Raw genomic sequence first — 54,007 nt, forward strand, 5'->3', positions numbered from 1 at the left:
GCAGGCGCTCGGCAGGCTCCGCCGCCGCGCCCGCCACGTGGGCCGCAGTCCGGCGCGCTCCCGGCTGCCCCGCGACCGCCGCAGCAAGGCGCGATTCCGGCTGCCCCGCGGCCCCCGCAATCCGGTCCGATCCCGGCCGCACCGCACCCGCCTCGGTCGGGAGCGATTCCGGCTGTTCCGCGACCGCCGCAGTCCGGTCCGATCCCGGCCGCACCGCGCCCACCGCGGTCCGGACCGATGCCTGCCGTTCCGCCGGAATCCGATCGGGTGCCGCCGCCGCGCTACGCCCCGTCGCAGCCGCAGCAGTTCCCGCCGCCGCGGCAGCGGCCGGCCGCCCCGGTCCGGCACGAACCCGCGCAACCGGATCGCCCACGGACGAGTGAGTGGCCCGCCGCCACCGCCACCGAGGAGCCGCCGAAGACGGAGGCTTCGAAACAGAGTGCGACCTCCCGGCTGCTGAGCGATTCGGGCTCGATCGCGTTCGCGACGCTGATCAGCAGGATCACCGGGTTCGGCAAGCAACTGTTGCTGCTGACCGTGCTCGGCCCCGCCATCGCCAGCGCGTTCACCGTGGCCAGCCAGATTCCGAACATGATCGCGGAACTGGTACTCGGCGCGGTGCTCACCGCGATCGTGGTGCCCACGCTGGTGCGCGCGGAGCAGGAGGATCCCGATCGGGGAGCGGCCTTCGTGCGGCGCCTGGTCACCGCGGCTTTCGTGGTCCTCGCCGTCGCCGCGCTGCTGGCGACCGCCGCGGCGCCGGTGCTGACCACCTACGTCTTCCTGCCCGACGACGGCCAGGTCAACACCGCGCTCACCACGGCGCTGGCTTTCCTGCTGCTGCCCGCGATCCTGTTCTACGGGATGTCGGCGCTGCTCACGGCGATCCTCAACACCCAGCAGATGTTCAAACCCGGCGCATGGGCTCCGGTGCTGAACAACCTGGTCGTCCTCACCGTGCTCGGGCTGTACGTCGTGATGCCCGGTGAGATCACGCTGGACCCGGTCCGGATGAGCGACCCGAAGCTGCTGGTGCTCGGCGTCGGCGTCACGCTGGGCGTGGTGGTGCAGGCGGTCAGCCTCGTTCCGGCGATCCGCAGGGCGGGCATCGACCTGCGGCCCCTGTGGGGCATCGACGATCGTCTCAAGCAGTTCGGCGGCATGGGCGCGGCGATCATCCTGTACGTGTTGATCAGCCAGGCGGGTTTCGTCTTCGCCACCAGGATCTCGGCGCACGCCGACGAGGCGGGCCCGGCGATCTACAACAACGCGTGGCTGCTGCTGCAACTGCCGTACGGCGTGCTCGGTGTCACGGTGCTCACCGCGATCATGCCCCGGCTGAGCCGCAACGCCGCCGCCGACGACACGCCCGCCGTGGTCGACGATCTCTCCGCAGCCACCAGGTTGACCATGATCGCGCTGGTGCCCGTGGTCACGTTCTTCACGCTGGCCGGTCCGCAGGTCGGGCAAGCGCTCTACGGCTACGGCAATTTCGGATCGGACGCCGAACGTCTCGGGCTCGCGGTCAGCTGGTCGGCGTTCGCCCTGATCCCGTACTCGCTGGTGCTGATCCACTTGCGCGTGTTCTACGCCAGGGAGCAGGCGTGGATTCCCACCTGGATCATCCTCGGCATCACCGCGGCCAAGATCGTGTTCTCCGCGCTGGCCCCCGTCGTCACCGACGCCGAGCACGTGGTGGTCGCGCTCGGCGTCGCCAACGGCCTCGGCTTCGCGGTCGGGGCCGTCGTGGGTGGGTTCCTGCTGCACCGCAGTCTCGGTGACCTGCGCATGGCGAACGTCGGCCGAACGGTGACCCGTGTCGTACTTGCGTCACTCGCGGGCGGCGCGGTGATGTGGATCGTGGATCGGGTACTCGGCCTGGATCGGCTGACCGCGTCCTTCGGCGGACCCGGTTCGCTGATCCGGGTGGCGATCACCGCGATCGTCATGTTCGCGGTGGCCTTCGGCCTGATGCGACTCGCCGGTATTCCGGAGATCGTCGCCATCACCGTGGCCGTCTCGCGGCGCCTCGGCTGGACACCGCCCGCGCCGGAACTCGACCTGGAGAGCCCGGTCGAGGATCCGTACGTCACGCAGGTGCTGCGCAGGCCCGACCCGTACTTGGCATACCCGCGGTTCGATCCGTACATGGACGCCCAGACCATGGTGCTTCCTGTGATCAGACCCGATGCCGTTGACCGCACCGGCGTGGGTGAGTTCCCGTACCCTGTTCGGCAGAGAAGCACAAGTGGCGAATTCGCCGGAACCTCGACAAACCAGGGCGAAGGAGGACCGAGGGTGAGCGACGACGCGGTGGGCGGCGTCCCAGCCGCCGATTCTTCTGCGACCACGCCCGGCGGACTGTCCACCGATGTACCGCCGACCGCGGGGGAGCCGTTGGATCCCGCGTACGCGAACAAGGAACCGGGCACGGCCGGGCCGGAGCAGGACGCGGCGAGACCGCAGGACAACCAGCTGCCGCCACGCGATCCGATGTACGACACCGGGATGATTCCCGTCGGCTCGCCGGAGATGCCGCCGATGGGTGGCGAGAACCTGGGCGCACGGCGAATCCCGCGCGGTCCCAAGCTGATTCCGGGCGCGTCGGTGGCGGGCGGCCGTTACCGCCTGCTGGCGAGTCACGGCGGCGCCCGCGGCCTGAAGTTCTGGCAGGCGCTGGACATCAAGCTCGATCGCGAGGTCGCGCTGACCTTCGTCGACGCCGACCAGAAGGCGACGGAGAACTCCGGGCAGGACGGCCCCCAGGCGATCCTGTCCAGGACGCTGCGCCTCGGCCGGATCAACTCGCCCGGCCTCGCCCGCGTGCTCGACGTCGTGCGCGGCAGCTCCGGCGGCATCGTGGTCGCGGAATGGACGCCGGGCCGTTCGCTGCGCGAGATGGCCGAGACGGTGCCTTCGCCGATCGGCGCGGCCCGCGCCATCCGCGCGCTCGCCTCGGCGGCCGAGCTGGCGCACCGCGGCGGCGGATCGCTGTCCATCGACCATCCCGACCGGGTGCGCATCAGCGCGTCGGGTGACGCGGTGCTCGCGTTCCCCGGCACCTTGTCCGACTCCGACGCCCAGTCCGACGTACGCGGGCTCGGTGCGATGCTCTACGCCCTGATCACCGCACGCTGGCCGATCCGCTCCGGCGGTGTCACCGGCACCGCCGCGACCGTCGGCGGCCTGCGGCTGGCCGATTTCGGCCCGGACGGCACACCGGTGGAACCGCGCCAGATCCGTCCCGAAGTGCCGTTCGAGATCTCCGCGGTCGCCGTGCGCTCGCTGGAGTCGAACAAGGGCGTGCGGACGGCGGCGACGGTCCAGCATGTGCTGGAGCAGGCGTCGGTGGTCGATCAGAAGACCGATTTCATCCCGGTGCTTCGGCTCGGCCAGCGCGCTCCCGCGAGCATGGACGACTCGCTGGCCGATCCTGAGCTGCTCGCGGCCGAACGCGAACGCTCCCAGCGCATGATGTGGATCATGGTCGGCCTCGGCATCCTCGCCGCGCTGGTGGTCGGCGTCGTGATCTGGTGGATGGTCAGTGTGTTCGCGCCGAGCGCTTCCGACGCGCCGTTGAACGAGCAGCGCAATATCGGCCTGACGACGAACAACCAGCCGGCGCCGACACCCGCCGCCGCCGGTCCCGGCCTCACCTCGACGGGTGTGCCGGTCCCGGTGACCGGCGTGTCGGTGTTCTCGCCGGAGGGCACCGCCGACGGCGTCGCCAACGTCCACGCGGTGCTGGACAACGATCCGGGCACCCAGTGGCGCACCGATCAGTACTTCCAGCAGTTCCCGGCGCTCAAGAAGGGGGTCGGCCTGCTGGCCACGCTGCCCGCCCCCGCGAAGCTCACGAACGTCTCGATCAACTCGCCCAGCGCGGGGACGTCGGTGGAGATCCGCACCTCGCCCACCGGCTCCCCGACGCTGGATCAGACCCAGCTGATCGGCTCCGCCCGGCTGGACGACGGCGTCACCGACATCCCGGTGCGCGCCGACCAAGCCGCCCGCTACGTGCTCGTCTGGATCACCGGACTGGGGAATTCCGGAGGACAGTTCCAGACCGCCATCGCCGACATCCGTTTCGACGCCGCACCGTAGCCATGCTTCGGCCCCCGCCTTCGGCGGTGCGAGCCCCCTTGTCACGCGGTCCCGAGCGCCGCGCAATCCTCCGTATCCGGCCCGATCACTTGGTTGCTGCCAAAACGTTACGGGCGATATGATCTTCGAGCGCTCTCAGCAGGGGAGCTTCCCAGGTTCTGGCTTTTCGATCCTGGATGCTGCGAAGTCTCGGTGATGGTCGAATGCCCGTTGCCGCCGTGAGAGCCGTCCAAGGGGTTGGCATTTGTCGTCCGAAGTGAACGAGGAGCTCGGCAGGGGGGCGTCGCAGCCGGTGATGTTTCGCGAGCGCTCTCTGGAACTCGGTGAACGCACCGACGTGGAGTTGTTGCGAGCGCATGTCGCCGGTGAGCGGCACGCGTTCGCGGAGTTGCTGCGCAGACACAACGATCACTTGTGGCAGACCGCGCTGCGCACCTCCTACACCCGCGAGGATGCGGCCGATTCACTCCAGGATGCGCTCTTGTCCGCGCATCGCACCGCGGGCTCCTTCCGAGCGGAAGCGGAAGTGCGCAGTTGGTTGCATGCGATCGTGGTGAACGCGTGCCTGGACCGGATCCGGCGCAACAAGACGAGGCGCGCGTTGTCGCTGTCGCCGGAGTCGATGCCGGAGCCCAAGGACATCCGCGACGAGATGGCCGAGGTGGAGATGTCGATGGTCATCGACCGGGCGTTGTTCTCGTTGCCGCCGGATCAGCGGACCGCGCTGGTGGCGGTGGATGTGGAGGGGTATAGCGTGGCCGAGGCGGCGGCATTGCTCGGCGTGCCGGAGGGGACGATCAAGAGCCGGTGCGCTCGCGCACGGCAGCGGTTGAAAGAGCGATTGGATTTTCTGCGTGATCCCGGGAACCGGGGGTAGTTGGGATGCGTCATTAACAGTGACGAACCACTGAACGAATCAGAGACAGACCCCATCGGCGGAGGGGTCCCCGCGATGTCCTATGCGAACAACGGAGGTGCGATGGCTACCGAGTCCGTGCCGGAGCCCCCGTTCACGCCTGAATTGCTGGCCGACCTGCATGCCGGCAACGTGACGCCGGAGCAGCGCGAGCAGTTGTGGCCGATCGTCTCCCGCGACCAGGAGGCGGTGCGGTATCTGCACGCGCTGGACGACGTGAGTGCCGAGTTGCGTGCCCTGGGCCGGGACGAGCGCATCGTCCACGCCATGCCGGAAGACGTGGCGGCCCGGCTCGCTCGGTTCGTCGACGAGTTGGAGCCGCCCGATGGCGCCACCGTCCATGAGCTTCCGCCGCAACAGGGGAGCGAAAACCCTCACCGGGCAGACGTTTCCGGATCCGATCCGGTGGACTCGGCCGAGCGTCGCCACGGCAGGTTGCGATGGTTCGCCGCGGCGGCCGCGGCGATCGTCGCGGTCGTGGGCGCGGGCGTCTGGGTTTCGGCAACGCGCGGCGGTGACGACCCGGCGTCCACCGCGCAGCCGACCACCGGCGCCGACGACTGGGGCGACGATCTCACCGCCACCGTGGCCCTTGGCGCGCTGGGCAGGCACAACGTCACCGGAGCCCTGGCCGGCTCGGACGCGCTCGAACGGTGCGTACGGGCGAACGGTCTCGACCGCACGATCCTCGGCTCGACCGACATCCGATTCCAGGGCGGCAACGCGGTACTCATCCTGCTCACCGGCCCGCAGCAGCCCAAGATCACCGCGCTGGTCGTCGGGACCGGCTGCGGCACCGGCGATCCCCAGCGGAAGGCGCTGCAGGACATCGGCTGACCTTGCGATCTGGGCCACGTGCGGGGTGTGACCCCGCCGACGTGGGAACAACAGCCATTACCCTGTTGTTGACCGACACGTCCGAATCGAATCTCCCCGGAAGGGCCCCATGAGCGAGCGTAGCGAGCAAAAAAGCGACACCGGCGCGCCAGTTCGCGATCTGATCATCATCGGCTCCGGCCCCGCCGGATACACGGCCGCCGTCTACGCGGGCCGCGCCGAGCTTCAGCCGCTGCAGTTCGAGGGGACCCAATTCGGCGGTGCGCTGATGACCACCACCGAGGTCGAGAACTTCCCCGGCTTCCGCGGCGGCATCATGGGCCCGGATCTCATGGAGGAGATGCGCGAGCAGGCCAAGCGGTTCGGCGCGGACATCCGCACCGAGGACGTGGAGGCCGTCGACCTGAGCGGCCCGATCAAGAAGGTCGTCGTCGGCGGGGAGACCTTCCAGGCCTACGCCGTCATCCTCGCCATGGGCTCGGCCGCGCGCTACCTGAACGTTCCCGGTGAGCAGCGGTTGCTCGGCCGCGGTGTCAGCGCCTGTGCCACCTGCGACGGCTTCTTCTTCAAGGGCCAGGACATCGTGGTGGTCGGCGGCGGCGACTCCGCGATGGAAGAGGCGACCTTCCTGACCAAGTTCGCCTCCAGCGTGACCATCGTGCATCGTCGCGAGGAGTTCCGCGCCTCCCGCATCATGCTGGAACGCGCGAAGGCGAACGAGAAGATCAAGTTCGTGCTCAACGCCGAAGTGGCCGAGGTGCACGGTGAGAACAGCGTCACCCACCTGACCCTGCGTGACACCCGGACCGGCGAGACCTCCGAGCTGCCCGCCACCGGCCTGTTCGTCGCGATCGGCCACGACCCGCGCAGCGAACTGGTCAAGGGCCAGGTCGCTTTGGACAGCGAGGGCTACGTGCTGGTGAAGGACCCGACGACTGCCACCGACATCCCCGGCGTCTTCGCCGCGGGCGACCTGGTCGACCACACCTACCGGCAGGCGATCACCGCCGCGGGCACGGGCTGCCGCGCGGCCATCGATGCCGAGCGCTGGCTCGCCGAGCAGGGCGACATCACGTCCAACACCCTCGCCCACGCGGGTGAGTCGGTGGCCGCCAACTGAGCTCGCGCCGGACGAGCCACACACTTCCGTCTCGCTGTATCGCAAGGAGAACACTCATGTCCGAGTCCGCCAACACGGTCACCGTCACCGACGCGTCCTTCGCCGACGACGTGCTGCTCAGTGAGAAGCCCGTCCTCGTCGATTTCTGGGCCGACTGGTGCGGGCCGTGCAAGATGGTCGCGCCCGTCCTAGAGGAGATCGCGGGCACGCACGCGGACAAGCTGACCGTCGCGAAGCTGGACGTGGACGCCAATCCGAGCACCGCCCGCGATTATCAGATCCTCTCCCTGCCCACTATGATGCTGTTCCGCGGCGGTAAGCCGGTCAAGCAGATCGTCGGAGCGAAGGGCAAGGCGGCCCTTCTGCGCGAACTCGAAGACGTCATCTGAGGACGCGCCGTAGGATGCCTGGACCCGGGGATTGTCGAAACCCGGTCCAGGTCTGAGACAATCGACCGACGCTCCGGTCGTGCGAAGGTGTAGCCCATCGCATGAGTGGGTACCCGCGGGTTGACGGAAGGAAAGGGCTCTCACGCATGCACCGACTTCGTCACGGCGATTCCGGTCCAGCCGTAGCAGAGGTTCGGAGCACCCTGGCAAGCCTCGGGTTCCTACACGCGCACATCGGTCCCGACAACGCGGACGCACGCGAGTATTGGAAGGACACCGAGGTCTCCTTCGACCATCACCTCGACTCCGCGGTTCGCGCGTTTCAGCAGCATCGCGGTCTGCTCGTCGACGGTGTGGTGGGCCCGGCGACCTACCGTGCGCTGAAGGAAGCGTCGTATCGGCTCGGCGCGCGCACGCTGATCTATCAGCTCTCCGCGCCGCTGTACGGCGACGACGTGGCCACGCTCCAGCGCAGGCTGCAGGACCTCGGCTTCTACGTGCACCGGGTCGACGGCTACTTCGGTCCGCACACCCATGACGCGCTGACCGCCTTCCAGCGGGAGATCGGCCTGTCGGCCGACGGCATCTGCGGTCCCGATACGCTGCGCTCGCTGGATCTGCTCGGCGCCAGGGTCACCGGAGGCAATCCCCACCGGATCGCCGAGGAAGAGGTCGTGCACCGGGCCGGGCCGCAGCTGACCGGCAAGCGGATCGTCATCGATCCCGGTCTCGGTGGCCCGGACAAGGGTTGCGCCGTGCCCACCGAGTACGGCGACGTCTACGAGTCGGAAATCCTGTGGGATCTCGCCAGCCGGCTGGAGGGTCGGATGGCGGCCACGGGCATGGAGACCTTCCTGTCGCGGCCGTGGGGCGCCAACCCCACCGACGCCGAGCGCGCGGAGACGTCCAACGCCTTCGACGCCGATCTGATGATCTCGCTGCGCTGCGCCGTCAACCCGAGCCCGCTGGCCAACGGCGTAGCCGGGTTCTACTTCGGTAACTCGCACGGCTCGGTGTCCATGATCGGACAGGTGCTGGCCGGATTCATCCAGCGCGAGGTCGTCGCCCGAACCTCCTTGCAGGACTGCAGGACCCACGCGCGGACCTGGGACCTGTTGCGGCTCACCAAAATGCCCACCGTGCAGGTCGACATCGGTTATCTGACCAACGAATACGATGCCTCGGTCCTCACCAATCCGCGCATGCGCGACGTGATCGCCGAAGCCATCCTGATCTCGGTGAAGCGGCTGTACCTCCTCGGACAGGACGACCAGCCCACCGGCACATACACTTTCGCGGAACTGCTGGCCGAAGAGCTGGCCGCAGCCGACCGGATGTAGCCATCGGTCTTTCGTAAACCGAAGCGCCCCCTGCCCTTTCGAGTCGGCAGGGGGCGTTTCGGTGTTCAGCTCACCGTGCCCCGATTCGGGTGGGGGCGGTCATCGACGCCGCCGCCAGCAGCTGATCCAGCGCCCGTTCGACGTCTTCCTTCCAGCCGTGGTCGGAGTCGAGCTCCAAGCGCAAGCGCGGGAACCGGTGGTGCGGGGCCACGACCTCGAAGCCGACATCCTCCAGGAAATCGGCGTCGATCATGCAGCTCTCGGGTGAGCATTCGGTGGTCGCACCGGCCGGGCCCGCGTTCTTGATCGGCGCGCCGATCCGCTCGAGCAGCGTCATCGAGCCGGACCGATCCGACAACGCCTGCGTCGTCGGGTCGGTGCGGATGCCGAACGCCTCCAGGGCGCGCACGCCGCGGCGCACCAGATCGGCCACCACCGCCTGAACCAGGCGGTGGGCCACATCGGCATCCCGATAGGGGAATTCGGCCCGCAGCGTGGTCAGCAGGACGGCGTCCGGGCTCACGGGGGAGGTGGGGAAGAGCGTCGCGCGCGGCACGGCACTCGGCGGCGCGTAGAAGGCGCAGCCGGCGACGTTGCCGTCTACGTTCGCCACCTGCCCGCACGAACCCCACTCCAGCATGACCGTGGACAGCCAAGCTTCCTTCTCGAACACCGGATCGCTGAAGTTGCGCGAGTCCTCGGCCACCGCGGGGTCCATCTCCCAGAAGACACAGCGCCGCGCATGCGCGGGAAGTTTCTCCAGTCCGCCGAGGGTTAGTGCTGTGACGCTGGTCGACACCGCTCTGCTCAGCCTCCAGCTGTCCGATTCATCCACGCTCACGTCGCATCAAAGTTTGCTCGCCAGCAAGAATAAGCGATCAACGGGAACCTGCCTCATTCCATGTCGCTGTGCTGTTGGTCGGAAGAACTTGTGTTGCTCCGCCGGGGGTGCGGTACGCTCCACGGCCGCGCGGAACCCTGCCGTCACAGTGACGTTTCGGCCGGGAACCGCACCCTATCGAAACCACAAGTTAAATTTCGTCACTTCTGTCACACTCAGGGTGCGTTCCGCTCCATCAGGGCGACGATCCGTTCGAGGTCATCGACCGACCCGAACTCGACTACGATCTTGCCTTTGCGCTTGCCCATGCTCACCAGCACCCGGGTGTCGAAGGAGCCGGACAGTCGATCGGCCACGGCTTGTAGGCCTGGCATCTCGATCGGCTTGCGCCGGGCGACGGGGGAGGGCGCGGCCGCGTCCTGCTCCCGGTTCGCCAACATGACCGCTTCCTCGGTAGCCCGGACCGAGAGTCCCTCGGCGACGATTCGGGCGGCGAGCACCTCTTGAGCGTCCGCACCCGCTTCGAGACCGAGCAGTGCCCGCGCGTGCCCGGCGGACAGTACGCCCGCCGCGACCCGGCGCTGCACCGGGATCGGCAACTTCAGTAGACGGATCATATTCGTCACGACCGGGCGAGAGCGGCCGATTCGAGCAGCCAATTCCTCGTGGGTGACGTCGAATTCCTCCAGCAGCTGCTGGTAGGCCGCCGCCTCTTCGAGCGGGTTCAGCTGCACCCGGTGGATGTTCTCCAGCAGAGCGTCGCGCAACATGGACTCGTCCGCGGTCTCCCGGACGATCGCGGGAATCGCGGCCAGGCCCGCCTCCTGACAGGCCCGCCAACGCCGCTCGCCCATGACCAGCTGGTAGCGGTCCACGCCCGGTTCGGTCCGGCGCACCACGATCGGCTGCATCAAACCGAACTCGCGGATCGAGTGCACCAGCTCGGCCAGCGCGTCTTCTTCGAAGACCGTGCGCGGCTGCTTCGGGTTCGGCTCGATCTGGTCCGGCGGGATCTCTCGATAGACGGCGCCGCCGGCTTCCAGGTCGCCGTTGTCGGCCGGGTCGGGTACCCGATGCAAGTAGGTGGAGGGGGGCTGCGGCCCGACGGGATCCAGACCGATGACACTCGCCGCAGCACTGCTGAGGCCCGGTGCTGCCGTCGGTGTCGTCGGGATCAGCGCGGCGAGACCGCGCCCGAGCCCACCCTTCTTCGCCTGACTCATCGGTCTACCGACCCCTTCCTCGTTCCGCCACCAAACCCGACTGTGCCGAGCGTCGACCCGGCCGTCCGAGTCACTCCGCCGACTTCGTCGCGGCGACGCGCGGGGCCACCGCGCGGGCCGCCATCTCGCGTCCGGCGTCCAGGTAGCTCATCGCGCCCCGGGAGCCTGGATCATAATCGAGCACCGTCATGCCGTAACCGGGTGCCTCCGACACTTTTACGCTGCGCGGAATCACCGACCGCAGCACGACATCGCCGAAGTGGCCCCGGACCTCCTCGGCGACCTGGTCGGCCAGTTTGGTGCGTCCGTCGTACATCGTGAGGATCACGGTCGAGACGTGCAATTCCGGGTTCAGGTGCGCCTGCACCAAACCGATATTGCGCAGCAGCTGACCGACACCTTCCAGCGCGTAGTACTCGCACTGGATCGGAATCAGCACCTCTTTCGCCGCGACGAGCGCGTTGACCGTCAGCAGGCCCAAGGAAGGCGGGCAGTCGATCATCACGTAGTCGATGTCGTATCCGGCGATATTCGCCTCTTGGATCGCGGCTTTCAGGCGGCCCTCCCTGGCCACCATCGACACGAGTTCGATCTCGGCGCCCGCCAAGTCGATGGTCGCGGGGATGCACAGGAGGCGCTCACTGTGCGGACTCGTCTGGATGGCATCCCGGACCGAGACCTCACCGATGAGCAGCTCGTAGCTGGACGGGACACCCGAATGGTGCTCGATTCCCAGGGCGGTGCTGGCGTTACCCTGCGGATCGAGGTCGATCACGAGCACCGTCATCCCCTGATGCGCCAGGGCCGCCGCAAGATTCACCGCGGTGGTCGTCTTCCCGACGCCGCCTTTCTGATTGGCGATCGTGATGATCCGTTGCTCATGAGGTTTCGGCACAGTCGCCTTTCCTGGATGGAGGATCTGACTCGCACGCTGGGCTTCGGCGGCTATCGGGGTCTCGCTCGGAGAGATGTGCCCGAACGGTGTATTTCCGAATGCCTCCGTGTCGAAATTGCTGGAGTCCAGCATCCCCGGCACACGCGACGCTGTTTCCCGTGAAACATTCGCCGGACCGCTCGACATAGACAGCTCCTAACCCGAGAAACTTCAGAACACGCGCGCGCGACGGGACGGGTCGGCGTCGTATCTGCAACAGCCTTTGTCGGTTCGAACACGATGCACAACCGGCTTCGCGGCGCCCGATCGACCGAGTGGAGCTGCTCGCCGCTGGACCACCAGATCCCTCGTGGCACCTACGCTCACGCCCGACGGACACTAGCTTGCCAGCACGGAGCGGTTTAAGAAAGCTGAATCGCGGCGAGGCGCAAAGCGACACGCAAAACCGCACGAATTCGCCGCGACACGCGTGCTGTTTCACATGAAACATTGCCTCGGGGCGCGCGAGGCGATCGCCGTGTGGCCAGCCGAACGTCGGCCGAGGCGTTGGAAGCGAGACGGTCGAACAGCCACTGCGAGCAGCCATCCACGAACAGTCGGGCCGAACTGTGCGCCTATGCCGTGAAGGGCGGCGGTCTTGCCCATGCGCGAGATCCGGTGGACTCGCACCGATTCACGTGAACCTTCCGGCAGCAACCTCCGGTGCGCTCAGGAACCTCCGCTACTCCCCGTGTGCAGAGTCGGCATACCTTCGATTCACGTGAAACATCCCCGGGCGCGGGCGACTTCAGGTGCGGTCAGAACTACTCCCGCGCGCAGATTCGTCCGGGCTCTGATTCACGTGCACATCCCCGGGTGCGACTTCAGGTGCGGTTGCAAACTCTCGCTGTTCCCGCGCGCAAAGTCGTCCGGGGCTGATTCACCTAAGCATCCCGGGCGGGCGATGACTTCAGGTGCGGTCAGAAACTCCCGCTGTTCTCGCGCGCCGAGACTGCCGGTCGACCGCAATGGAGTCAGCTGCCCTTCGATGATCGGAGCGCGAACCTCTGATTCACGTGAAACATTCGCCTATAAGACGATCGCAGATCACCTGTCGACAGTCGGCCACGACAGCCCATCTTGATTCACGTGAAACATCGCCCGGGTGCGTATTCGTGGGCAAGCTCCAAGACGGGGCAGTGGTCAAATCCGTCTCCCACGCCGAACCTCCGCTTGGCGCATTCGAACTAGCCGCAGGTACACGCGCACACCAAGCCCAACCTCCGCGAGACGCTCGTTGCGTCCGACCGGACCGTTCCGTCAGAGTGACGAAACGTATCCGTGTCCGAGGTCGAACGTGATCATGCCGCGAACGATGCTTCTATTTGGCCTTGCGTGCCGCGCGCTTACGCGCACGCTCCGTCGTCGCGGCACGAGCCGCCTTTCCGTCCCGTTGGACCGCTCGTTCGGTGCGCCGCCGGGTAGCGCGCTCGGCACGGGGGAGGCGCTCCGCGCTGATCACCATCGTGGGTGGCGCCACCAGTCCGACGCCGCATTCCAGCACGACCGCGTTTCCCGCTCCGGCCTTCGCCAGCGCATCGCCATCACGCTCGAGTTCCTCGGCTGCGCTCGCGCCCTTGAGAGCGAGCATGTGCCCGTGGTCGCGGAGGAGGGGAAGGGACCACTGAGCGAGTTTCCCGAGCGGGGCTACCGCGCGGGATGTGACGACGTCCGCACCACCGGCTTCCTTCATCACGCCGGACTGCTCCGCGCGGCCGCGTACCACGGTCACGTCCAACCCCACCGATTCGATGAACTCGCTCAGAAAGACGGTTCTGCGCAGCAGCGGTTCGACCAGGGTGATCCGGAGGTCCGGCCGCGCGATCGCGAGCGGGATACCGGGCAGTCCCGCACCGCTACCGATATCGACCACGGACGCACCCTCGGCGATCAACTCGCCGAGCACCGCGCAGTTGAGGATGTGGCGATCCCACAGGCGAGGCACCTCGCGCGGGCCGATCAACCCGCGCTCCACGCCCGCGGTCGCCAGCGCCGTGCAATATCGACGCGCGAGATCGAGTCGGTCGCCGAAGACGGTGGCCGCCGACGCGGGTGGCTCCAGCTCCGCGGGTTCCGCGGTGGTTCCACCGAGATCTCGTTCCACGTGAAACATCCTTCCGAACTCGGGTCGATCTACAGCGAGCGATCGGGCTCCGGACACGAACAAGGCCCCCGGTCCGAAGACCAGAGGCCCTATCCAACCACTACCCATCCGGGCGGCGAAACATGCCGCCCGCTCCGGGATGCCCGCGTCTCAGCCGGGGACGACCACCACGTGCCGGTTCGGTTCGACGCCTTCGCTCTCGCTGCTCACGCCCGCCACGGCCGCCACGGCGTCGTGCACGATCTTGCGCTCGAAAGGGGTCATCGGCGCCAGCGACTCCGGCTCGCCGGATTCCAGCACGCGCTGCGCCGCGGCCGCGCCGAGTTCGCTCAACTCGGAGCGTCGCTTGGCCCGCCAACCCGCCACGTCCAGCATCAGCCTGCTGCGCACACCGGTCGCCTGCTGGACGGCGAGACGAGTCAGCTCTTGCAGCGCGTCGAGCACCTCGCCGTTGCGTCCCACGAGCTTCGTCAGGTCACGACCGCCATCGATGCTCACCACGGCGCGATCGCCTTCCACATCGAGATCGATATCGCCGTCGAAGTCCAAGACGTCGAGCAACTGTTCGAGATAGTCGCCCGCGATCTCGCCTTCCTCGATGAGCGCTTCCTCGGCATCATTCACGACATCGTCGGTGTCCGCTCCGGCGTTCGCCGTCGTCGTCGCCACGGTGGCGTCCCCTCCGTCGGTCTCAACAGTCATTTGATTTCCTTCATCTGCTCATCGCGCGCGCCGGGCAATCGCCGCCGGGCGGTATTCGCGATCAAGGGGTAGCTCAGTGATCGAGGTGGGCGCTCGGCCCACCGATCATGCGATCAGCGCTTGCGCTTCTGGTTCGCCCGGCCCCGGTTACCCGGCCGCTTCTGTCCGGCCGGACGCCGCGGGCCCGCCGACTGCTTCGCCGGCTTCGCGGTGCCGTTCGTCGACGCGACAGCACCGTCCTCGTCCTGCGCGGTATCGGCCGCGCCGGCGGGTGTCTGCTTCTTCTTCACGTTGACCGGTTTGGCGCCGGGCTTGGGCGCGTTCTGCGCGCGCTGCTCCAGCTTGGCCTGCTTCTTGGCTTCTTCTTCCTTCGCCATGCGACCGAACACGAGGTGCTGCTGCCCGTAGGTCCAGATGTTGTTGGAGACCCAGTACAGCAGGATGGCGATCGGCAGGAAGGGGCCACCCACGAGCACACCGAGCGGGAACACCCACAGCGCGAGCTTGTTCATCATCGCGGCCTGAGGGTTGGCCGCGGCTTCCGGCGTCTGCCGTGCGACCGACGCGCGCGCGTTGAAGTGGGTCGCCACACCGGCGATGACCATCAGGGGGATCGCGACGAGCGCGATGCTCAACTTGGTCGGCACGCCACCGTAGTCGGCGAACGCCTGCAGCTGAGGGGTGGGAATGGTGATCCAGGCCGAGATCGGCGCACCGAAGATGCGGGCGGCCAGGAATGACTGGACATCGGTCGCGCTGAAGACGTAGTTCGCGGTGTTCGCGTTCTGCTCCGGCGTCATGCCCAGCTGGCCGATGCCGTGCCCGGTGCGGTTGAACGAGCGCAGCACATGGAAGAGCCCGAGGAACACCGGCACCTGAGCGAGGATCGGCAGGCAGCCCATCAGCGGGTTGAAGCCGTTTTCCTTCTGGAGCTTCTGCATCTCGACCGCCATCTTCTGGCGGTCGTTCTTGTACTTCTTCTGCAGCTCCTTGATCTGCGGCTGCAGTTCCTGCATCTGCTTGGTGGTGCGCACCTGCTTGACGAACGGCTTGTAGAGCACCAGGCGCAAGGTGAACACCAGGAACACCACGGCCAGCGCCCAGGTGAGTCCGTTGTCCGCGCCGAACGCGAACCCGAAGACCCGATGCCAGAACCAGAGGATCCAGGACACCGGGTAATAGATGAAGTCGAGCACGGCTCTATGCACTCCCGTCGTTCGTGTCGCCGATCACCGCGTGCGGCGATCCTTTACAAGCTTTCGGCTCCGACCGCGGTCCGGCGGGCAGGCTCGTTTCCTGCGACGTCGCATCGGTCGCTGCCCCGTCCGCCGGCTCGGCGCCATGCGTGCTCCGCTTCCGCTCCGGGACGGGGTCCCACCCACCAGGGTGCCAGGGCGCGCATTTGGCCAAGCGCACGACCGTCAATACGAGCCCCATCAGCAGGCCGCGAGTGCGCAATGCGGTCACCGCGTACTCGCTACAGGTGGGGGTGAATCGGCACACCGGCATGCGGGTGGGGGAGACATAGGTCCGATAAAGCTCGATCGAGAAGATCAGCACGTTCGCGGGCAGTCCGGCGATTCTCGCCCAGAGGCTCATGCCGGGCCGCCCGTCGACATACCCGCCTTGGCGCCGACGCCGAGCTTGCGCAGTGCGGTGCGCAACTGGCGCAGCAGGTCGTCCGACGACGCCGTCGCGGCGCCGGGAAGCGCACGGATGACGACATCGGTCTCGGCGGGCAATTCATCGACCACCTGGGCGCACATATGACGCAGGCGGCGGGCGACGCGATGTCGAATCACCGCGTTGCCCACCGCCTTGCTGACGATCAACCCGAAGCGCGGTCCGCCCACGCGGACCAGCACATCGTCCGGGATCTGATCGTGTCGTCCATACGCGCCCACGACTCCGTCATACCCGTGCGCGAGCACATGTACGACCAGATCACGCCTCCCGATTCGCTGGCCACGGCGCACCGTCCGGGAGAAGTCGGCACGATGATGCAACCGATACGGCTCAGGCAACACCCGAGCGTCCGAGTGCGAGGATCAGGCAGTGAGGGAAGCGCGGCCCTTACGGCGACGCGCCGAGACGATGGCGCGGCCCGCACGGGTGCGCATCCGGAGGCGGAAGCCGTGAACCCGCGCCCGACGACGGTTGTTCGGCTGGAACGTCCGCTTGCCCTTGGCCACGGTCAACACTCCTCGAGTAGGCGGGCACCAAGTGATGCCCGAAGTTTTCGGTGATACGTATATGCGCGAATGAATCGCAGGTCTGGTCATCATCGGCGCGCGTCGGTCCTGGCGCACAGTCGGTCGATCACGACCTAAACGCGGTCAGCACAAGACCGCCACCGCACCAAGGGGTGACTGTACGAGGGTACTGATCGGCTCGGAACGGGTCAAACTCGGCCCATCCCTTCGCTCGCCTCGGTGACCTGGCCGAATCGGGGCGCGGACTCGGGCGCTCCGGCGATGACCGTGAGTTCGTCCACACCCCTAGCCATCGCGCGCCCCGCGCCGCTAAGGTACTTAGCCAGGCGATTGCTGCAGAACCGCAGGTCGTGGCGTTGCCCTTCCCGCGCGTGCGCGCGTTCCACAGCTCCCCAGGGTTCTCCACATCTGTGGATAATTGTGTGGAAAGACCCCTGGAGTGGCATATTCGTAGGGCCGACGGTGCCACGCCGCTGTCCAGATGGGGGACCCGGGCAGCGTCCGAACCGGTTACGGACGTACGCAGGATCACGGGACCGACCCCGAGCATCACACTCCCCGCGTGCCCCGGCCGTCTGCTCCTATCGACCTACTCCGGGGAGGAAACTGCATGGACGACGAGCAGAACGTGCTGGCCACGGTGTGGCCCGAGGTGGTCACCGAGCTGACCACCGGGTCGCCCGACGGCGCCATTCCTCCGGTGACCCGAGCACAGCAGGCCTGGCTCAAGCTGGTCAAGCCGCTGACGGTCGCCCAGGGATTCGCGCTGCTCTCCGTGCCGTCCTCGCTGGCGCAGGAGGCCATCGAGCGCGATCTGCGCGAGCCCATCCTCCGCTCGCTCGGCCGTCGGCTCGGCCCTCAGGTGGAAGGACTCGGCGTCCGCATCGCCGCCCCGACCACCCCGACGGTCGACCGGCAGAGCAACACACCGCGGCACGCGCGGATGACGAGCAGGCCGGAGCGCCCCCGGGACGGCCGGGCTCCGGCCGCCTACCCGGGTTCGGAGTTTCCTGGACGCGATGCCTATCCGGGGCCGCGTTATGCACAGCCCACCGACTTCCCCGCGGCGTCCGGGTACAACGACGGCTCCGATTACCCGGGCGCCGAATACGGGCAGGACTTCGCCGCGCCGGAGGAGTACCGCCAGCCGGAGTACGCGCACGCCGACTATCCGCCGCGCGGCGAGTACGCCACGACAGCCGAGCTGCCTTTGAGGTCCGGTCCGGACGCGGCACCGCGTCGCGAACCCGGACTTCCGCCGCGGCGGGAGCCCGCCATCCCGCCGGGGCAGGAGTCACTGTTCACTCCCGAGCCGTCGCCGGCCGGTGTGCGCGGCCCGCTGCGCGCGCCGATGCGCGAGACCGCCGACGACGACACGGGCCTCGCGCACGACCCGGTGCGCGAGCCGGTGGGTGACCCACGCGGCGAGCAGGACGACGAGCCCGTGGTGAACGTCCGCAACTCGTGGCCCACCTACTTCGCCAAGTCGCAGGAATCGCCCGCTCCGTCGACGTCCTCGGCCAGTCTGAATGCGAAGTACACCTTCGAGACCTTCGTCATCGGCGCGTCCAACCGCTTCGCGCATGCCGCGGCGGTCGCCATCGCCGAAGCCCCCGCCCGCGCCTACAACCCGCTGTTCGTCTGGGGTGCTTCGGGATTGGGCAAGACCCATCTGCTGCACGCGGCGGGCCACTACGCACAGCGGCTCTTCCCCGGTATGCGGGTCAAGTACGTCTCGACCGAAGAGTTCACCAACGACTTCATCAATAGCCTGCGCGACGACCGCAAGGTCGCGTTCAAGCGCCGCTACCGCGAAACCGACATCCTGTTGGTCGACGACATCCAGTTCATCGAGGGCAAGGAAGGCATTCAAGAGGAGTTCTTCCACACCTTCAACACCCTGCACAACGCGAACAAGCAGATCGTCGTCTCCTCCGATCGCCCGCCCAAGCAGCTGGCCACGCTCGAAGAGCGGCTGCGGACGCGATTCGAATGGGGGCTGATCACCGACGTCCAGCCGCCGGAGCTGGAGACACGCATCGCCATCCTGCGCAAGAAGGCGCGGATGGACCGGCTCGACGTGCCGCACGACGTGCTCGAGCTGATCGCCAGCCGGGTGGAGCGCAACATCCGCGAACTGGAGGGCGCGCTCATCCGGGTGACCGCCTTCGCCTCGTTGAACGGCCAGCCGCTCGATCTTCCGCTGGCGGAAGTGGTGCTGCGCGATCTGATGCCGGACACCGCCGCCCTGGAGATCAACGCGGCCACGATCATGGCCGTCACGGCGGAGTACTTCAACACCACGCTCGAAGAACTCACCGGTCCCGGCAAAGCGCGGCCGCTGGCCCAGGCCAGGCAGATCGCCATGTACCTCTGCCGCGAGCTGACCGACCTGTCCCTGCCGAAGATCGGCCAGGCGTTCGGCCGCGACCACACCACGGTGATGTACGCGGAGAAGAAGGTACGCAAGGAGATGACCGAGCGCCGCCGCGTCTACGACCAGGTGCAAGAACTCACAGCCCGGATCAAGCAGCGCTCCCGCTGACCGTCATCCACACCTGAGCACCGCCCCTGACCTGGGGCGGTGCTTTTTTGTGGGTTGTGGATTCCTCGAGGAATCCTTGTGGACTCCTCGAGGAATCCACCGGTTTGTCCACCGATCTGTGCACAGGGCGGCGCGATCACCCCCGCACGTTCCCTCACAGGGCGAATTCAACAGTTTCCCCAGGCAGACTTGCACACAGCCGCTGACCAGGGGAGTGTCCGGTCCAGCCTTGTGGATTCCTCGAGGAGTCCGTGTGGAGTCCTCGAGGAATCCTCGAGCTGTCCACGACTTCGTGCACATGTGTGCACAACCGGGTGAATTCGGTGGAACAACTCGAGGAGCGCTCGAGGATGAATCCGGGACAACTACGGAACCTCCACAGACCCCGGGTGTTCATCCTCGAGACACTCAGGCGTCATCCCCACGGCACCACGCCCCCTGAACAGCGGTTTCGGCCGCAGTCCACAGAATCCACAGCGCCTACTACTACTTCAGTTCTTCTCATTAGAGATCTCTCTTCAAAACAGGGTGTGTGGAAAGTCGGCATAGCGACGCATCTTCGCCATCCGCTCCCGTTTCCGGCAGGGAAGAGCAGGACGGACCAGGAGCCGGAGCACAGTCCTGATCGCGATCGCCACACAACGCCCCGCGCTTCGCGGTACGTCCGACTCGATCACCCCTCGCCCGCCGCTTGTCTTCGCTCACGGCTCGGCCGCCAGCGGCACCGGAGGGTCGGGCTAGGTGCACGTCCCTCGCGCGGGTACGGTTTGATGTCGGTCGCCTGTGCCAGACTTCGAAGGCGGCCGATTCGGCAGGACCCTTTCGAGCACCGACACTGACGAGCCGACAACAGATCACGGAACCGGGAGAGGACAGATCGGGCCATGGAGCTTGCAAGCATGAAGTTTCGGGTCGCCCGCGAGGATTTCGCCGAGTCCGTCGCCTGGGTGGCGCGCAGTCTTCCGTCCCGGCCGCCGGTTCCGGTGCTCGGCGGTGTGCTGCTGGTCGCCGACGAGGACGGGCTGACCGTCTCCGGCTTCGACTACGAGGTCTCCGCACAGGTGCGCGTCGCGGCCGAGGTCGCGGGACCCGGCCAGGTGCTGGTCTCCGGTCGCCTGCTCGCCGACATCACCAAGGCGCTGTCCAACAAGCCCGTCGACGTCTCCGTCGACGGCACCCGCGTGCTGATCACTTGCGGCAGCGCGAAGTTCTCGCTGCCGACCATGCCGGTGGAGGATTATCCCCAGCTGCCCGAGGTTCCCCAGCAGACCGGCGCGCTGAGTGTGGATGTTTTCGCCGAGGCGGTCGGCCAGGTCGCCGTCGCCGCTGGCCGCGACGACACCCTGCCCATGTTGACCGGTATCCGGGTCGAGATCGAGGGCGCACAGGTCGTGCTCGCGGCGACCGACCGGTTCCGCCTCGCCGTCCGGCACATCGAATGGCAGCCTGCGCGCGCCGATATCGAGACCTCGGTGCTCATTCCGGCCAGGACGCTGTCGGAGGCCGCCAAGACGCTCGGGCCATCGGACGCGCCCGTTCAGCTGTCCCTCGGCACCGGCGCGGGGTCGGACGGCCTGCTCGGCATCGTGAACGCCGGCCGCAGGACCACCACCCGCCTGCTGGACGCCGAATTTCCCAAATTCCGTCAGTTGCTCCCCAAGGAGCACACCTCGATCGCCACCCTGGCCGTCGCCGCGCTCACCGAGGCCATCAAGCGCGTCGCGCTGGTCGCCGAACGCGGCGCGCAGGTACGGCTGGAGTTCTCCGCCGACGGCCTGCTGCTGTCCGCGGGCGGTGACGACGCGGGCCGGGCGGAGGAGTGGCTGGAGGCGGATTTCCGCGGCGAATCCCTGACCATCGCGTTCAATCCGGGCTATCTGATCGACGGCCTTTCCGCGCTGCACTCCGACCGGGTCACCTTCGGCTTCACCACGCCGAGCAGGCCCGCCGTGCTGTTGCCCGCGTCCGAGGAAGAGCCGGAGGTGCTCGACTCCGGATCCTTCGCGGCGTTGTCGAGCCCGTACATCTATCTGCTGATGCCGGTCCGGCTCCCGGGCTGATCGCCTGTGCACGACCTGGTTTCCGGCGGATCCGCTCCACGTGATCCAGCGCGGGCGAGCGGCGACGACGCTGGAAACCGCGCAGCGACGTCGGAGGAACCGGTCGCCGCACCGCTGGGGACGCACTTTATCCACAGGTGTTCCACAGGCGTGAGGCTGGCCGCGCAGTCTGCGCACGGCGCGGCGGTAACGCGCCGAACTGCGGAAATGCCCGCTTCGACGCAGGCAGGAGCGCGATAGCGGATGTTCGTCCGAGCTCTGTCGCTGCGTGACTTCCGCTCGTGGGAGCATGCGGAACTGGAATTATCCCCAGGTCGAACCGTTTTCTTGGGATCGAATGGCAACGGCAAGACGAACCTGCTGGAAGCGATCGGCTACCTCGCCACACTCGGCTCACATCGGGTGGCTACGGAAGCGCCGTTGATCCGGACCGGGACCGAGCGAGCCCGGATCGGCGCGACGGTGGTCAACCTCGGCCGCGAACTGCGCATCGATGTCGAGCTCAATCAGGGCAGCGCGAACCGCGCGCAGATCAACCGCTCACCCGTCCGCCGGACCCGGGAGATTCTGGGGATTCTGCAGACGGTGCTGTTCGCCCCGGAGGATCTCGCGCTGGTTCGCGGCGATCCCGGTGAACGCCGTCGATTCATGGACGAGTTGTGCACAACTCGGCTGCCCAGACTGGCCGCGGTCCGCAGCGACTACGACCGGGTGTTGCGCCAGCGCTCGGCGCTGTTGAAAACCGCTGGCCGGCAAGCCAGGTCGAAGGCCGACCTGAGCACATTGGACGTGTGGGACGGACACCTCGCCGCGCACGCGTCCGTCCTGCTCGCCCAGAGGCTGCGGTTGGTGCACGATCTCGCGCCCTACCTCGCCCAGTCCTATGCGTCGATCGCCCCCGAATCGCGACCGGCCTCGATCGCCTACCGCAGCGCCGCGCTGCCACCGGAGTTCTCGGATCCGGCCAGGCCGCCGCGCCCGGAGGACCCCGAGGAACTCGAGGCGATCCTGCTGCGTGAACTCGCCGCCGCGCGACCGAAGGAACTCGAGCGGGGGGTCTGCCTGATCGGTCCGCACCGCGACGAACTGGATTTGATACTGGGCGATTCGCCCGCGAAAGGGTTCGCCAGTCACGGTGAGTCCTGGTCATTCGCGCTGGCTCTGCGCTTGGGCGCGTTCGAGCTGCTGCGCGCCACCGGCGCCGAACCGGTATTGCTGCTCGACGACGTGTTCGCCGAGCTCGACCGCCGTCGCCGCGCCGCGCTCGCGGCCGTGGCCGCCGACGCGGAACAAGTGCTGATCACGGCGGCCGTGCCGGAGGACGTGCCCGCCGAACTCGCCGCGGTGCCGCTGCGCGTCGAGACGGCGGGCGGCCCTGATGGCCGCGTTTCGCGAATTCTCGCCGAGCACCCGGCAGTCGGCGGCGAACGCCGGCACGACCACGCCATACCTTCGGCAATCGAGCGCGAAGGCGATCCGGTCACCGATTCGACGGAGCCGCAGGCACCGGAGCCATCCACAGGCGAAGGGCACAGGATCGCCATCCACCGCCCAGGTCCACTACAGTGACCTGTCGTCGGGAACACCGATCGAGTTCTCAACAGCCGAGACCGATTCCCCAACACCTGTGGAAAACTCGTCCGATCATGACTGCGCACGCTCCGTGCGACCTGATTCAGCAACAGCTGAGCAAGCTGTACGGCTTCGTCGGGAATCCGCCGTTTGGGCGGGGAACAGGCTATTCGGGTGGGTATCCGCGCCAGGCACCGGACCGGATTCGCGGCGCTGGCAATCTTGAGCGCCGGCTGGGGACAACTTGATCGAAGCTGTGGACAAATCATCGGACACGGAGGGATGAGGGTGATGAGCGATCCGTCCGGCGAGCCCGAAGCCCCAGGACCGGAACCCGAATTGCGCGGAATCGACCTCGCCCGGCGTGCCTTGGAGGAAGCGCGCGCGGCGGCGCGGGCGAGCGGGAAATCCGTCGGGCAGGGGCGTTCCTCGCCGCAGCGCAGGCTGCGGTCGGGCGCCCGCAGGCGTACCGGATGGTCGGGCGCGCGCCCGGACGACCGCGATCCCCAGCCGTTGTCCAAGCTGGCCGGCTCTATCGCGAGAAGTCGTGGCTGGTCGGGGAAGGTCGCCGAGGGCATGGTCTTCGGCCGCTGGGCGGGAGTGGTCGGCGAGGACATCGCCGCGCACGCCACACCGATGACCCTGAAGGACGGCGTGTTGAGCATCTCGGCCGAATCGACCGCATGGGCGACCCAGCTGCGCATGTTGCAGAGCCAGATCCTCGCGAAGATCAATGCCGCGGTCGGTCAGGGCGTGGTGACCTCGCTGAAGATCTCGGGTCCCGCCGCGCCGAGCTGGCGCAAGGGCGAGCGTCATATCAAAGGTCGCGGACCGCGCGACACCTACGGGTAATCCACGGTGGCAAGTACCTGATACTTGGTGTTACGTTTATCTGGAAGCGGCGTTTCACGTGGAACGCCCCGGTTCGGCGTGCACGGGAAGCCTTCGGCGTCGGATCGAACGCGTCCGCGCAGAAGGAATCTCGATGACGATCACCACCTCCGTCGGCCCGTTCCCGGCGACCGCGACCAGGACGGTTCGCCGGGGCGACGTGGAACTCGCGGTCTACGAGTGCGGCAATCCCGAGGGTGTGCCGGTGCTGCTGATCCACGGCTGGCCCGATACCCACTTGCTGTGGAACAGGGTGGCGGCGCTGCTCGGCGGCCGTCATCGCGTGATCGCCTTCGACAACCGGGGCGCGGGGAGTAGTTCGGCGCCGGCGGCGGTGGAGGCCTACCGGATCGAAGAGCTCGCGGCCGACGTCCGCGCGGTGATCGCCGCGGTCGCGCCCGGTGAACGGGTGCACGTCCTCGGACACGACTGGGGGTCGGTGCTCGGGTGGGAGGTGGTGGCCGCCGCGGATGCCGCTTCGGTGATCGCGTCCTTCACCTCGGTGTCCGGCCCGAATCTGGATTTCCTCGGCGCGTATCTGCGTGGTCCCCTCACGGCGGCGCGGCTGCGCGGCGCGCTGGCCCAAGCCGTGGCCTCGGCCTACACCGTCGCCTTCCAGATCCCCAAGCTGCCGGATCCGGTACTGCGCGTGTTGGCCGGCCGCTGGCCGCGCTTCCTCGGATTCTTCGACGGTCTCGACCCCGCGCTGGTGGAGACGGCGCCGACCCTGCGCGCCGATATGCTCAACAACCTGAAGCTCTACCGCGCGAACATCCGGCCCCACCTGCGCCATCCGCGACCGCGGCCGATCGAGGTGCCCGTCCAGTTGATCGTGGCCACCGGCGACCGCGCCGTGCGGCCCGTGGCGAACGCCGAGGCCGACCGGTGGGTGCGGCGGCTGAGCCGGGTCGAGATCCCGGCGCGGCACTGGTCGCCGATCTCACACCCGGCGGACCTGGCGCGCCACACCGCCGCGTTCATCGCCCGGATCGACGCGGCTGTCTGATCCCCGCACTCGAAACGGCCACCTGTCAACGCATCTCTCAGCCCACTTCTGATGGATCGAAACCGGCGGGAGGCGCAACCGAGTCGCCGAATTCCGATTTCTCGCATCCACGCCGCCGTGAGGGGTGTCGGAGGTGGGTTGTAAGTTGGCTGTACCAGTAGGATGGTGACGTAACTAGCGGCGATACCTTCGGCGCGTTCCGCACAGTCCGCGCGTGGACCCTAATTCTTCAGCAGGCATCACCAGGGCCCCACGTGTGCTGTCCGATCGCTCTATGCCGGGATCAGCAAGTAAGGAGAGCTACCGACCAGTGGCTGCCAAAGACTCCAACGCATCGGGTTCGACCAGAGCGACCGGGAAGCAGGACTACGGTGCCTCCTCCATCACGGTACTCGAGGGACTCGAGGCGGTTCGCAAGCGTCCGGGCATGTACATCGGCTCCACCGGTGAGCGCGGTCTGCACCACCTGATCTGGGAGGTCGTCGACAACTCCGTCGACGAGGCGATGGCCGGATACGCGACGAAGGTCGAGGTCACCCTGCTGGCCGACGGCGGCGTCGAAGTGATCGACGACGGCCGGGGCATCCCCGTGGAGATGCACGCGCAGGGCATCCCCACCATCGAGGTCGTCATGACCCAGCTGCACGCGGGCGGCAAGTTCGACTCCGAGTCCTACGCGGTGTCCGGCGGTCTGCACGGCGTCGGCATCTCCGTGGTCAACGCGCTGTCGACGCGGCTGCAAGCCGAGGTCGACACCGGTGGCTACCACTGGACCCAGGAATACAAGGACGCGAAGCCCGGCAAGCTCATCCAGGGGGAGCCGACGAAGCGGACCGGCACCACCATCCGGTTCTGGCCGGATCCGGAGATCTTCGAGACCACCACCTTCAACTTCGAGACCGTCGCGCGCCGGTTGCAGGAGATGGCGTTCCTGAACAAGGGCCTCACCATCGTTCTCACCGACGAGCGGGTCAGCGACACCGAGATCACCGACGAAGTGGTCAGCGAGACCGCCGAGGCGCCCAAGCACGCCGAGGACGCCGCCGCGCCCGCCGAGCACAAGGTGAAGTCCCGCACCTACCACTACCCGGGTGGTCTGGAGGACTTCGTCCGCCATATCAACCGGACCAAGCAGCCGATCCACAACTCGGTCGTCGCGTTCACCGGCAAAGGCACCGGCCACGAGCTCGAGGTCGCGATGCAGTGGAACTCCGGTTACTCCGAGTCGGTGCACACCTTCGCCAACACCATCAACACCCACGAGGGCGGCACGCACGAAGAGGGCTTCCGCGCGGCGTTGACCACGGTGGTCAACAAGTACGCCAAGGACAAGAAGCTCATCAAGGAGAAGGACGGCAACCTCACCGGTGACGACATCCGGGAGGGCCTGGCCGCCATCGTGAGCGTCAAGGTCGGCGAGCCGCAGTTCGAGGGCCAGACCAAGACCAAGCTGGGCAACACCGAGGTGAAGTCGTTCGTGCAGCGCACCTGCAACGAGCACCTCACACACTGGTTCGAGGCCAACCCGGCCGACGCGAAGACCATCGTCAACAAGGCGGTGTCCTCGGCGCAGGCCCGCGTCGCCGCGCGCAAGGCCCGCGAGCTGGTGCGGCGCAAGTCCGCCACCGACCTGGGCGGGCTGCCGGGCAAGCTGGCCGACTGCCGGTCGAAGGACCCGAGCAAGTCCGAGATCTACATCGTGGAGGGCGACTCGGCGGGTGGCTCGGCCAAGTCCGGCCGCGACTCGATGTACCAGGCGATCCTGCCGCTGCGCGGCAAGATCATCAACGTCGAGAAGGCGCGTATCGACAAGGTCCTCAAGAACAACGAGGTCCAGTCGATCATCACCGCGTTCGGCACCGGCATCCACGACGAGTTCGACATCAGCAAGCTGCGGTATCACAAGATCGTGCTGATGGCCGACGCCGACGTCGACGGCCAGCACATCTCCACGCTGCTGCTGACCCTGCTGTTCCGTTTCATGCGTCCGCTGGTCGAGCACGGACACGTGTACCTGGCGCAGCCGCCGCTGTACAAGCTGAAGTGGCAGCGCAGCGAGCCGGAGTTCGCCTACTCCGACCGGGAACGCGACGGCCTGCTCGAACGCGGCCTCGCGGCGGGCAAGAAGATCAACAAGGACGACGGCATCCAGCGCTACAAGGGTCTGGGCGAGATGAATCCGAAGGAACTCTGGGAGACCACCATGGATCCCAGTGTCCGGGTGCTTCGTCAAGTGACGTTGGACGACGCGGCCGCAGCCGACGAGTTGTTCAGCGTGCTGATGGGCGAGGACGTGGAGGCCCGCCGCAGCTTCATCACCCGCAACGCCAAGGACGTCCGCTTCCTCGACGTGTGATACCGCCCCGGGCGCGGCCCATGGCATGGCGCCCGGCAGTTTTCGCACGTCAGCCCGTTAAGGAGACTTCATGACCGACATCACCCTGCCACCGGACGGTGCGGGCGACCGCGTCGAACCGGTCGACATCCAGCTGGAGATGCAGAACAGCTACATCGATTACGCGATGAGCGTGATCGTCGGCCGCGCGCTGCCCGAGGTGCGCGACGGCCTGAAGCCGGTGCATCGCCGGATCCTCTACGCCATGTACGACAACGGGTACCGGCCCGATCGCGGGTACGTGAAGTCGGCCCGCCCGGTGTCGGACACGATGGGTAACTACCACCCGCACGGCGACTCGGCGATCTACGACACCTTGGTGCGCATGGCCCAGCCGTGGGCGATGCGTTACCCGCTGGTGGACGGCCAGGGTAACTTCGGCAGCCGCGGCAACGACGGCGCCGCGGCCATGCGCTACACGGAGTGCCGCCTGACGCCGCTGGCGATGGAGATGCTGCGCGAGATCGACCACGAGACGGTCGATTTCATCCCCAACTACGACGGCAAGACGCAGGAACCGGTGGTCCTGCCGAGCCGCGTGCCGAACATGCTGATGAACGGCAGCAACGGCATCGCGGTCGGCATGGCGACCAACATCCCGCCGCACAATCTGACCGAGCTCGCCGACGCCATCTACTGGGCGCTGGACAACCACGACGCCGACGAGGAAGCCACCCTCGCCGCGTGCATGGAGCGGATCAAGGGGCCGGACTTCCCGACCGCGGGCCTGATCGTCGGCACCCAGGGCATCCACGACGCGTACACCACCGGCCGCGGCTCGATCAAGATGCGCGGTGTCGTGGAGATCGAGGAGGACAATCGCGGCCGCACCACGATCGTCATCACCGAGCTGCCCTACCAGGTCAACACCGACAACTTCATCAACGCGATCGCCGAGCAGGTCAAGGACGGCAAGATCGCCGGCATCGCGGACATCCACGACGAATCCTCCGACCGCGTCGGCCTGCGCATCGTGGTGACGGTCAAGCGGGACGCCGTCGCCAAGGTCGTGCTGAACAACCTGTACAAGCACACCCAGCTGCAAACCAGCTTCGGCGCCAACATGCTGTCCATCGTCGACGGCGTGCCGCGCACGCTGCGCCTGGACCAGATGATCCGGTTCTACGTCAACCACCAGTTGGACGTCATCATCCGGCGCACCAGGTACCTGCTGCGCAAGGCCGAGGAGCGGGCCCACATCCTGCGCGGCCTGGTCAAGGCGCTGGACGCGCTGGACGAGGTCATCGCGCTGATCCGCCGCTCGGCCAACACCGACACCGCGCGCACCGGCCTGATGCAGCTGCTCGACATCGACGAGATCCAGGCCACCGCGATCCTGGACATGCAGCTGCGGCGGCTCTCGGCGCTGGAGCGGCAGAAGATCGTCGACGATCTGACCAAGATCGAAGCCGAGATCGCCGATTACAAGGACATCCTGGACAAGCCGGAGCGGCAGCGCGCGATCGTGCGCGACGAGCTGGCCGAGATCGTGGACAAGTACGGCGACGAGCGGCGCACCCAGATCGTCTCCGCCGACGGCGACGTGGCCGACGAGGATCTGATCGCCCGCGAAGACGTGGTCGTCACGATCACCGAGACCGGCTACGCCAAGCGCACCAAGACCGATCTCTACCGCAGTCAGAAGCGTGGCGGCAAGGGCGTGCAGGGCGCGGGCCTCAAGCAGGACGACATCGTCAAGCACTTCTTCATCACCTCGACGCACGACTGGCTGCTGTTCTTCACGAACAAGGGGCGGGTCTACCGGGCCAAGGCCTACGAGCTGCCCGAGGCCAACCGCACCGCGCGCGGCCAGCACGTGGCCAACCTGCTTGCCTTCCAGCCGGACGAGAAGATCGCCCAGATCATCCAGATCAAGTCCTACGACGACGCGCCGTACCTGGTGCTCGCCACCAAGAACGGCCTGGTGAAGAAGTCGAGGCTGACCGACTTCGACTCCAACCGCAGCGGCGGCATCGTCGCGGTGAATCTGCGCGACGAGGACGAATTGGTCGGCGCGGTGCTCTGCTCGGCCGACGACGACCTGCTCTTGGTCTCCGCGCTCGGCCAGTCGATCCGGTTCTCCGCCACCGACGAGGCGTTGCGTCCGATGGGGCGCGCCACCTCCGGCGTGCAGGGCATGCGGTTCAACGACAGCGATGCGCTGTTGTCGCTCAACGTGGTTCGCGACGGCACCTATCTGCTGGTCGCCACGTCCGGCGGCTACGCGAAGCGGACCGCGATCGAGGAGTACACGCCGCAGGGTCGCGGTGGTAAAGGCGTATTGACCATCCAGTTCGACGCGAAACGTGGCACCCTGGTCGGGGCGCTCATCGTCGACGACGATGATGAGTTGTACGCGATCACCTCCGGGGGCGGCGTCATCCGGACGGCGGCGAAGCAGGTTCGTAAGGCTGGACGACAGACCAAGGGCGTGCGATTGATGAACCTCGCCGAGGGCGATACCTTGCTTGCGATCGCGCGCAACGCCGATGAGCCCGATCCTGATCAGGTCTTCGGTGGCGGCGACACCGGCTCCTCCGAGAAGTAACCCAACAGCGGCGGCAACGAACGGATCTAAGGATTCCCATTGACCACTCCGAATCAGCCGAATGACGAGCGGCACCAGACGAACGGTGTGACCGAGCGGATCGCACCGTCACCGATCCCGCCGCGGCCGATCCCACGGCCGGTCGCCTCGGCCGAGAACGGTCAGGGCCAGCCCAGTGGCGGTCAGCCGGGCGGTCACCCCGGTGGCGGCCACCCTGGTGGACCGCAGCCCGGTGGACCGCAGGGCCAGCCGAACGGGCCGCAGTCCGGCGGGCATCCGGGTGGACAGCCGGTCAACCAGCCCGGCGGCAACCAGCCGAACGCGCAACCGCACGAGATCCGCGATCAAAAGGGTGATTTCGCGCCGCAGCAGGGAGCGCCGGACCAGGCTCCCGGGGGTGACGGCCAGAATCGCTTCGACCAGAAGACGACGCGGATCCCCAACCCGGCCCCGCAGTCCGCGCCCGAGAGCGAGGACAAGCAGCCGGTGGGCGCCGCCAACGGCGGACAGCAGTCGCAGTATCAGGACGGGTGGGCGCAGCTGCCGCAGCGGGAGCCGCAGTCCAACCTGTACCGGCCGGGGCAGGCCCCGGTCACCGGCCGCCCGAACTCCTCCGGTGGTGCGGGCGTCGGCCTCGGCGGCAGCACGTCCAACGCGCGTACCACCGCCGACCTGGCGGCCAAGGCGGCGCGCAAGGAAGCGGCGATGGTGAAGTCCGTCGGCATCGACGGCCCCACCCGTAGCATCGCCCGGCCGGAACTGATCAAGGACATGCCGGACCTGTCCGAGATCCGGCATCCGCTGCCACAGGCCGAAGCGGCGGGCCCCCAGTCCGGGCCGGTTTCGCCCGCGGTTCCGGTGGCGGTCGCCGCTGTCGCCTCCGGGGAGCCGCTGCGGGCCACCGTGCAGATCCGCCGCATCGATCCGTGGTCGACGCTGAAGATCTCGCTGGTCATCAGCGTGGCGATGTTCTTCGTGTGGATGCTCGCGGTCGGCCTGCTGTACATCGTGCTCGAGGGCATGGGCGTGTGGGAGCGGCTGAACAACACGTTCACCGACATGGTGTCCCAGGACAGCGGCTCGGTCGGCCTGATCGACGCAGGCACCGTGTTCGGGTACGCGGGCGTGATCGGCTTGATCAACGTCGTGCTGTTCACCGCGCTCGGCACCGTGGGCACCTTCATCTACAACCAGTGCTGCGACCTCGTCGGCGGCATCCAGGTCACCCTGGCCGACCCGGACTAGACCCCACAGCACTGCGAACGGTCGGTACTCGCCCAATGGGCTGGGTACCGGCCGTTTCTGTCGGTACGACGAGGCTGAGCAACCCTCCCCGGGAGCGCGGGACAGCGGCGCTCCACCGCCGCCAACCGAGCCCGGTAAGGCTCCTACCAGCCGTTTTGGTTCCATCGATAGGTGTTGTGTAGTCTCTACACGTTGTTGTTCACCGCGAACAACGCGAACTACGGGCCTATAGCTCAGGCGGTTAGAGCGCTTCGCTGATAACGAAGAGGTCGGAGGTTCAAGTCCTCCTAGGCCCACCTCTGGTGCCAGTTCAGGCACATTCCCTTACCCGATCCCCCGTCATCATCGCGTCGTCGCCTACCGCTTTCGACGCGGCGCGTCTTTTGGCGCGGAGACCATACCTTCCGCTCGCTCGTCGGTGCCGAACTGGCGGTGGCGCTGGTGGGTGAAGACAGCTACGCCGATTGGCTGATGAAGCACCACAGGGCGAGCGCGGGATGAGCGTCGCAAAGCCAGGGGCACCGTCGCCCGGCAATCGCCGGTGCCCTGCGCTCCACGTCGGCCGGTCGTCGATATCTCGGACACGGCCGTGTGGACTACTGGCAGAACTGGGGGCCCTGGTTCATGAGCATCAGTTTGATGATGGTGCACAGGATGCTTCCCGAACCGCTGGCCGATCCGCTGTCGCCGGCCACCGCCGAGACAGCGGGGGCGGGTTGCGGAATCTCGGCCTGCGCGGTCGCAGCGGGTGCCAGCACAGCCACGCTCAACAGAGCGCCCATGGTGAGCCGAGTGATTCGAGTCATGTCGAATCCGCCTTTCTAGCTTGAGTTTTCGGTCCGCTGTGGCGTACCACCAAGACCATCGTCGGCTCCGCGCCTGCCGTTACCGCGGTGTTATACAGCTACGTCGCTGCGTCGTTCGCCAGGTGAGCTCGAACTCCGCTGTGTGCGTCGCTGTAACGCCCGTGGCAGGCGGCTCGACATCTCTGACAACAGTTGGCCGACAAGGACATTCGTAAGGGCTGCGATGCCGTAGCGCGCCGGTTGCGGCGTGCCGAGGATCGCTGGCAAGACTGAACGCCGAAAGCGTCAGCTGTGCAACGACTTTCGAGGGGTGCGCGATGAACGTCAAACTATCGGCTGTGGCGTCGCTTGCGGCGACCGCTGTGATCGCGACTGCCGCGTGCGGGACCGACTCGGGCACATCGGCCGGGCCTGAGACGTCGGCGGGGCGTACGGCCACCGCATCACCGGCGAGTCCAGCGGTCACGCGGACCCCGGGGATCGGCGATCCGGCGACGACGCCGGAACGGGCTTCCGGAGCCACAGCGGCTCCCGGTACACCCGCGGCGACGATCTCCTCTCCCGTCACGGAGCAGCCACCGGAAGGAAGTGGCCACGGCCTGTGCTTCGACGCGAACTCGGCGCTCGCGGCGTCCTCGATCGCCACATTGGCAGCGCCCCCCGGCGGGTCTTGGACGGTTCAAGGGGCGAGCGAGGATCCGATCGTGGCGGGATGTTCCGGGGTGCTGTCGTGGATGACGGTGGAATGGCCGGGAATCCACCCCGGCACACATGTTCTGTTCTTCACCGGCGGGAAGTATCTGGGGACCGCGAGCGCGCGGCCGTATGCGTACACGACAGTTCTGGGCAAGACCCGCGACACCGTCTCGGTGCAGTACCGCTGGCCGGAGAAGAGTGACCCGCTGTGCTGCCCACAGGGCGGACCGAGCGTCGTCACGTTCACCCTGACCGGCACCACCGTGCAGGCGAACGGTCAGTTCCCTCCGGACAACTGATCCACCGACCACAAAGAGAAAGGCTCATGCTCTTCGTGAGCATGAGCCTCGGACGTGGAGCCTAGGGGAATCGAACCCCTAACCCCTGCCTTGCAAAGGCAGTGCTCTGCCAATTGAGCTAAGGCCCCGTGCGTACAGACGCCTGAAAACGGTACCTTCTCGCCGCTGACATGGTCAAAACGGCAGGTTGTCGCGTCAAGGGGAGCGCAGTCGGCGGCACGACCGCGTCGGGCCGCGTCGGCGCCTTTCCGCACGTCATCGAGGGAGGGCAGCGGAAGCGACAAGATGTCGCGCATCTCGTCGTCGGGGACGCCGAACATCCGCAGCAGGTCCTCGGTGACCTGATCGGTGGCGGCCGCCTCGTCGCGGTCGGGGTGGTCGTGGAAGTAGCTGGCCGAGGCGCAGCACGGCGCCCGTCACGATCGTCATGGCCAGTTCGGGGTCCCGGCTCCGGAACCGGCCGGTGCGAGCGGCGGCCTCGATATCGCGGCGAGCGCGCGGTGCGAGTCGGTCGAGCCGTTCTGGGCGGGCTTCGGACACCGCAGTAGGGTGGAAACCATGAAACTTCTTCTCACCGCCGGTGTCGTGGTTCTGGTTCTCTTCGGCATCTCGAAGCTGCGCCGGCGCAGCGACGCGGACATGTGGCACGAGGTGACCACCCGCTGATACCTGGAGGGGCCTTAGCTCAATTGGCAGAGCACTGCCTTTGCAAGGCAGGGGTTAGGGGTTCGATTCCCCTAGGCTCCACTGCATAGCCGGATCTTTGTGTCCAATTGGACACAGAGCCGAAGCGGCACAACCGGGACAAGGCGCCGCAATCAGACGATATTCGCCGATACTGTGCCAGACTGTGCCCCGCACAGTAATGCACTCCTCACCCTCGGAGGAACGTCTATGACGAATTCTGTTGCGCCACTCGAATTGCCCGAACCCCTGGTCATCACGCTGGGAAATCTCAAGGGCGGTGTCGGCAAAACGACATCAGCGTTCTTCTTGGCGAGCTACTTCGCTTCGGTACACGAATCGCGGGTGCTCGTGATCGATGCCGACCCGCTCAGCCAGACCGGATATTCCTGGTACCGGCGGCTGGTCAAGGGGGGAATCGACGTGCCGTTCCAGCTGGTCGCGTTCCCCTCGCGGCATGTCGGCGACTGCATCACCGACCATGCCGCCGATTTCGACGTCATCATCGTGGACGCCGGGGGTGAGTCGGCCGACATCTTCAAGGCCGCTGTTCCGGAGAGTGACGAGCTGTTGTTGTTGACGAGCGTGAGCCCGTCGGAGGTCAAACGCGTGCCCAGCACATTCAAAGCCGCCGAGGAGGCCGCGGCCGATTCCGACCGGGAAATCCGGGTGCGGGTGCTGATGACCAAAGTTCCGGTGATCATGAAGAAAGGGGTCAACGTCTCGACCGAATACCGCGCGCAGCGGGGACATCTGGAAAGCGCGGGCTACGACGTATTCGATTCCTACTTGAGCGCCTGGAAATGGTACCGGGAGGCAGCCGACGGGGAAGTGGGGGAGGGCGCCGAGAATCCGATCGAGGATCTGGGCGAGTATCGCAAGGTGGGCGACGAGTTGTTGAGCGCGTATCGCGTCCTCATGGAGGTGCCCGCCTGATGCCTCCGCAACGCAGGAAGGGTTCGATCGGCGGGGCCAATCCGCTATCCGACGGCGCCGAGCACACGCCACCGGTGTCCCCGCTGCGCGATGCCGAATGGCGGCGGGCGAGGCCGGTGAGCCCGAATGTCTTGACCATGCCGGTGCCCGATGCCGGTGACGGACCGCTGAGCGATCGGGAACGAGCGCAGCTGACCGCGTGCGAGTCGTCGATCGACACGCTGCGCATCGCGTTCTGGGCGGCGGGGCGCGCACTGCAGATCGTGCGGGACGGCCGGCTCTACCGGGACAGCCACGACACCTTCGACGACTACGTGGAACAGCGGTGGGATATGCAGCGGTCATACGCGCACAAGCTGATTCGAGCTTGGCCGCTGGCCGCGCGGCTGCATCCGATCGCGCCGGCGATCAACGAAGGGCAGGTGCGCGAGCTGCTGCCGGTGGCGGCCGAATACGGCGAAGAGGCGGCGATCACCGTCTACACCACCGTTGCGGCGAGCGCCGACGCGAAGGTCACCGCGGGAAGACTCCGGCAAGCGGTGGCTCTGCTGCCCGAACGCTATGACGAAGAGGTGGTGGTCGAGCGCCTCCGGGCGTGGCTGCGCGGCGAACTGCCGGGCGAGGGGATCGATCGTGCGGCCGACATCTTCACCGCCATGGAGTCCCGGCTCGCGGCGCTGACCAAGCGCGTGGTCAAAGGATCCAGTGACGACCCACGCGCGGCCCGCGAATTCGCGGCCAAGCTCAGGACGATCGCCGAACAGATCGAGGAACAGATCACCGCGTGAAAAACTGATTCGCCGATGGGCCCCGTTTTCCCTGCGGGGCCCTTCGCGTATCGGGAAACGAATTGGAAGCGGAAATTATGAATGAACTTCCACACGCCGGAACGAGTTATTGTTTCGTTATGGAAATAAAGGTGTGTTGTGCTTTACGTGATGCAAGCTATGCCGAAAGGTGAACACTCGGATCGGATCCGCTGGACTGACGAAGCACCGTGATGGTTTTCGAATCAATTCGAGGTCTTTGGTGAAGTCGGTCGCGCCGGGCACGGCGCGTCGTATGGCTCCGCCGGAGGCCGGCGATATGAGCATCGGAGGACCGCATCATGGCATCATCGACCGACGACCGATATCTCCGCTACCTGCGACGTGCTGTGCTCTGGGCACTCGCCACCGGGGCGGCCGCACTCATCGGCGTGCTGTGCAACGCGGGGGAGGCATCGGCCCAGCCGGTGACCATCCCCGGCGTGGGAACGTTCGAGATTTCCGGCGATATTCCACTTCCCGGATCGCCGGAAAAACTGCTCCGAAACAACGCGATACTTCCTGTCGACGAATCGCCGGTGGCCGCGGGATTCTCGGAATTCGAGAACATCGCCGCCGCACCGGTCCCCCGGATGGAGATCGCCCCCGCGACTCTCGGCCCGGCCATCGAGTCCCCGGTATCGGTGCACATCCCGGTGATCGAACTGCCGATGCCGACGATCGTGCCTGCGATCGAGCTCCCGCTGATCGGCGTGCTCCCGGAGATCGAGATCCCCTTCCTCGGCGACATTCCGCAGATCATGCCCAGGGCGCCCACCCCGCCCGCGGCCGTGATACCGCAGAGGTCCGCCGGTGAGATGGCAGTCGACGCGGCCCGGACCAAGATCGGTTCCGAGTACAGCTACGGCGCCGTCGGCCCCGACTCCTTCGATTGCTCCGGACTGGTGCAGTGGTCCTACGAGCAGGCCGGCGTCGAACTGCCCCGCACGAGCTACGACCAGCTCGCCGTGGGAACGCCGGTACCGCTCGACGAACTGCGCCCCGGCGATATGGTGTCGTTCTACGGCGGAAGCCACTCCGCCCTCTACGCAGGCGACGGCAAAGTCATCCACGCATCGACATACGGGACGGGCGTGACCACTTCCCCCCTCTCCTCGATGCCGGTGACAGGAGCCCGCCGATTCTGACTCTCTCCGGTGCGGCCGCACCGCCCATCGCCGGTCAGGGAGAGACCGCCGCCGCTTCCAACGCGGCCAGCGTCTCGGCATCCGGCCAGTGGCGAATCTCGTAGCGGCGAGGCGAGAGATCCTGGACCGGAGTGAGGCCGGTCAGTCCCACGACAGCATCGAACGGGACTTCGAAGAGACGCTCCAGCTCACCTCGGTCGTCGCGGCAGAAGGCGACGTAATCGGCTTCCGGGAGCAGGTATTCGACACCCTCCCCCCAGACGGTGATCGTGAAGGGACCGTTGTCGCCATGGCCGTACATGACCGAACCGACGTAGGCGGGTTCGAGGTCATAGGGCGTGAACTCCAGATCGCGTTCGACGATCTCGTTGAGAAGCTGCGCCTGCGCCTCGTATTCGGTGACCGCAAGGCCACATCGGGCGCGCTGCACGGCGGGCAGGTGGCGGTGCGCGGGCGAACGATCGAGCGGGATGATCGCGCCGCTGTCGTCCACGGTGTACCCCTGTGGCGAGATCGGGCGGGACGCGTCGCGGTACTGCTGTTCCACCACCTCGAAGATCGGCTCGAGATCGTCGGCGCCGGTCGCGATGATGAGCGTGTCCACATCGGGCATGAACGCGACGGGCGCCCGGGTGCCGAGGCCGGAACCGGCGAGCCAGCCGGGGAACAGCGGCCATGAGGTGCAGTAGCCGTCGCCGTCGTCGACGAATTGCAGGACGCTGTCTTCCTCGATATCGGTGAAAGCGACTATCGCGCCGAGATTCTCGCGCGCGGCGGTGAATACCTCTTCGGAACTCACGCCCCACTCGCGCAAAGACGCGTAGGTGACGATGGATCGGGTCTGGGGCATATCGATGGCGACCATCTCGTCCACGAATGGGAAAGCCGAGCGCGCGATCGGCCGCGACTCCGGCTCGACACCCACGCCGAAGCTGTTGGGACGCAACAATGGTCGCAGCATGGACCGCACCGCCGGCCAGTCCGGCGCTGGGGCGCGTAGCTCACGCAAGGCACCGCAGTGCTGCGCGATCCGGGCTTCGCGCTCGGCGAGATCGAGTTCACGGGTCTCGCGGAAGATGTTGTGCAGATCGAGAAAGAGATCGCCGATTCGTATCGCGAATTGGTCCGGATCGTATTCGGCATCCGTTTCGTCCAGCGTGGTCAGATGTTGCATGACGAGCGCGGCGAAGGCGGCGGCTTCGTCTTCGATGTTCTGCACGCGGCCACGGTAGTCGCGACGCCGGGCCGACGCCCCGCGCCGGCTTACCGGCTGAGGGGACCGTGCCGATCCAGGTGCAGGTAGGTGAAGCCGGTGACGAGCAGGCACACGACGGTGGCGGTGATCAGCATGGCCCAGCCCGCGACCACCAGGCTCAGCAGTCCGCCGAGCAGTGCGCCGAGCGAAAAACTGGCGTAGAGCAGGAAGTATCCGAGCCAGTCCGCGTAGTCGCCCCCGCTGAGATGGCGTTCGACGCCTTGGCCCAGTTTGACCAGCGTCCCGGTGACATAACTGAGCGGCACCGACACTTCACCGTTGCGCACGAACGACGTGTTGAGCGCGCCGACGCCGAAGGCGACGAACAAGATCGGCAGCAGACCGATCGGTCTACTCGAGGTCTGGTATTCGAGCACGTCGATGATCGAGGCCAGCGCCAGGCAGACGGTGGTCAGCAGGGTCGGTCCGTGCGGATGCCCCGACCAATAGCGTCTGCGGCACCATGACGCCACCACCACACCGGACAGGAACGACATCAGCAACGCAGCGGCCGCCAACCCCATATCCGTTTCGTCGTGGAAGTACCCGAGCACGGCCCGTTCGGTGTTGCCCGTCATGAAGGTGACGAAATAGCCGGCCGTATGCATGAACGCCGCCGCACCGATAAGCCCGGCGAGCGCCGCCAGTACCCAGGACAGTCTGGCTTCGGAGTCGAAGAGTGCCTTTTTGCGACTTTCTTCCGGTTCCGGCACGGGTCGAACTCCTTCCGGTACGGGGCGACGGTTCAGTCAAGCAGGCTCGTCGACGGAATCCGCCCACGCAGCGCCGACCGTTGCCCAGCGAACGCCGCCGCTTCGGGACGAGTCGGCCTGCATATGGTTCGACGCGTCAGCCGAAGCGCCGTCCCACCTGGCCGGCACGATGACGCCGGTCGGCCTTCCGTGGCATGCGGGCGAGCGCACTCCCGAGCGAGTCGCTGCTCGGTTACCGTGCAGAGGTGGATACTCTGCTCGACTTCCTGCTGACCGAGCCGGTGGCAGCGGCGCCGCTCGACGATGTCGCCGCGGCGTGGACGCGACATCGAGTGGCCGCGAAACGATTCGAGCAGCCGGTGGAGGTGGCGATCGCGGGCGGATTCGGCGCCGACCGGCTCGGATTCGCCTTCCTGTCCGGCTATCAGGAGGCGTTGCGGACGCTAGTTCCCGACCTGCCGGAAGACGAGCTGGTCGCGATGTGCGCGACCGAGGAGGGTGGCGGTCACCCCGCCGCGATTCGCACCACGCTCACCGAGCGGGACGGCGCTTGGGTGCTCGACGGCACGAAGTCGTTCGCGACCATGGGCTCCTACGCACGGCGATTGGTCGTGATCGCCAGTGCGGGCACGGCGCCGGACGGCCGGAATCGGTTGCGCGCCTGCATGGTCGAGACGAACGAGGCGGGCGTGCGCCTGACCGATCATCCCGCGCTGTCGTTCGCGCCCGAGGTTCCGCACGCCTCGGTAACACTGACCGGCGTGCCGGCGTCGCTGCTTCCGGGTGACGGATATCTGGACTACCTCAAGCCGTTCCGGACGATCGAGGACATCCACGTGCTGGCCGCCACGCTCGGCTGGCTGGTGCGGGTGGCCCGGGTGTCGGATTGGCCGCGCGCGAGCCGGCAACGGCTGTTGACACTGGTGGCCGCCGTGCGCGGCCTCGATATCGATGCGCCGGGCGCGGCCGGGGTGCACATCGCCCTCGGCGGCGTCTTCGATGCGTTCGGCGCCGTGCTGGCCGAGATCGAGCCCTTGTGGCAGTCCGCCGACCCGGTGACGCGGCAGCGGTGGGAGCGGGACCGGCCACTGCTGGCGACCGCTGGGCGCGTGCGCGCGCAGCGGCTCACCGCCGCGTGGCGGGTGGTGGAACCGGGCGGCGACGAAGCGGGAACAGGCGCCTGAGCTGGGCCGAAAATGGGGAGCGGGCCTCGGCGAAGGGGGGGAGTTAGCCGAGGCCCGCGTAGGGTCGGCCCGGGGGGGAGGGGCCGACGTGAACGATGCTACTCGATGATGTGCGTTTGTGTGTGCGTGGGGACGGCCGGGTTCCAAGTTTTTTCGGGTTGGCTTACTTTCCCGACACCACGTCGCAGTTGTCACCGGCCCGGCGGTCGCCCGCGCCGCTCCGGGCAGTTGGCTTGTTGTTTGCCAAAATCGTTGTAAGGCAAGCCTTTCCACGTATGCGCAGCGGTAGGACCTGCTGAGGCGAGGCGTTGCGCGCAACATGCCGACCGGTCGCCGCACCGGAGAAAACTATGACAACTCCGGGCGTGTCGGTCGTTCTGGGCGCGGCGGCGCCCGCGCGCATCGGCCGAACCTGTCGGACCCCGATGCGAACATGTGTTCGTGGTCATCGACTGGACTGTTCGCGCGGCGCGCCCCCGCTCGTCGCGCCGGCGCGCGTGCGCGTGTCCGCCATCCGAGTACGGGCTGCCGGCGATTCGGGTAGCCCGCTACGCGCGCTCCGATACCCGTGCACGGGGGACCATCGAACCGGTCGCATTCCGATCCGGTACCCCCGAGCACCACTGGATCGGAATGCGGCCTTCTCGCGTCGCACGGGTCGCCCGCCGGTGGCAGCCGGATACCCGGAAAAGAAATCGGATGAAATCGTCGGCGGCCGGGACAATACTGTCTCGGGTATCGGCCGGTCACCCGATCCAGCGAATTGATCGGCGCCAGGATCTCGCGGCGTCGCACCGATGCGCATCGAACTCGTCTACCTCAGGAGAATCATGCCCGACGCAATAGTCGCCGAGGGTCTGGTCAAGCGCTACGGCCAGCTGGTGGCCCTCGACGGACTGGATCTGCGGGTCGAGGAAGGGACCGTCACCGCACTGCTCGGACCCAACGGCGCAGGCAAGACCACCACCGTCCGCGTCCTCACCACCCTGCTGACGCCGGATGCCGGGCACGCGACGGTCGCGGGAATCGATGTGCTGCGCGATCCACAGACGTTGCGTTCCCGCATCGGGGCATCGGGGCAGTATGCCGCGGTCGACGAATACCTCACCGGTTTCGAGAATTTGGAAATGGTGGGGCGTCTGTATCACATGGGCGTGCAGCGGAGTAAGGAACGCGCGCGCGAATTACTCGAACGGTTTCGGCTCACCGACGCCGCCGACCGGCCGGTCAAGGGCTATTCCGGCGGTATGCGCCGTCGTCTCGACCTGGCGGGCGCGTTGGTCGCGAACCCTCCCGTGCTGTTCCTCGACGAGCCGACCACCGGGCTGGATCCGCGTGCGCGCCTCGATCTTTGGGACGTCATCGAAGAACTGGTCGCAGGCGGGACCACGCTGCTGCTCACCACGCAGTACATGGAGGAAGCGGATCGGCTGGCCGATTCGATCGCGGTGATCGACCACGGCAAGGTGATCGCCGAGGGCACCGCCGACGAACTCAAGACCATGGTCGGCGGCGACCGTATCGAGCTGACGGTCGATCGCGTGGAGAATCTCGCGACGGCCGAGGCCGCGCTGAAGAGCCTGGCCGACGGGGAGATCCATCTGGAACCGGCGTTGCGCCGGATCATCGTCCCGGTCTCCGACGGATCGCAGGCGCTGGTGGAGGCGGTCGGCCGGCTGGCGGAGCACAGCGTGCGGATCCACGATGTCGGCCTGCGCCGCCCGTCGCTGGACGACGTCTTCCTCACCCTCACCGGTCATGAAGCGGAGACGATCGCGGGCAACGAACCGGCGAACGACAAGCTGGAAGCTACGGAAGGAACGATCCGATGACCGCGACGGCACCGGCCAGGCCCGCGCTGGGCGCCCGACTGTCCATAGTGGTCAGCGACAGTGTGACCATCGCGAAACGCAACGTCATCAAGATCAAGCGGGTACCCGACGTCCTGATCTTCTCCACACTCTCGCCGATCATGTTCGTGCTGCTGTTCGCCTACGTCTTCGGCGCGGCGATCGACGTGCCCGGCCTCTCCGGCGGTTACCGCGAGTTCCTCATCGCGGGCATTTTCGCGCAGACCGTGGTGTTCGGCGCCACCTTCACCGGTGCAGGGCTGGCCGAGGACATGCAGAAGGGCATCATCGACCGATTCCGCTCGCTGCCGATGGCCTCGTCGGCGGTGCTGGTCGGCCGGACGATCAGCGATGTGGTGATCAACGTGGTCAGCCTGACGGTCATGTCGCTGACCGGCCTGCTCGTCGGCTGGCGCATCCGCGGATCGTTCCTGGACGCGGTGCTGGCTTACGTCCTGTTGCTGCTGTTCGCCTACGCGGTGTCCTGGATCATGGCCGTGGTGGGGCTGCTGGTGCGGGCGCCGGAGGTGTTCAACAACGCCAGCTTCATGGTGATCTTCCCGCTCACGTTCATCGCCAACACGTTCGTCCCCAGTGAGAAGCTGCCGACGGTGCTGCGGGTGATCGCCGAATGGAACCCGGTGTCCGCGCTGACCCAGGCGACACGTGACCTGTTCGGCAACACCAGTCCGATCGCACCGGCGCGCGACGCCTGGTCGTTGCAGCACCCGGTGATCACCTCGCTGGCCTGGGTGGTGGTGATCATGGTGGTGTTCGTGCCGCTGGCGTTGCGTCAGTACAAGAAGACGGTCAGTCGCTGATCCCGCTGCGCCCGAGTCAGCGATCGGTCTCCGCGCCGGCTTCCGCCAGTGGGGTCGGCGCGGAGCCGTTGCGGGAGTATCCGATGCGCGGCGGCGCGGGCGCTGGTTCCGGCGGTTGCGGCCGCCGGGTGCGAACCAGATACGCCACGCCACCCGCGAGCGCGACGGCGGCGGCGAGGAGAAGCCGATTACGTGAACGCGAAGAGACAGGCAGGCGCCCAGAGGTCATGGGACCACTCTAGGCACAGCCCTGCGATTCGCGCAGGAGGCCCAGCTCACAGCGCCGTCCGGCCCAGTTCCGCGGTCGCCGCGCCGACCGTGGCACGATGGGCGGCGTGACCTCACCGAATCAGACATCCGTGGCAACGCTGCACACGAATCACGGCGATATCAAGCTCGCGCTTTTCGGTAACCACGCGCCAAAGACCGTCCGCAACTTCCTGGGTCTCGCCGACGGTTCGGCGCCGTACACCACCGCGAACGCCAGCGGAGGTAACAGCGGCCCGTTCTACGACGGCGCCCTCTTCCATCGCGTGATGGCGGGTTTCATGATTCAGGGTGGCGATCCCACCGGCACCGGCCGCGGCGGCCCCGGCTACGAATTCGGCGACGAATTCCATCCGGAGCTGCGGTTCGACCGGGGCTACCTGTTGGCCATGGCCAACGCGGGGCCGGGCACGAACGGCTCCCAGTTCTTCATCACCGTCCGTCCGCAGCCGCACCTCAACCGCAAGCACACGATCTTCGGTGAAGTGGTCGACCCGGATTCCAGGAAGGTCGTCGACTCGATCGCGACCACCAGGACCGATCGCAACGACCGGCCACTGGAGCCCGTCGTCATCACCAAGATCACGATCGAATGAGACTATGAACCCCCAGCCGCCCGCACCCACGTGCGTCCGCCATCCGAATCGTCCGACCGGCCTGGCCTGCACGCGGTGCGGGCGGCCGTCCTGTGCGGAGTGTCTGCGTCCCGCGGCCGTCGGACAGCACTGCGTCGACTGTCTGCGCGCGGAGCAGCGCGACGTCGCCCCGGTGCGGACGGTCTCCGGTGCGGCAGCTCCCCGGACGTCCGCGCCCTACGTGACCTACGCGCTGATCGCGATCAATGTGGTGATCTACGCGATCACCGCCGCCCAGGCCAAGAGCCTGATGGACAATCAGCTCGGCTCCGCGCTGTTCTTCGACTGGGTGCTGTACGCACCGGCGGTCGCGGATGGCGAATGGTGGCGGGTGCTCGGTTCGGGGTTCCTGCACTACGGTCCGATCCACCTGTTGCTGAACATGTTCGCGCTGTACGTGGTGGGCCGGGACGCCGAGTTGGTGCTCGGCCGGTTGCGCTATCTGGCGGTGTATCTGGTCTCGCTGCTCGGCGGGTCCGCCGGGGTCATGTTGTTGACGCAGAACAGCCTCACGGCGGGTGCGTCCGGCGCGGTGTACGGCCTGTTCGGTGCGATCACGATCATCCTGCTCCGGTTGCGGCAGAACCCGAATCAGATGCTCATCATCATCGGCATCAACGTGTTCATCAGTCTGTCGCTGCCCGGCATCTCGCTCTGGGGGCATCTCGGCGGCCTCGCCGCGGGCACCCTGGCGACCCTTGGCATCCTGTTCCTGCCGGCTTGGCTGCGCGTGCGCACGCCGCAAGCGGCCCGGACGGTCGGCTGGGTCGCGGTGGCGCTTGTCGCGATCGCCGCGCTCGGGCTGGTGGTCGTGGGCGCGGTCACTTCCACTGCCTGACAGTGGGATTCGCTTCACGTGAAACATTCGCGGTCGGCCGCCGAATTTCCCGGCCGCGGCCTGGTCAGCGGGTTTTGTCCTGGGTGAGCCGCATGGCGGCGACCACGTCTTGATAGACGAACTCCGGATTGGCGCCCAGATCCCAGCGGCCGAAGATCAGCAGCCGGTCCGTGCCGTCCCGCTGGACGTCGAGTTCCAGCATCGGCATTTTGCGCCCCAGGCGTCGGTAGCTCACGACGCGGGCGCGGATGATCTGCTCCGGGGTGTACTCGTCCGGTCCCGTCAGTGTGCGGACGACCATGCGTGGCTGCGCGCCGGGCACCACGGACAGTCGCGGGCGTTGCCGGAATCCGAGCGCGGCGAGGGCGAGCAGCCCGGCGGCTGCCAACCCTACGAGCAGCCGGCTCGCCGCCTCGGTGCTGACAAGCGCCGCGACGGCCAGCGCGACGCCGCCCAGAGCGACCGCGACCAGCGCGGGGGTGGGCGTCGTCCAGGCCAGGCTCGGTTGGTCGCGGTCCGGCGGGCCGGGTACCGCGGACTCCGAACTCACCGCACTCCCCAATCGCTCCTCGAGTTGTCCACAGGCTCATCCACAGGTGTGCATGAATGACACGTCTGTAATCCGGTCGATGTCGCCGCTCAGCGCCAGCGCATCGTCATGATCAGGCCGACCACCATCAGGCCGAAGCCGATCAGGAAGTTCCAGGCGTTGAGGTCGTTCATCCAGCTGATCTGCTCGGCCGCCAAGTAGTAGACGAGCAGCCAGGCCAGCCCGGCGAGCATGAACCCGAGCATGATGGCGACATACCAGACCGGAGACGGCCCGGCCTTCACCTTCACCGGGGTCCGGCTGGCGGGGTTGATCGTGTAGTCGGTCTTCTTACGGACCTTCGACTTGGGCATGACGTCCTCGTATTCGGCGTGCAGGTCGTGGTCTCTAGGCTATCCCAACAGGTAATGGATGCGACGCGGTGCCGGGCGGGCACGTAATCTCGATGCCATGCGTGTTCTGGTCGTCGACAATTACGACAGCTTCGTCTTCAACCTGGTGCAGTACCTCGGCCAACTGGGTGTCGAAGCGGTCGTCTGGCGTAACGACGACCCGAATCTGGCCGACACCAGCGCGGTGGTCGGAGATTTCGACGGCGTCCTGATCAGTCCCGGCCCAGGCACGCCCGACCGTGCCGGCGCCAGTATTCCGTTGGTGCGCGCGTGCGCGGAGGCAAGTGTCCCACTGCTCGGCGTGTGCCTCGGCCACCAAGCGATCGGCGAGGCGTTCGGCGCCACCGTCACCAGGGCTCCCGAATTGCTGCACGGGAAGACGAGCGACGTCTTCCACATCGGCGCCGGCGTGCTGGCCGGTCTGCCCGATCCGTTCACCGCCACGCGGTATCACTCCCTCACCGTGCTCGAAGACACCCTGCCGGAGGAGATCGAGGTGCTCGGACGCACCGAGAGCGGGATCGTGATGGCCATGCGGCACCGCACCCTGCCCATCCACGGTGTGCAGTTCCACCCGGAGTCGGTGCTCACCCAGGGCGGGCACCGGATGCTGGCGAACTGGCTCGGCGTATGCGGTGAGCGTCCCGCAGAGGGCTTGGTGCGGACGCTGGAGGCGGAGGTCGCCGCGCTGGTGCTGCAGTGACCCGTCCGCATGTGCTGCTGTCGGTCGCGATGAGCATCGACGGGTACATCGACGACGCGAGTCCCGAGCGGCTGCATTTATCCGACGCGGCGGACTTCGATCGGGTCGACCAGGTCCGCGCGGAGTCCGACGCCATCCTGGTCGGAGCGCATACCCTCCGCACCGACAATCCGAGACTGCTCGTGGGCAGCGCCGAGCGCAGGGCGGCCCGGCTCGCCGCGGGCAAGCCGGAACATCCGTTGAAGGTGACGGTCTCGGCGAGCGGCGAGCTGGATCCCGGGTTGCGGTTCTGGCACCACGGCGGCGGCAAGCTCGTCTACACCACGGCAGCCGGCGCGGCGAAACTCACCGCCCGGCTGGCCGGACTCGCCGAGGTGGTGGATCTCGGCGCCGAACTCGACTTCGGCGCGCTGTTGGACGATCTGGGCCGCCGCGGTATCGACCGTCTCATGGTGGAGGGCGGCACCCGCATCCATACCGCGTTCCTCGCCGCCGATCTGGCCGACGAACTGCACCTCGCGGTGGCCCCGATCCTGGTGGGTGACGTCGCGGCCCCACGCTTCCTCGATCCGGCCGATTTCCCGGGCGCGCCACACCGCAGGATGCGACTGGCGGGCGTGGCGCAAGTCGGCGATGTCGCCGTGCTGCGGTATCTGCCGAAGGCCGACCGGACCTGACGCGGGAGTCCCCTCAACAGCGGAGCGACCCACCGGGGACGGCGGGTTCGCCGCCCGCGGCCGGGCGTCGGCTCACATGGCACCTCGGACCGGACTGTGGGTAACCACGGAGGGCCGTGCCGAAGTGCGTAGAAGAGGCCGGGAGGGCGGCGGGCGCCGCTCTCCGCGCGGGTGGGAAGTCTACGGACGCCCGTAGACGGCGGTCACGAACTCGCCGAGCTGGTTGTCGTCGAGATGCCGGGCCAAGTCCGCTTCGCTGATCATGCCGACGAGCCGCTTGTCCTCGATCACCGGCATGCGCTTGACCCGGTTGCTCTCCATTTCATCGAGGACTTCCTCGATGTCGGCGTTGGCATCGACCCATCGCGGCGTCGCTTCGCACAGTTCTTCGACGCGGCAGTTCGCGGGGTTCTTGCCCTGGGCGATGCACTTCACCACGATGTCGCGGTCGGTGACGATGCCGCACATCCGCTCGTTGTCGTCCGAGACGATCAGCGACCCGACGTTGAGCTCGGCCATGGTGCGTGCGGCTTGCTCGATGGTCGTGTCCTTGCCGATCCACTGAACGCCCGGTTTCATGATGTCCCTGGCAGTGGTCATGAGCTACCTCCTCGTGCTCAGCTGCGCTGATTGGGATGGAGCAGCATCATTCTCCCGCAATTCACACCGGATGGTCTCGTTTTCTGGATACCGCCGATCACGGCGGGCCGAGCACTCCCACACCGACCAGGATGGCGCTGTTCTTCTGGATCGAGCTGCCCGCGGACGGCTGTTGGCTGAGGATGCGTCCGACGTTGCTCGCGTCGAAGGTTCCCTGCGGGGACTGGCTGATCTGGCTGGTGCTTCCGGTCCAGCCCTCCGCCCGCAGTTTCTCCACCGCCTGCGAGACGGTGAGACCGACCAGCGACGGCATCTTCAGGTCGCCCGCCGATACCTGGATGGTGACCGTCGAGCCCTTCTCCGCGCTGCTGCCTCCGGCCGGGCTGGAGGCGACCACCTCGCCCTTCGGCTTCGAGGACTGCACCTCTTGCACGACGACCTTGAAGCCGTTGCCCTCGATGTTCGGCTGGGCCACGTCGATCGTCTGCCCGACGACGTAGGGAACGCGAACCGCTTCCGGGCCGGTGCCGACCGTGACGACGACTTCCCAGTCGACGTCGACCTTCGAACCCGGCGACGGATTCTGCTCGATCACCTGATCCTTTTCGGCGGTGCTCGACGGTTTGCGCTCGACGTTCGGGTTGATCCGCAGGCCCTTGGAATTCAGCACCTGCTCGGCCTGCTCCTGGGTCAACCCCGTGAGTTTCGGCACCTGCACCTGGGCGGGCCCGGAGGACACCTGCACCGTGACGGTGCTTCCCTCGTCGATCCGCGAGCCGCCCAACGGCTGGGTCGCGATCACATTGCCGGTGGCGACCTTGCTGTCCGGCTTCTGCTGGATCGCCACCGTGAAGCCGAGCTTCTGCAACGCGTCCTGCGCCTGCTGGGAGGACTTGTTGGACAAGTCGGGGACGGCGACCTGGTCCGGTCGGCTGCCAGGCCCGAGCAGCACCCAGAACAAGGCGAAAGCCACGGCGACGGCCGCGGCCGCGCCGAGCGCGATGTAGGCGGTCCGGCGTCCGCCGTTCGGCTCGGCCGGATCCTGCTCGGCGGTGTCGTCGTGCCGCTCGACGGTGCGGTAGTTGCGCGGCGGTGGCTCGTCCGCGCCCATCATGGTGGTGCGGTCCTCGTCGGTCATCACCATGGGGGCGCTCGGCTTCTGGCCGCCGAGCACCCGGATCAGATCGGCGCGCATCTCGGCGGCGGTCTGGTACCGGTTGGCCGGGTTCTTGCTCATCGCCTTGAGCACGACCGAGTCCAGCTCGCGCGGCACCCCCGAGTACACGTGCGACGGCAGTCGCGGGTCTTCCCGGACGTGCTGGTAGGCGACGGCGACCGGCGAGTCACCCGTGAAAGGCGGCTCGCCGGTGAGGATCTCGAACAGCACACAGCCGACGGAGTAGACGTCCGAGCGGGCGTCCACCGTCTCGCCGCGCGCCTGTTCCGGCGAGAGGTACTGCGCGGTGCCGATCACCGCCGCCGTCTGCGTCATCGGATTGGAGCTGTCGGCGATCGCGCGCGCGATGCCGAAGTCCATCACCTTCACCGCGCCGGAGCGGTTGATCATGATGTTGGCGGGCTTCATGTCGCGGTGCACGATCCCGGCCTTGTGGCTGAAATCCAGGGCCGCGCAGACGTCGGCGATGATCTCCATCGCGCGCCGCGGCGGCAGCGGCCCCTTGCCGCGCACGATGTCGCGCAGCGTGTCGCCGTCGACGTACTCCATCACGATGTACGGCAGCGGACCGCCGTCCACCTCCGCCTCGCCGGTGTCGTACACCGCGACGATGGCTGGATGGTTGAGCGCGGCCGCGTTCTGCGCTTCGCGCTTGAACCGCAGGTAGAACGTGGGATCGCGGGCCAGGTCCGCCCGCAGCACCTTGATCGCCACATCCCGGCTCAGCCGGACGTCGCGGGCCTTGTGCACCTCGGACATGCCGCCGAACCCGATGATCTCGCCCAGCTCGTAGCGAGACGAGAGGTTCTTCGGGGTCGTCATGGCAGTCCTTGCGAAGAAGTGGCGGATCCGCTGCGCGTGGCCGAAGGCCCCCGGGCACCGGGAATCTCCGGGAATGGTATGTCGAGCGTCGGGATGCGCGGGCGGGTCGCGGTGGCGGTGGGCGCGGTGGTCGTCGGCTTCGTCGTGCTCGGTGCCGTGGTGGTCGGCGGCGCGGTGGTCGTCGTCGGTTCCGGTGTCGTGGTCTTCGGCTCGGTGGTGGTCGGTTCGTAGGTCTCGGTTTCCACCGGCGCGGGTACGGCCTTGGGGGTGGTCGTGGTGGCCACCGGCGGAGCCGGCTTCGTATTCGGCGCGAACGTCGCGGTCGGTGTCGGCGTGGAATCCGGGTTGGTGTCGCCACCGAACAGCAGGTAAGCGGTGAGCGCGGCGAGCAATACGGCGCCGATGCCGAGGCCGGTCAGCCATTTCTGCGTGGTGCTGAGACCCTTACCGCCAGCGGGCGGTTGATCGGCGGCGCCGCGGCTCAGCACGGTGGCCGGAGCCGCGATCGTGCCCGCGCGATTCGCCGCGCCCACCGCACCCGCGGCGGGCGTCGAGTAGCGCACCGTCGCCCCGTCGAAGTCGGATGGCGTCGAGGGGATCACGGCGGTCGGGCCGGGCGGGAGCACGCGCGTCGCGCCGGTCAAGGGCGCGGCGGGGTGCATGCCACTCGGCGGCGGCGGACGGCGGCCCGCCCGCACCGCGGCGACCGCGTCGGCGAACTCGCCGCCGCTGGCGTAGCGGCGCGCCGGGTCCTTCTCCATCGTGATCTCGATGAGTTCGCGCACGTTGCCGGGCAGATCGACGGGCATCGGCGGCGGCGTCTCGCGCACGTGCTTCATCGCGACGGTGAGCGCGCCGTCGCCGGTGAACGGCCGCTGTCCGGCCAGCACTTCGTAACCGACCACGGCGAGCGAGTAGACGTCGCTCGCCGCGGTGGCGTCCTCGCCGACCGCCTGTTCCGGCGCGATGTACTGCGCGGTGCCCATCACCATGCCGGTCTTGGTCACCGGGGAGGCGTCCACCGCCTTGGCGATACCGAAGTCGGTGATCTTCGCCTGCCCGGTCGGGGTCACCAGGATGTTGCCCGGCTTCACGTCGCGATGCACCACGCCGGCGCGGTGCGCGACCTCGAGCGCGCGCCCGGTCTGTTCGAGCAGGTCGAGGCCCTGGGCGACCGACAGCCTGCCCAAACGGTTGAGCACCGTGTTCAGCGGCTCGCCCTGGACGAACTCCATGACCAGGTACGCGATTTCGCTGCCCTGCGGGTCGATCGTCTCGCCGTAGTCGTAGATGCCCGCGATACCGGGGTGATTCAGCTGGGCGGTGGTCTTCGCCTCGGTGCGGAATCGATGCCGGAACGTCGGGTCGGCCGAGAACTCCGATTTCAGCACCTTGACCGCGACCCTGCGGTCCAACCTGGTGTCCAGCGCTTCCCAGACCTGGCCCATGCCGCCGGTCGCGATCAGTCGCTGCAGCCGATACCGGTCGGCGATCATCGCACCGTTGTTCAGCATCGAGGTCCCCGTACCTTCACTCGCACATCCATATCGTTCAGCCCCCTCGAAGACCGGCGTCGAGAACCGCGCGAGCCACCGGCGCGGCGACCGAACCACCGGTCGCGGCAAGCGCCCGGTCCCCACCGTTCTCCACGATCACCGCGATGGCGATCTTCGGGTTCTGCGCGGGGGCGAACGCGATGTACCAAGCATGCGGCGGCGTGTTGCGCGGGTTGCTCCCGTGCTCCGCGGTGCCGGTCTTGGACGCGATCTGATAAGGGGTCCGGTTACCTCCAGCGGTGTTGCCCTCGGACGCGATCATCATGTTCGTCACGGTCGACGCTACATCGGCGCTGACGGCTTGGCCGACCGAGACCGGCTTGGTCTTCGACAGCTCGCTCAGGTCCGGGCCCTGCAACTGATCGACCAGGTACGGCTCCATCCGGACGCCGCCGTTGGCGATGGTCGCCGCGACGACCGCGTTCTGCAGCGGGGTCAGCGCGACGTCGCGCTGACCGATGCTGCTCTGGGCCAAGGCGGCGTCGTCGGAGATGGTGCCGACGGTGCTCTCCGCCACCGGCATCGGGATGCCGCGGTGCGGGCCGACGCCGAAGGCGGCCGCCTCGTCCTTGAGGTTCGCGGCGCCCACCTTGACGCCGAGTTCGGCGAAGGCGGTGTTGCACGAGCGCCGGAACGCCTCGAGCAGCGAAGCGGTGGGGTTGGGACCACAGGTGGAGCCGTTGTAGTTCTCCAGCGTGGTGCTGGTGCCCGGCAGCGTGATGTTCGGCGCCGCGGTGAACTGGTCGTCGGGCGTGGCGACGCCGTTGGCCAGCGCGGCGGCGGTGACCACGACTTTGAACGTCGAGCCGGGCGGATAGGTCTGCGAGATGGCGCGATTCAACATGGGGTGGTTCGGATCCGCGCTCAGGGTTTCCCACGCCTGGGTGCCGCGCGCGCCGTCGTGCCCGGACAGCAGGTTCGGGTCGTAGCTCGGCGTGGAGACCATGGTGAGGATCTTGCCGGTGCTCGGCTCGATCGCTACCACCGAACCGGTGTAGCCCTTGCTGGTCATCTGGTCGTAAGCCACCTGCTGCATCACCGGATTGAGCGTGGTGAGCACGTTGCCGCCGCGCGGATCCCGGCCGGAGATCAAGTCGACGAGACGGCTGCCGAACAGCTGGCTGTCGGAGCCGTTGAGCACCGAGTCCTCGGCTCGTTCCAAACCGGTGCTGCCGTACTGCATCGAGTAGAAGCCGGTGGCGGGCGCGTACGCCGCGGGCTCGCTCGGATAGGTGCGCAGGTACTTGTAGCGGTCATCGGTCGCGACCGAGCTGGCCAGCACGGTGCCGCCGGCCGAGATCTGCCCGCGCTGACGGGCGTATTCGTCCAGCAGCACCCTGGAGTTGCGTGGATCGGAGCGCAGATCGTCGGCCTTGATCACCTGGACGTAGGTGGCGTTCGCCAGCAGCGCGACGACCATCACCATCACCGCGATCGCGACTCGGCGTAGTGGAGTGTTCATGTCAGCTGCCCCGCCTCGGGTCGCCCGCCATCGCGCCGCAGCAGTTCGGTCTGCGCGTCGGCGATCGGCGCCGGTTCCTTCTTGCGCACCGGGGCGGGTGCGCGGGCGGCGTCGGAGATCTTGATCAGCAACGCCAGCAACGCGTAGTTGGCCAGCAGCGAAGACCCGCCGTAGGACATGAACGGGGTGGTGAGACCGGTCAGCGGAATCAGCTTGGTCACCCCGCCCACCACGACGAACAGCTGGATCGCGATGGTGAACGACAGACCGGCCGCGAGCAGCTTGCCGAAGCTGTCGCGCACCGCGAGCGCGGTGCGCAGCCCGCGCACCACGAACACCAGGAACAGCATCAGCACCGCGGCGAGCCCGATCAGCCCGAGTTCCTCGCCGATCGTGGTGACGATGAAGTCGGTCTTGGCGAACGGCACCTGGTTGGGCCTGCCGCTGCCGAGGCCGGTTCCGGCCAGACCGCCGGTGGCAAGGCCGAACAGCGACTGCGAGATCTGGTAGCCGGTGTTGTTGTAGTCGTCGAACGGGTGCAGCCAGGTCTCCACCCTGACCCGCACGTGGCCGAACAGCTGATAGGCGAAGACGAAGCCGAGCGCCAGCAGTCCGCCGCCGATGACCAGCCAGCCGACCCGTTCGGTGGCGATGTAGAGCATCACCAGCACCGTGCTGAAGATCAGCAGCGAGGTGCCGAGGTCCTTCTCGAACACCAGCACGCCGATGCAGACGACCCAGACGGCGAGGATCGGGCCGAGGTCGCGGCCGCGCGGGAACTCCATGCCGAGCACGTGGCGCCCGGCGGCGGTGAAGATCTCGCGCTTGGCCACCAGCACCGAGGCGAAGAAGATGATCAGCAGGATCTTCGCGAACTCACCCGGCTGGACACTGAACCCGGGCAGCCGGATCCAGATCTTCGCGCCGTTGGTCTCGGAGAACGCGCTCGGCAGCAGCGCGGGGATGGCCAGCGCGACAAGGCCGATGAGGCCGAGGGTGTAGCTGTAGCGGGCCAAGGTGCGGTAGTCGCGCAGTGCGATCAGCAGTGTGATGAACACGATCGTGCCCAGCGCGGTCCACAGGATCTGCTGATTGGCGTCGGGCGAAGGGGCCGCCCACGAGTTGTAGGCGGCGGTCTGCTGGTCGGCCAGGTCGAGCCGGTGGATCAGCACGAGACCGAGTCCGTTGAGCAGCGCGACGATCGGCAACAGCAGCGGGTCGGCGAACGGAGCGAATCGCCGCACGGCCAGGTGCGCCACCGCGAACAACGCCAGGTAGGCCAAGCCGTATTTGGCGATGTCCAAGGTGATCGACTGTTCCTGGCTGGCCTCGACCAGGAACAGGGACACGGTGGTGATCACCGCCGCCGCCCCGAGCAGCAACAGTTCGACGTTGCGTCTGGTGCTCGGCGGTGGCGCGGGAGCGAAGCCGCCAGGGGGACTGGGAAAAGCCCCAGCCGACGGCGGTGCCGGCGCGGACATCAGTCCGTCACCCGGCAGTTCTCCCCCGCGGTCTGGGGGGCGGGCGATGTGCTGGTCGGCGCGGCGGGAGTCGACGTCGTCGGCGTCTTGATCTCGGTGCCCCTGGCGTCGCCCTGCTCAGGCGCGGGTGCGGGTGCGGGCGCGCCGGTGGCCGGAGCGGGCGGAGCGCCGTTGGGCGCGGGCGCCGCGGTCTCGGCCGGCGACGGGACGACTCCCGGCTGCGGCGCCGATTCCTTGACCGCGCACGGCGGCAGCAGTTCGCGCTGGGCGAGGTAGGTCATCGAATCCCTGGCCTTGTCCAGCGAACCGGGCGGCAAGCCCTTGTCCACCTGGTCGCGGCCGGTCTGCTTCAGATCGGTCACCTTCAACGGCTTGCACGCCGACGGCACGTTCTCGCCGGGCTCGGTCAAGGTGAGTTCACCGTTGCGGGTCACGCATCCGACGAGGTTCACGTCGTGGATCGAGTAGCCGAGGATCGAGCCGGGCAACCCGCGCAGGATCACCACCGAACCGTCGTCGGCCCCGACGTAGTAGTTGCTGCGGATCATCTTGTAGCCGACCACGAGACCGACGCAGACCGCGACGACGAGCGCAAGCGCGAGCACGATCCAGCGCAGCCGGTGCGACTTCTTCGCGGGCGGCTCGGGCGCGGCGGCGGCCCGTC

General features: G+C 67.4%; 44 protein-coding genes, 3 tRNA genes and 3 pseudogenes. 27 read left to right on the forward strand and 23 right to left on the reverse strand.

Annotation, left to right across the window (positions count from 1 at the left end; all coding sequences use genetic code 11):
* Positions 1-237: 237 nt before the first annotated feature.
* The 6 genes from NB3_RS30700 to NB3_RS30725 all read left to right on the forward strand — a co-directional run bounded on the left by NB3_RS30700 (position 238) and on the right by NB3_RS30725 (position 8,706).
* Complete coding sequence (locus tag NB3_RS30700) at positions 238-4,104, forward strand: lipid II flippase MurJ (protein WP_244892154.1); 3,867 nt, start codon at positions 238-240, stop codon at positions 4,102-4,104.
* Between the two features lie 295 nt (positions 4,105-4,399).
* Complete coding sequence (gene sigM / locus NB3_RS30705) at positions 4,400-4,981, forward strand: RNA polymerase sigma factor SigM (RefSeq protein ID WP_067810279.1); 582 nt, start codon at positions 4,400-4,402, stop codon at positions 4,979-4,981.
* A 102-nt stretch (positions 4,982-5,083) separates the two neighbouring features.
* Entirely contained in the window at positions 5,084-5,857 is a 774-nt protein-coding gene (locus NB3_RS30710) for an RsmA family anti-sigma factor (protein ID WP_157112105.1), read from the forward strand.
* Positions 5,858-5,966: 109 nt separating this feature from the next.
* Positions 5,967-6,977, forward strand: coding sequence for a thioredoxin-disulfide reductase (trxB, locus tag NB3_RS30715; protein WP_067810229.1), 1,011 nt, complete (start codon positions 5,967-5,969; stop codon positions 6,975-6,977).
* A gap of 56 nt (positions 6,978-7,033) precedes the next feature.
* The gene (gene trxA / locus NB3_RS30720; RefSeq protein ID WP_067810231.1) at positions 7,034-7,366 is read left to right on the forward strand and encodes a thioredoxin; all 333 of its coding nucleotides are present in this window, start codon (positions 7,034-7,036) and stop codon (positions 7,364-7,366) included.
* A 146-nt stretch (positions 7,367-7,512) separates the two neighbouring features.
* Positions 7,513-8,706, forward strand: coding sequence for an N-acetylmuramoyl-L-alanine amidase (locus NB3_RS30725; RefSeq protein WP_067810233.1), 1,194 nt, complete (start codon positions 7,513-7,515; stop codon positions 8,704-8,706).
* Positions 8,707-8,776: 70 nt separating this feature from the next.
* On the opposite strand, the gene NB3_RS30730 is transcribed toward NB3_RS30725, so the two are convergent.
* The 9 genes from NB3_RS30730 to rpmH form a co-directional block, all read right to left on the reverse strand.
* Positions 8,777-9,505 carry a hypothetical protein gene (locus NB3_RS30730; protein ID WP_067810234.1) on the reverse strand — a complete coding sequence of 243 codons (729 nt, stop codon included), beginning with the start codon at positions 9,503-9,505 and terminating at the stop codon, positions 8,777-8,779.
* A 257-nt stretch (positions 9,506-9,762) separates the two neighbouring features.
* Positions 9,763-10,770, reverse strand: coding sequence for a ParB/RepB/Spo0J family partition protein (locus NB3_RS30735; protein WP_067810236.1), 1,008 nt, complete (start codon positions 10,768-10,770; stop codon positions 9,763-9,765).
* A gap of 70 nt (positions 10,771-10,840) precedes the next feature.
* Positions 10,841-11,797, reverse strand: a complete 957-nt coding sequence (locus tag NB3_RS30740) for a ParA family protein (RefSeq protein ID WP_228827589.1) — start codon at positions 11,795-11,797, stop codon at positions 10,841-10,843.
* Positions 11,798-13,025: 1,228 nt separating this feature from the next.
* The gene (gene rsmG, locus NB3_RS30745) at positions 13,026-13,817 is read right to left on the reverse strand and encodes a 16S rRNA (guanine(527)-N(7))-methyltransferase RsmG (protein WP_084823815.1); all 792 of its coding nucleotides are present in this window, start codon (positions 13,815-13,817) and stop codon (positions 13,026-13,028) included.
* A gap of 141 nt (positions 13,818-13,958) precedes the next feature.
* Positions 13,959-14,510, reverse strand: a complete 552-nt coding sequence (locus tag NB3_RS30750) for a Jag family protein (protein WP_067810240.1) — start codon at positions 14,508-14,510, stop codon at positions 13,959-13,961.
* A 113-nt stretch (positions 14,511-14,623) separates the two neighbouring features.
* Entirely contained in the window at positions 14,624-15,706 is a 1,083-nt protein-coding gene (gene yidC, locus NB3_RS30755) for a membrane protein insertase YidC (protein ID WP_067810242.1), read from the reverse strand.
* A gap of 4 nt (positions 15,707-15,710) precedes the next feature.
* Positions 15,711-16,109 carry a membrane protein insertion efficiency factor YidD gene (yidD, locus tag NB3_RS30760; protein WP_067810244.1) on the reverse strand — a complete coding sequence of 133 codons (399 nt, stop codon included), beginning with the start codon at positions 16,107-16,109 and terminating at the stop codon, positions 15,711-15,713.
* Entirely contained in the window at positions 16,106-16,537 is a 432-nt protein-coding gene (rnpA, locus tag NB3_RS30765; RefSeq protein ID WP_084823817.1) for a ribonuclease P protein component, read from the reverse strand. The genes yidD and rnpA overlap by 4 nt, the downstream gene beginning before the upstream one ends.
* 21 nt (positions 16,538-16,558) lie before the next feature.
* The gene (rpmH, locus tag NB3_RS34595; protein WP_006550910.1) at positions 16,559-16,702 is read right to left on the reverse strand and encodes a 50S ribosomal protein L34; all 144 of its coding nucleotides are present in this window, start codon (positions 16,700-16,702) and stop codon (positions 16,559-16,561) included.
* A 631-nt stretch (positions 16,703-17,333) separates the two neighbouring features.
* Here rpmH and dnaA point away from each other — a divergent pair.
* From dnaA to NB3_RS30810, 9 genes and pseudogenes are all read left to right on the forward strand, one after another.
* The gene (gene dnaA / locus NB3_RS30770; protein WP_067810245.1) at positions 17,334-19,268 is read left to right on the forward strand and encodes a chromosomal replication initiator protein DnaA; all 1,935 of its coding nucleotides are present in this window, start codon (positions 17,334-17,336) and stop codon (positions 19,266-19,268) included.
* Between the two features lie 884 nt (positions 19,269-20,152).
* Positions 20,153-21,328 carry a DNA polymerase III subunit beta gene (gene dnaN / locus NB3_RS30775; RefSeq protein ID WP_067810247.1) on the forward strand — a complete coding sequence of 392 codons (1,176 nt, stop codon included), beginning with the start codon at positions 20,153-20,155 and terminating at the stop codon, positions 21,326-21,328.
* A gap of 243 nt (positions 21,329-21,571) precedes the next feature.
* Positions 21,572-22,732 (forward strand): annotated as a pseudogene (recF, locus tag NB3_RS30780) (DNA replication/repair protein RecF); the annotation flags it as partial.
* Positions 22,733-23,191: 459 nt separating this feature from the next.
* On the forward strand, positions 23,192-23,752 hold the full coding sequence (locus NB3_RS30785) for a DUF721 family protein (protein ID WP_067810284.1): 561 nt from the start codon (positions 23,192-23,194) through the stop codon (positions 23,750-23,752).
* Positions 23,753-23,885: 133 nt separating this feature from the next.
* Positions 23,886-24,797, forward strand: a complete 912-nt coding sequence (locus tag NB3_RS30790) for an alpha/beta fold hydrolase (protein ID WP_067810248.1) — start codon at positions 23,886-23,888, stop codon at positions 24,795-24,797.
* 310 nt (positions 24,798-25,107) lie between these two features.
* The gene (gene gyrB, locus NB3_RS30795) at positions 25,108-27,153 is read left to right on the forward strand and encodes a DNA topoisomerase (ATP-hydrolyzing) subunit B (RefSeq protein WP_067810250.1); all 2,046 of its coding nucleotides are present in this window, start codon (positions 25,108-25,110) and stop codon (positions 27,151-27,153) included.
* 70 nt (positions 27,154-27,223) lie between these two features.
* A complete protein-coding gene (gyrA, locus tag NB3_RS30800; RefSeq protein ID WP_067810252.1) occupies positions 27,224-29,740 on the forward strand; it encodes a DNA gyrase subunit A in 2,517 nt (838 codons plus the stop codon).
* 39 nt (positions 29,741-29,779) lie between these two features.
* Positions 29,780-30,985, forward strand: coding sequence for a DUF3566 domain-containing protein (locus NB3_RS30805; RefSeq protein ID WP_244892155.1), 1,206 nt, complete (start codon positions 29,780-29,782; stop codon positions 30,983-30,985).
* Positions 30,986-31,207: 222 nt separating this feature from the next.
* A tRNA-Ile gene (locus NB3_RS30810) sits at positions 31,208-31,281 on the forward strand.
* Positions 31,282-31,581: 300 nt separating this feature from the next.
* On the opposite strand, the gene NB3_RS30815 is transcribed toward NB3_RS30810, so the two are convergent.
* Positions 31,582-31,791, reverse strand: coding sequence for a hypothetical protein (locus tag NB3_RS30815; protein WP_157112106.1), 210 nt, complete (start codon positions 31,789-31,791; stop codon positions 31,582-31,584).
* A 704-nt stretch (positions 31,792-32,495) separates the two neighbouring features.
* Here NB3_RS30815 and NB3_RS35730 point away from each other — a divergent pair.
* Positions 32,496-32,786, forward strand: a complete 291-nt coding sequence (locus NB3_RS35730) for an LppP/LprE family lipoprotein (protein WP_169810768.1) — start codon at positions 32,496-32,498, stop codon at positions 32,784-32,786.
* Positions 32,787-32,841: 55 nt separating this feature from the next.
* Here the strand turns inward: NB3_RS35730 and NB3_RS30825 are convergent.
* Positions 32,842-32,914, reverse strand: a tRNA-Ala gene (locus tag NB3_RS30825).
* A gap of 126 nt (positions 32,915-33,040) precedes the next feature.
* Positions 33,041-33,293: pseudogene (locus NB3_RS36440) on the reverse strand (TetR/AcrR family transcriptional regulator); the annotation flags it as partial.
* Positions 33,294-33,460: 167 nt separating this feature from the next.
* Between NB3_RS36440 and NB3_RS30830 the strand changes: the two are divergent.
* The 4 genes from NB3_RS30830 (at position 33,461) to NB3_RS30845 (ending at position 36,360) form a co-directional block, all read left to right on the forward strand.
* Positions 33,461-33,533 (forward strand) — tRNA-Ala (locus NB3_RS30830).
* Between the two features lie 147 nt (positions 33,534-33,680).
* Entirely contained in the window at positions 33,681-34,406 is a 726-nt protein-coding gene (locus NB3_RS30835; protein ID WP_084823819.1) for a ParA family protein, read from the forward strand.
* Complete coding sequence (locus NB3_RS30840) at positions 34,406-35,194, forward strand: hypothetical protein (protein WP_067810260.1); 789 nt, start codon at positions 34,406-34,408, stop codon at positions 35,192-35,194. The genes NB3_RS30835 and NB3_RS30840 overlap by 1 nt, the downstream gene beginning before the upstream one ends.
* A 689-nt stretch (positions 35,195-35,883) precedes the next feature.
* Positions 35,884-36,360 carry a C40 family peptidase gene (locus tag NB3_RS30845; RefSeq protein WP_067810288.1) on the forward strand — a complete coding sequence of 159 codons (477 nt, stop codon included), beginning with the start codon at positions 35,884-35,886 and terminating at the stop codon, positions 36,358-36,360.
* Positions 36,361-36,394: 34 nt separating this feature from the next.
* On the opposite strand, the gene NB3_RS30850 is transcribed toward NB3_RS30845, so the two are convergent.
* Positions 36,395-37,579 (reverse strand): DUF1444 domain-containing protein, encoded by a 1,185-nt coding sequence (locus tag NB3_RS30850; protein WP_067810261.1) that lies wholly within the window; start codon positions 37,577-37,579, stop codon positions 36,395-36,397.
* 44 nt (positions 37,580-37,623) lie between these two features.
* Complete coding sequence (locus NB3_RS30855; RefSeq protein ID WP_067810262.1) at positions 37,624-38,328, reverse strand: YoaK family protein; 705 nt, start codon at positions 38,326-38,328, stop codon at positions 37,624-37,626.
* Positions 38,329-38,573: 245 nt separating this feature from the next.
* On the opposite strand from NB3_RS30855, the gene NB3_RS30860 reads away from it, so the two are divergent.
* The 3 genes from NB3_RS30860 (at position 38,574) to NB3_RS30870 (ending at position 42,183) form a co-directional block, all read left to right on the forward strand.
* On the forward strand, positions 38,574-39,512 hold the full coding sequence (locus tag NB3_RS30860; protein ID WP_067810289.1) for an acyl-CoA dehydrogenase family protein: 939 nt from the start codon (positions 38,574-38,576) through the stop codon (positions 39,510-39,512).
* A gap of 830 nt (positions 39,513-40,342) precedes the next feature.
* The gene (locus NB3_RS30865) at positions 40,343-41,344 is read left to right on the forward strand and encodes an ATP-binding cassette domain-containing protein (protein WP_067810291.1); all 1,002 of its coding nucleotides are present in this window, start codon (positions 40,343-40,345) and stop codon (positions 41,342-41,344) included.
* Entirely contained in the window at positions 41,341-42,183 is an 843-nt protein-coding gene (locus NB3_RS30870; RefSeq protein WP_067810263.1) for an ABC transporter permease, read from the forward strand. Before NB3_RS30865 ends, NB3_RS30870 begins: the two co-directional genes overlap by 4 nt.
* Before the next feature lie 16 nt (positions 42,184-42,199).
* Here the strand turns inward: NB3_RS30870 and NB3_RS30875 are convergent, their stop codons facing one another.
* Positions 42,200-42,412, reverse strand: coding sequence for a hypothetical protein (locus tag NB3_RS30875; protein WP_067810264.1), 213 nt, complete (start codon positions 42,410-42,412; stop codon positions 42,200-42,202).
* 106 nt (positions 42,413-42,518) lie between these two features.
* Here NB3_RS30875 and NB3_RS30880 point away from each other — a divergent pair, with 106 nt between their 5' ends.
* Complete coding sequence (locus tag NB3_RS30880) at positions 42,519-43,046, forward strand: peptidylprolyl isomerase (protein ID WP_067810293.1); 528 nt, start codon at positions 42,519-42,521, stop codon at positions 43,044-43,046.
* Positions 43,047-43,050: 4 nt separating this feature from the next.
* A complete protein-coding gene (locus tag NB3_RS30885; RefSeq protein ID WP_067810265.1) occupies positions 43,051-43,923 on the forward strand; it encodes a rhomboid family intramembrane serine protease in 873 nt (290 codons plus the stop codon).
* Between the two features lie 64 nt (positions 43,924-43,987).
* Here NB3_RS30885 and NB3_RS30890 read toward each other — a convergent pair whose 3' ends face one another.
* Together NB3_RS30890 and crgA are read right to left on the reverse strand one after the other, a co-directional pair.
* On the reverse strand, positions 43,988-44,473 hold the full coding sequence (locus NB3_RS30890) for a PH domain-containing protein (RefSeq protein WP_067810267.1): 486 nt from the start codon (positions 44,471-44,473) through the stop codon (positions 43,988-43,990).
* Positions 44,474-44,562: 89 nt separating this feature from the next.
* A complete protein-coding gene (gene crgA, locus NB3_RS30895; protein WP_039803465.1) occupies positions 44,563-44,826 on the reverse strand; it encodes a cell division protein CrgA in 264 nt (87 codons plus the stop codon).
* A gap of 97 nt (positions 44,827-44,923) precedes the next feature.
* Here crgA and NB3_RS30900 point away from each other — a divergent pair, with 97 nt between their 5' ends.
* On the forward strand, positions 44,924-45,568 hold the full coding sequence (locus tag NB3_RS30900) for an aminodeoxychorismate/anthranilate synthase component II (RefSeq protein WP_067810269.1): 645 nt from the start codon (positions 44,924-44,926) through the stop codon (positions 45,566-45,568).
* Positions 45,565-46,245 carry a RibD family protein gene (locus NB3_RS30905; RefSeq protein ID WP_084823820.1) on the forward strand — a complete coding sequence of 227 codons (681 nt, stop codon included), beginning with the start codon at positions 45,565-45,567 and terminating at the stop codon, positions 46,243-46,245. Before NB3_RS30900 ends, NB3_RS30905 begins: the two co-directional genes overlap by 4 nt.
* Before the next feature lie 180 nt (positions 46,246-46,425).
* Here the strand turns inward: NB3_RS30905 and NB3_RS30910 are convergent, their stop codons facing one another.
* From NB3_RS30910 to NB3_RS35740, 6 genes and pseudogenes are all read right to left on the reverse strand, one after another.
* Positions 46,426-46,845 (reverse strand): CBS domain-containing protein, encoded by a 420-nt coding sequence (locus NB3_RS30910; protein WP_067810270.1) that lies wholly within the window; start codon positions 46,843-46,845, stop codon positions 46,426-46,428.
* 97 nt (positions 46,846-46,942) lie between these two features.
* Entirely contained in the window at positions 46,943-48,844 is a 1,902-nt protein-coding gene (pknB, locus tag NB3_RS30915; RefSeq protein ID WP_067810272.1) for a Stk1 family PASTA domain-containing Ser/Thr kinase, read from the reverse strand.
* Positions 48,841-50,358, reverse strand: coding sequence for a protein kinase domain-containing protein (locus NB3_RS30920; protein WP_067810273.1), 1,518 nt, complete (start codon positions 50,356-50,358; stop codon positions 48,841-48,843). Before NB3_RS30920 ends, pknB begins: the two co-directional genes overlap by 4 nt.
* Positions 50,359-50,395: 37 nt before the next feature.
* Complete coding sequence (locus tag NB3_RS30925) at positions 50,396-51,862, reverse strand: peptidoglycan D,D-transpeptidase FtsI family protein (RefSeq protein ID WP_067810275.1); 1,467 nt, start codon at positions 51,860-51,862, stop codon at positions 50,396-50,398.
* Positions 51,859-53,343, reverse strand: coding sequence for an FtsW/RodA/SpoVE family cell cycle protein (locus tag NB3_RS30930; protein WP_067810277.1), 1,485 nt, complete (start codon positions 53,341-53,343; stop codon positions 51,859-51,861). Before NB3_RS30930 ends, NB3_RS30925 begins: the two co-directional genes overlap by 4 nt.
* A pseudogene (locus NB3_RS35740) lies at positions 53,343-54,007 on the reverse strand (serine/threonine protein phosphatase); the annotation flags it as partial. The gene NB3_RS30930 and the pseudogene NB3_RS35740, both read right to left, overlap by 1 nt.

Source organism: Nocardia beijingensis NBRC 16342 (assembly GCF_001612785.1).
GTDB classification, from domain to species: domain Bacteria; phylum Actinomycetota; class Actinomycetes; order Mycobacteriales; family Mycobacteriaceae; genus Nocardia; species Nocardia beijingensis.

Excerpts from the sequence above, each read along its gene's own strand:
- NB3_RS30815 (WP_157112106.1), bottom strand. The coding sequence starts at position 31,791 with ATGACTCGAATCACTCGGCTCACCATGGGCGCTCTGTTGAGCGTGGCT.
- NB3_RS30725 (WP_067810233.1), top strand. The coding sequence starts at position 7,513 with ATGCACCGACTTCGTCACGGCGATTCCGGTCCAGCCGTAGCAGAGGTT.
- rsmG (WP_084823815.1), bottom strand. The coding sequence starts at position 13,817 with ATGTTTCACGTGGAACGAGATCTCGGTGGAACCACCGCGGAACCCGCG.
- NB3_RS30735 (WP_067810236.1), bottom strand. The coding sequence starts at position 10,770 with ATGAGTCAGGCGAAGAAGGGTGGGCTCGGGCGCGGTCTCGCCGCGCTG.
- NB3_RS30790 (WP_067810248.1), top strand. The coding sequence starts at position 23,886 with ATGACGATCACCACCTCCGTCGGCCCGTTCCCGGCGACCGCGACCAGG.
- sigM (WP_067810279.1), top strand. The coding sequence starts at position 4,400 with ATGTTTCGCGAGCGCTCTCTGGAACTCGGTGAACGCACCGACGTGGAG.
- NB3_RS30740 (WP_228827589.1), bottom strand. The coding sequence starts at position 11,797 with ATGCTGGACTCCAGCAATTTCGACACGGAGGCATTCGGAAATACACCG.
- NB3_RS30885 (WP_067810265.1), top strand. The coding sequence starts at position 43,051 with ATGAACCCCCAGCCGCCCGCACCCACGTGCGTCCGCCATCCGAATCGT.
- NB3_RS30920 (WP_067810273.1), bottom strand. The coding sequence starts at position 50,358 with ATGCTGAACAACGGTGCGATGATCGCCGACCGGTATCGGCTGCAGCGA.
- NB3_RS30900 (WP_067810269.1), top strand. The coding sequence starts at position 44,924 with ATGCGTGTTCTGGTCGTCGACAATTACGACAGCTTCGTCTTCAACCTG.
- NB3_RS30875 (WP_067810264.1), bottom strand. The coding sequence starts at position 42,412 with ATGACCTCTGGGCGCCTGCCTGTCTCTTCGCGTTCACGTAATCGGCTT.
- NB3_RS30785 (WP_067810284.1), top strand. The coding sequence starts at position 23,192 with ATGAGCGATCCGTCCGGCGAGCCCGAAGCCCCAGGACCGGAACCCGAA.
- NB3_RS30835 (WP_084823819.1), top strand. The coding sequence starts at position 33,681 with ATGACGAATTCTGTTGCGCCACTCGAATTGCCCGAACCCCTGGTCATC.
- dnaN (WP_067810247.1), top strand. The coding sequence starts at position 20,153 with ATGGAGCTTGCAAGCATGAAGTTTCGGGTCGCCCGCGAGGATTTCGCC.
- trxA (WP_067810231.1), top strand. The coding sequence starts at position 7,034 with ATGTCCGAGTCCGCCAACACGGTCACCGTCACCGACGCGTCCTTCGCC.
- pknB (WP_067810272.1), bottom strand. The coding sequence starts at position 48,844 with ATGACGACCCCGAAGAACCTCTCGTCTCGCTACGAGCTGGGCGAGATC.
- NB3_RS30925 (WP_067810275.1), bottom strand. The coding sequence starts at position 51,862 with ATGAACACTCCACTACGCCGAGTCGCGATCGCGGTGATGGTGATGGTC.
- dnaA (WP_067810245.1), top strand. The coding sequence starts at position 17,334 with ATGGACGACGAGCAGAACGTGCTGGCCACGGTGTGGCCCGAGGTGGTC.
- NB3_RS30840 (WP_067810260.1), top strand. The coding sequence starts at position 34,406 with ATGCCTCCGCAACGCAGGAAGGGTTCGATCGGCGGGGCCAATCCGCTA.
- NB3_RS30910 (WP_067810270.1), bottom strand. The coding sequence starts at position 46,845 with ATGACCACTGCCAGGGACATCATGAAACCGGGCGTTCAGTGGATCGGC.
- NB3_RS30930 (WP_067810277.1), bottom strand. The coding sequence starts at position 53,343 with ATGTCCGCGCCGGCACCGCCGTCGGCTGGGGCTTTTCCCAGTCCCCCT.
- NB3_RS30865 (WP_067810291.1), top strand. The coding sequence starts at position 40,343 with ATGCCCGACGCAATAGTCGCCGAGGGTCTGGTCAAGCGCTACGGCCAG.
- NB3_RS30870 (WP_067810263.1), top strand. The coding sequence starts at position 41,341 with ATGACCGCGACGGCACCGGCCAGGCCCGCGCTGGGCGCCCGACTGTCC.
- crgA (WP_039803465.1), bottom strand. The coding sequence starts at position 44,826 with ATGCCCAAGTCGAAGGTCCGTAAGAAGACCGACTACACGATCAACCCC.
- NB3_RS30710 (WP_157112105.1), top strand. The coding sequence starts at position 5,084 with ATGGCTACCGAGTCCGTGCCGGAGCCCCCGTTCACGCCTGAATTGCTG.
- yidD (WP_067810244.1), bottom strand. The coding sequence starts at position 16,109 with ATGAGCCTCTGGGCGAGAATCGCCGGACTGCCCGCGAACGTGCTGATC.
- NB3_RS30700 (WP_244892154.1), top strand. The coding sequence starts at position 238 with ATGCCTGCCGTTCCGCCGGAATCCGATCGGGTGCCGCCGCCGCGCTAC.
- NB3_RS30845 (WP_067810288.1), top strand. The coding sequence starts at position 35,884 with ATGCCGACGATCGTGCCTGCGATCGAGCTCCCGCTGATCGGCGTGCTC.
- gyrA (WP_067810252.1), top strand. The coding sequence starts at position 27,224 with ATGACCGACATCACCCTGCCACCGGACGGTGCGGGCGACCGCGTCGAA.
- NB3_RS30750 (WP_067810240.1), bottom strand. The coding sequence starts at position 14,510 with ATGACTGTTGAGACCGACGGAGGGGACGCCACCGTGGCGACGACGACG.
- trxB (WP_067810229.1), top strand. The coding sequence starts at position 5,967 with ATGAGCGAGCGTAGCGAGCAAAAAAGCGACACCGGCGCGCCAGTTCGC.